This window comes from Flavobacterium enshiense (assembly GCF_022836875.1).
Lineage (GTDB): Bacteria > Bacteroidota > Bacteroidia > Flavobacteriales > Flavobacteriaceae > Flavobacterium > Flavobacterium enshiense_A.
Genome location: NZ_CP090376.1, coordinates 3,056,590 through 3,114,260, shown reverse-complemented (window position 1 = coordinate 3,114,260; position 57,671 = coordinate 3,056,590). Strand labels below are relative to the sequence as shown.

Genomic DNA, 57,671 nt, shown 5'->3' with positions numbered 1-57,671 from the left:
GCTGCGTTGTTGAAGGCAGTTTTACCGCTTTGGCAACAAGACCGTATTGCATTAGTTCATGAAATGATTAAAGCAGGTGTTGAAACGATGATAGTTTCCTGTAACAACCAAATGGGTGAACAATATTTAGGGAAAATACTAACCAAAGAGCTGGCTGCCGAATTAGAAGAAAAAGGAATTGACCCTTGCGGTGAAAATGGTGAATTTCATACTTTAGTCGTAAATTGTCCTTTATTTTCGGAGGCGATTGTACTGCCTAAATACACTACGACGACTCATAACAACTACTGTTTTGTGGTTTGGGAAGCATAATTTAAAAAGATTACTTTTAGATGACAGATTTATACGAAATTCTACAATCGCGCCGGGACACACGCCATTTTACAAATGATGCTGTTCCCGATGAAGTCATTGAAAAAGCATTGCAGGCAGGGCATTGGGCACCTTCCGTTGGTCTGACCGATGCTACGAAATATTATTTGATTACATCAGACGAAATTAAAAAAGCCGTTAAGGACTTATTTCTGGAATACGATGAAAAAGCGGCCAATCAGACCGATAACCTCAATCAGAAAGAACAATACAAAAACTTAAAACTCGAAGCCATTCAAGAAGCTCCGCTGGGCTTGGTTATCTGTTATGACCGTTCGGTTCTGAATAATTTTACCATTGGAACTGTCGGAAGCAATGAGGCGATAAAATTCAGCGCCGTTTGTGCAGCCCAGAATATATGGTTGTCGCTTACGGAACAAGGCTACTCGATGGGATGGGTTTCTATTCTGAATTACTATCAGTTTAAGAAATTATTGGGTTTCCCCGAATATATTGAACCGCTGGGCTATTTCTGTATCGGAAAGCCTGCAACCAATTACAACAACCAGCCAATGCTCCAGCAGTTGCAGTGGAAACAGAAATCGGAAAAACCTTTTGTGGAGGAAATTTCCATCCTTCATAAAACTGAATCGGGTGATAATTCGACTGTAGAAAATGCACTTGAAAATGTTTCAACCGAATTCGAATCAGCGCTGCAGCATAAAATCGACCATAAGACCAAACCAACAGGCGCTTTGGGAATTCTGGAAGTTTTGGCAAAGCAAATCGGAACTGTCTTCAAAACACTTGAGCCCAAAATTCTTCAGCCGAATATCGTGGTTTTTGCTGCCGATCACGGGATTGCCAATCACGGAGTAAGTGCGTATCCTCAGGATGTCACAAGACAAATGGTTGCTAATTTCCTTGAAGGAGGCGCTGCCATTAATGTGTTTTGCAGACAGCATAATATTCAGTTGTCCGTGGTGGATTCGGGAGTGAATTATGATTTTGCACCGATTTCCAATTTAATAGCCGCAAAAATTGACCGCGGAACCAAATCGTTTTTACAAGGTCCGGCCATGAGCAAAGAACAATTGGAGCTTTGTTTTGAGAAAGGAGGCGAAATTGTTTCGGCCATTGCACAAAAAGGTAGCAATTGCATCGGTTTTGGGGAAATGGGTATCGGGAATACTTCTACGGCTTCGGTATTGATGAGTGTCATCACCGGAATTCCAATTGAAGACTGCGTTGGAAAAGGTACGGGTGTAAATGATGAAAAGCTCCGATTCAAAAATGAAATTTTGAGAAAAGCGATTGTCAGCTATGAAGGGAATGACTCTCTAGATGAAAAACTCGCTTATTTTGGCGGATTTGAAATTCTTCAAATGGCAGGAGGAATGCTTGAAGCGTATAAAAATAACATGCTTATTCTGGTAGACGGATTCATTTGTAGCGTGGCTTTTTTGATTGCCTTCAAAAAGAATCCGTCGATTATCAAAAACGCTGTTTTCAGCCATCAATCGGCCGAACAAGCCCATATAAAACTGTTGAATTATTTAGAAGTAAAAGCAATTTTACAGCTCGATCTGAGGTTAGGTGAAGGAACAGGTTGTGCCGTTGCGTTTCCTATTGTACAGTCAGCAGTAGCTTTTTTGAATGAAATGGCGAGTTTCGAAAGTGCTGGGGTGAGTAATAAGTGATTGGCCAGTCTCAGTGAGCAGTTGGAGTTACAAGATTCAGTTGTATTATCCAGAATAATCTAAATTATAAATAAAAAAATAGGTGCTAATCCGCGTTGCATGCATCCGTTTTATCCGCGTTCCAATTCAAATGAAAAAAGAGTTACATATATTTTTTACGGCTTTGATGTTTTATACCCGGATTCCTTGTCCGAAGAACATCAATCATGATCCAGATTATCTCAACAAAGCATCACGTTATTTTCCTTTGATTGGTTGGATTGTTGGAAGCGTCGCATTTTGTGCCTATTCCGTTTTTGATTATCTGATTGCTCCTGAAATTGCCGTGCTGTTTTCGATGATAGCTTCCATTTTGGTTACCGGTGCTTTTCATGAAGACGGTTTTGCCGATGTTTGCGATGGTTTTGGAGGAGGCTGGACCAAGGAAAAAATCCTGATGATTATGAAAGACAGTGCCATTGGTGTGTATGGTGCCATCGGCATCGTGTTGCTCTTGCTGACAAAATTCATGTCAACAGATTTACTCTTAAAAAATGCTGAAATGATTAGCCTGAATCCTTATCTTGTTTTTTTATTACTATTTATCACAGCACACTCTATAAGCAGATTGGCGGCAGTTTCGATAGTTTTTACACATCAGTATTCGCGTGAGGATGCTTCAAGTAAAAGCAAGCCGATCGCCCAGAAATTCACCTGGAGGGAAGTGATGGGTGCTTTCTTTTTCGGGTTGTTGCCGCTTCTTGTTTTGTCTTATTTTAAGTGGCAATTCCTTTTTGTATTGATTCCTGTTTTTTTAACCCGATTTTTTTTGGTGCGTTATTTTCAGAAGTGGATTGACGGTTATACCGGAGACTGTTTGGGGGCAACTCAGCAGGTTTGTGAAGTTGTTTTTTATCTTTCAGCTATTGCTATATGGAAATTTATTTAGTCCGACATACAGAAACCGTCTGCAGAAAGGGGATTTGTTATGGCCAATCTGATGTTGGCCTGCTTGAACCTTTTATAAATCATTTTGAAAGCATTAAAGAGCAGATTCCTTCAAATGCAGTTTTTTTTTCGAGTCCGTTGCAGCGATGTACAGTTTTGGCAGACTATTTAACGGATGGTAATTATGAAACCGATGTAAGACTCATGGAAATGAGTTTTGGCGATTGGGAAATGAAAAAGTGGGATGACATAAATCCGGAGGAACTCAATCCGTGGATGAAAGATTATGTGCATATAAAAGTCCCAAACGGAGAATCGTTCACCGAATTATACAATAGAGTCATTGATTTTGCGGAAACTACTTTTTCGTCGGACGCAGCAAAACCTATTGTTCTCGTAACCCATGCCGGAGTAATCCGAAGCCTTTTATGTAAAATCAATAATCTGCCTTTAAAAGATGCTTTTCAGAATAAAGTTGAATTTGGTTCTGTAGTCAAAATTCAGTGGTAGGAATTGTTTGTAAAATAAGATGAGAGACTAGTGGTTTTTTGCTTATTGTTTAAAAAATCATTTAAAATCACAGATTCACTTGCATTTTTGATAATTATAACTTTATATTTGCGCCCGATTAAGGTTGCGATTTGATTATTTCAAACTGCATTAAAAGGGAATTAGGTTTTAAATCCTAAGCTGTTCCCGCAACTGTAAGCTGTAAAGCCTGTTGTTATCTACAAACCACTGTTGAGAAATGTGGAAGTAGAAGTCGGAAATTAGAAGAAACTCTAAATTCTGAATTCTAAATTCTAAATTCAAAATGGGAAGGTAAACAACAGGACGCAAGCCAGGAGACCTGCCTTTTTCGTAACAAATATCGGACTTTCGGGAAAAAAGGTTCAGAAATTATGACTGCGAAAAAACTACTTTTATTTATTTTACTGTTGTTGAGCCAATTTGTTTTGGCGCAAAAGGACACTATATATCAGCTTAAGGAAGTTGTTATTTCCGATACGCAACTAAAAAACTTTACAAGTTCCCAATCTGTTCAGAATCTGAATGATTCCATTTTAAAGAAAAGCCAGCCATCATTAACCCAATTGTTAAATTATAATACGGTAATTTATTTTAAGGAATACGGCTTGGGAATGACCTCTTCACCTTCTTTTCGAGGGACAACCGGTGCCCAGACTGCAGTTATTTGGAATGGGATCAATATCAATTCGCAGTTTTTAGGTCAAACCGATTTTAATACTGTAGGGATCAGGGATTTTAATTCGATTTCCGTTAAAGCCGGTGGTGGAAGCGTATTGTACGGAAGCAGTGCGATAGGGGGGAGTATTCACCTGAATAATGATTTGCGCTTTAACGATAAATTTTCCAATGATGTGTATTTCAGTTACGGTAGTTTTGACACCTACAGTGGTAATTACCGTGCCATGATTTCATCAAAAAAGTACAGTGCGCAGGTAAGTATTTCAAGGAACAGTTCGGACAATGATTATGAATATCCGGATACAAATCAGAAAAACCTTAATGGGGCTTATTATAACACTAGTATGAATACCTCCTTAGGGTATAGGATCAATTCGAAGAATACACTGAAATTCTATAGCCAGTTTTTTGATGGGGAACGCCATTTCTCACTGACATCGCCCACGGCAACACGAACAAAATACCAGGATTATAACACAAGAAACTTGCTTGAATGGGAAGTCTTGTTCGATCGTTTCGTTTCTAGATTGAAAGTGGCTCATCTGGGGGAATCGTACAAATATTTTCCAAATATCAATTCGGAATTGTTTACGTATGGTAATGTCGAGACGTTCATAGCGAAGTATGATTTAACATTTGATGTGAACAGTCAGATTAAAATCAATTCAATATTTGATTTTACCCAAAATAAAGGATTTGGATCGAGTATAGATAAAGTAAAGCGGAAAATAGGTTCGGCGAGTGTTCTGTTACGTCATTTGCTAACGGAAAAATGGGATTATACGGCCAGTATTCGTCAGGAAATAACAGATAATTATGGAAATCCTTTTCTTTTTTCCTTAGGGAGTCGGTATACATTTACTGATTTTTACCGGGTAAAGGTAAATGGTTCCAAGAATTTTAGAATGCCGACTTATAATGATCTGTATTGGGAAGGAAGCGGTAATCCTGATTTAAAACCGGAAACGTCGTACCAGATTGAAGTAGGAAATGAGTTTTTTGCCAATAACTCTTTGTTATCAGTGACCACTTATTATAATTCAATAAAAAACCTGCTTCGTTGGGTGCCTTCTTCATCAGGAAGCGACAGCTGGTCACCGGAAAATACAAAAGAAGTAAGGGCTTACGGGGCTGAAGTACTTCTGGAATGGAAGAAAAAAGTGCAGAACCATCATTTTTCAATCAACGGCACATACGCTTATACAATTTCTGAAAGTAAACAACCGGAACAGGGAGAATTGGTTTATAAGCAATTAATCTTTGTTCCTTTTCATAAAATGACAGCTTCGGTCTCATACAATTGGAAAAAAGTTTCGTCATATTTTCAGTACCTGTACAATGGGGAAGTTTTTACAACGCCGTTAAATAATCCTGTGCTCGTGGTAAAAGATTATGCTGTCGGGAATGTTGGTGTTGATTATGATTTCGGAAACAAAAACACATATAAGCTTGGTTTTCAGGTGTTGAATGTCTGGGGCGAAAAATATGAAAGCATGCCGGGTAGGACAATGCCCGGAAGAAACTATACCGCGTATCTAACCTTAAATTTTTAATATTAAATGAGAAAGTTTACTAAATTATTTTTTGCTCTTGTATCGAGTTCGATATTTCTTATATCATGTAATAATGATGATGCCCCAGCGAATGAAGCACCTCGTGGTGATTATCAAGGCGGACTGTTTGTTGTTAATGAAGGGAATTTTGGAAACTCAAACGGAATGGTATCCTATTTGTCTGATGAGAACACCATCGAGAATAACGTATTTTCTCTTGTAAATCCTGGGATGACATTAGGGGATACTCCGCAAAGTGTTAATTTTAATGGTGATTTGGCTTACATTGTTGTGAATGCGTCAAACAAAATTGAAATTGTAAACCGATACACTTTTAAAAGTATTGCAACTATCAGTTCCGGGCTTAGCAATCCAAGATACATTGCTTTTGCAAACGGAAAAGCTTATGTAACCAACTGGGGAGACGGTTCTAGTGCAACGGATGATTATGTGGCAGTGGTAAATCTTACTACGAATACTGTTACTTCTTCTATTCAGGTACTAGAAGGACCGGAAAAAATGATTGAAAATAACGGGAAAGTGTATGTAGCTCACAAAGGCGGATGGGGACAAGGCAACTCGATATCAGTGATTAACTCTGACACCAATACAGTTGAAACAAATTTTGAGGTAGGTGATGTGCCGTCTTCTTTAGTGAAACACAATGGAACCTTATATGTTTTGTGTAATGGAAGACCGGATTATGCAGCTCCTGAAACAGCAGGAAAATTAGTTAAAGTGAACTTGAGCAATAACACTATTGCCTCTTCAATTGATTTCCCCGGTTTAACGCATCCTTCGAATATGGATATTGATAATGATAAAATTTATTATAACGTAGGTGCCGGAGTGTATACTACTACATTAAATGCAACGACACTGCCAACTAATGTAGCATTTAGTACTTCTGCTCAAGGAGTTGCATCTGCTTATGGTTTTGCAGTAAAAAACAATACTGTATATGTGGCAGATGCTGGCAATTATGCAGATCCGGGAAAGGTGTATGTTTATTCCGCGACAGGGACAGTTTTGCATCAATATACAGTAGGGACTTCTCCTAATGGTTTTTATTTCAATAACTAGAAAAATATAGCATACAAATTTAGTAGTAATTATCCTTTAAGAGTAGGCTTCTTATCCCGGTGTGAAAGCATCGGGATTTTTCTGTTTTAAAAAAGATTGTATTTTTTTATTGTACCTTGTAACAAACTGAAGAGCAGTTCGTCTAGATTTTATAAACCAACACCAAACTAAAGTAATTATGAATCAACAGGAGTTTGTGAATTTGATTACTCCTTTTAAGGACAAGTTGTTTCGGATGGCGAAGCGGCTGCTTGTGAGCACCGAAGAAGCTGAAGACGCAACGCAGGAAGTTTTGGTGAAATTATGGAAAAACAACAATGTTCTTTCGAATTATTCCAGTGTGGAAGCTTTCGCGATGACGATGACCAAAAACTACTGCCTCGATCAGCTGAAGTCAAAAAGGGCATCCAATTTGCAGATTGTCCACAATAATTATTCCGATAGGGCAGCAAGCGTTCAGAAGCAGGTTGAGGACAAAGACAGTTGGAGTTTGGTGGAGAAAATAATCGAAAGCTTACCAGAACAACAACGACTGATTGTTCAGATGCGGGATATTGAAGAATATGAATTTGCAGAGATAGCAAAAATAATGGAGATGAATGAAACCGCCGTAAGGGTTGCCCTTTCAAGAGCGAGAAAAGAAATAAGAGAACAAGTGGTTAAAAAACATAATTATGGAATTGCATAAAATTGAAATATTAGTTGATAAATACTTTGCAGGAGAAACCAGTATTGCTGAAGAAAAGGCATTGAAAGAATACTTTTTATCTTCAGATGTGGCGCCCCATCTGGAACAATACAAGGCAATCTTTGGTTACTTTGGTAAGGCAAAACAAGAGCAATTTACCAGAACGGTTCCACTACAACCCAGAAAACGAAATTATGTAGCGTGGATTTCCGTGGCGGCCAGTATTGCAGTTTTGTCCGGTACGCTTTACTTTATGAATCTGAATCAAAAATTGGAACAGCCTGCGAATAAAGATCTGGGTACTTTCGATGATCCGGAATTGGCTTTCCAAGAAACTCAGAAAGCGTTGCAAATGGTTTCGGAAAACGTAAATGAAGGCGTAAAAAGTATCGACTATGTAAATGAGTACAATCAAACAACAAAAACAATCTTTAAATAATCAAAAAATGAACAAGTTATTTTTAACCTTAGTAATAGCCCTGTTTTCAACAACTATATTTGCTCAAACTGCTTTTGATAAGTTTGACGGACAGGAAAATGTTACATCAGTAATCGTAAACAAGAAAATGTTTGAATTAATGAGCAAAGTAAAAGTTGATGCTTCCGATAAAGAAGCTCAGACTTATATGAGTCTGCTTAAAAAATTAGACAATCTGAGAGTGTTTACTACAACAAGTGCAAAACCGGCTTCTGAAATGAAGGCGACAATGAACAGTTATTTGAAATCGAATCCTTTGGATGAGTTGATGCGTATCAATGACGGGGGTAAAGCTGTTAAGATTTATGTGAAATCCGGCGCAAACAGTAATCAGGTAAAAGAACTTCTTATGTTTGTTGAAGGCTCGGGTTCTAAAAACGAAACCGTATTGCTTTCCTTAACCGGGAACTTTGATCTTGACGAAATTTCATCGTTAACGGAAAAAATGAAATTACCGGGCGGAGATTCGCTGAAAAAAGCTTCTAAATAATAACTCGTAAAATCGCCATTTAACCATTAGCGAAGGATGGCGATTTTTATTGCTTAAAAAAATAATAGTATGAAACAGTATTTATACATCGGGCTTTTTATTTCATTGCTTTTTGCAGGCTGTGAACAAAAGCCTACATTACAGAAATATTTTGTGGCCAATTCAGATAATAAAGATTTTATTTCTTTGGATTTGGCGCCGACTTTCATCAACGTAGATAAAGTATCGCTCTCAACGGAAGAAAAAGAGGCTTTGGAGTCATTTAAGAAGATTAATGTCCTGGCTTTTAAATCCGATTCAGTAAACGTGAAAAAGTTTGATGAAGAGCGTGAAAAGGTAAATACAATACTGAAAGATAAAAGCTATCAGCAATTGATGAGGGTAGGTTCAGGAAAAGAAGGCGGTGCTATTTATTTTGTCGGCCAGGACGAACACATTGATGAATTCGTGTTGTATGCCAACAAAAAAGAAAATGGTTTTGCGGTAGTGCGGGTTATAGGTGATGATATGAATCCGACAGATGTTTTGAATCTTATGCGTTTGATGCAGAAAGCCAATATAGATATGGAACAGCTCAAGCCTTTGCAAGCGATGATACAGCCTTAAAAAACAAAGTCCCAATACTTCTTGGGGCTTTTTTATTGTTTGATTTTTGAAGAATGAAGCAGTCATCAACTTTGAAATAGATGAATTTGTAAGCTGGAATTACCAAACTGATATAGATTCTTTTGAAGATTTTAAAAAGATTTTTTTTGTTGAAATAATTTTGCTCTGCATAGGAGGGTAACACCGGGCGAAGATTGTGTTTTACTGCCGATTCTTAAAATCCTTAAATTATAGAGTGAAAATTGAAATTATGCTGTGCATCAGCAGCAATAGTTGTGATATGATGAATGTCTAAAATTGTATTTCCATAACATTCGTTTTATTGATTTTTTAAATAGGGTTTGGTGATAGTTGTCAAGTATAGTTTTATTAATTTCACGACATTAGGAGCACCCACAAAATTGCAAGTAATGGCCCGAGTAATCCATAGATTAATCCGGTTAACCTGAAATCTTTTTGTTCAAGATAACCAGTATTGAATACGATTGCATTGGAAGGGCTTGATGCCAGCAATCGCAAACCTGAAGATGATGAAAGAGCGATAATCAAAGCTACTTCTAATTTTTGATCAGGAAGTATGGCCATGCAGATTGGAACCATTAAAGTGGTTGCTGTTGAATTGGTCATTACATTTGCTAATACCATGGCTAAAATCCCAAAGATGCAAAGTAGCAAAATGTTGTCCAATTGCAAAGTGATGAGTATTTCAGCATAATGCTTTAATATACCGGTATGATCTAGTGCAAGACCTAACGACAAACCTCCGGCAACCAATAAGAGTGTATCCCAGCCTAAGTTTTGAACATCTTTTCCATTAAGCACACCGGTTAACGTAAGTACTACAAGTGGGATTGCACATACCGATGATGCTTTTATTCCATGCAAAGAGCTGGTAACCCATAGGCTGATGGTGACGAATATTACACCGATAACTATATTCCGCTGCAATACTGCTTCCTTTGAACTATCTGTTGTCGTGTTATCAAGAAAAGCGATGGAAATAGGAGTAGAATCTTTTATATGAGCCTTAATCAAAGCGAAACAACAAACTGCATTCACAACTATTGCGAGCGGTACCCCATAAATCATCCAATCAATGAACTCTATAGTAATTCCTGCATTGTGCAATGCACCAGTAGCAATTGCATTTGCAGGCGTACCGACAATGGTTGCCATTCCCCCTGTAGTTGCAGCGACTGGTATACCCAGTAACAATGCTTTGGCGACTCCGGAATTTTTATCGAGCGTTTTAAGTAATGGCATTATTGCCGCTAACACCATTGTGGTAGTAGCGGTATTAGACAAAAGCATAGAAGCTAACATTGTTGTGGTCATTATCCCAATCAATAAATTCCGAGGATTTGTTCCCGCAAGTTTAAGTGTGAACCTGAAAAGCGCTTCATCTAATTTTGTTTTGGCCATGGCTTTTGCAATAAAAAAACCGCCAAGTAAGAGCCAAATTATACTGTCGGAAAATGTCTGTACATAAGGCTCAATATTTTCGGGTGCTGAATTAAAATGTTTATTGCCAAGAGCAAATACCAGGTAAGAAATTATTAAAAGACTTACCGCAAATGCGGGTATGGCCTCGGTAATCCACAAGCCAATGGCAAAGAACAACAGGAATATTACATATACCTGTGAGTCGGTAAAATTTGGTTCTTTCAATAGCAGTGTTAACCCTAAAGCTACAGCAAAGGATAGCAGAAAATGGTAAAGTGATTTATGTTTATTTCCATCGGCACCTTTTTCTTCCATATTTTTGAGATTTATTCCAATAACGATTGCAGTTTGTTAACAATCAACATGTTAGAGTTGTTCAAATATACTGAATAATTCTTGTACGCTTTTATGGTATTTGTGTTTTATCAAATGTCTTTTGATTAATTTATTATTATTGATTTTAAACTTAATAAGTTACGAATCTAGTGATTCAAACAACTTTGAGAGAGTTTGATAATTCTGAGTGCTTTTATTGAAGGAGATGAGTTTTTTTCAATCGCTAAATTGTCGAAACAATAATTTTTGAGATGAGGAATGTGGGTTGTTCTAAAAGCAAATAATAAAAGCTTAAAAATAGAACTTTTTTAATTTCAAAAGATTTGCTTTTTAGGTATGACGTGTATTTACCGTGCATAAATCATACAGATCAGTAAATAAAAAAATCGCAAACCTATATTTATAAAGGAATTGCGATTCTTTGAATGTGACCACGATGGGATTGACTTTGTTCTTCCCAACAAAGCTCCGCTTTGAAAATACAAAATGGAATTCAAACACGTAAAGCAAGATTTGTCGTTTGAATTCCATTTTGTATTTATTCGTGACCACGATGGGATTCGAACCCATACGCCTTGCAGCACCACCCCCTCAAGATGGCGAGTCTACCAATTTCTCCACGTGGCCGTAAATAAAAAAAGTCAAACATTACTGTTCGACTTCTTTTTGTGACCCGGCTGGGATTCGAACCCAGGACCCCATCATTAAAAGTGATGTGCTCTACCAGCTGAGCTACCGAGTCTTGCTTTCAGGAAAATAATTTAGGTCATTTTTGTGACCCGGCTGGGATTCGAACCCAGGACCCCATCATTAAAAGTGATGTGCTCTACCAGCTGAGCTACCGAGTCTAGAATTACTTCCTGATTGCGGGTGCAAATATAAGACGTATTATTTATTTTGCAAGGGAAATTTATTATAAATTTGACTTTTTTTTAAAGTCTATTCTTAAAGTATTAGTTTATAGGAGGTTGTTGGTATGAAAAAAATTGTGTTAGTTGGGTATATGGGAAGCGGAAAATCGACTGTAGGTAAATTATTGTCGGAAAAAACCGAAATTCCTTTTTTTGACCTTGATGCCATAATCGAAGAAAAGGAACAAAAAACGATTTCTGAGCTATTTTCGGAAATTGGAGAAATCCGTTTTCGGAAAATAGAACATGAAATGCTAAACAATTTTATGGCAGCTTACGATCACTACATATTAAGTTTAGGAGGAGGAACGCCGTGTTACGCAAATAATCATTTGCAATTGCAAAAAGAGGGTGTCGACTCTATATATTTAAAAGGATCGATTCATGAGCTTACGAAACGTCTGATGCCTCAAAAGAAATACCGCCCGCTGATTGCTCATCAAAGCGACGAGGAACTGCACGAGTTTATTGCAAAGCATTTGTTTGACAGAAGTTATTTCTACCTCAAATCAAAGCATGTTGTTTCGGTGGACGGTAAGAATCCGGAAGATGTAGTAGAGGAAATAATTCGGCTTTTAGCTTAAATAAGCGTATTCGTCATTCTCTTCAAAAACAACCTGGATGTGCTCCAGCAAGGATGTAGACAGGGAAATGCCTTTAAAATCAGCTTTTACAGGGTATTTTTTATGATTTCGGTCTACCAACACTGCTGTCTTGAATTTCTTTAAAGGAACGTCGAGGAAATGCTTTACACCGTAAATTAATGTTGTGCCCGAATTCAGAACATCGTCAATCAAAACTAATCCCTTGTTTTGATACTCGGACACTTCTAAAGAAGTCGTAATTTCATCCTGTGGATTGTTCTTGTTGATTCTTACTTCACATAAAATAACTTTCAAATCGGAAATCTCGGCTAGTTCGCGAGCGATTTTCTGTGCAAAAATGTAACCGCTGTTCGCTATTCCGGCTAGTACCACTTCATTTTCATCCACAAAGGTTTCATAGATTTGGTAAGCAATACGTTTGGTTTTGTGCTGGATTTCGCTTTGTGTTAAAATGATGTTTTTCATGTGATGTAGTGTTTTTTGAGTCCGGCTGAATCGGTTGTAATAAAAACCAAAAATAAAGATTTTTTGTCAAACCACAGTTTTGCGTGTTTTTTAAAATTAACTGTAAGGTTGGTCGGATTTATTTTGGTGTGACAATAAAAAACAGTTCGCGTGCTTTTCTTGGTTGTATTGAATTGTGAGCGGTTTCCAAAGTTTTAATATTGAAAAGCTCTGAAAACAGATTTGTGTACTCTTCTTTGCTTCCGCCAAAAGGAGGGCCGTCTTCTGTCAGGGGAAAATCAAACAGTAAACCAAATAGTTTTCCTTTATCGGAAAGTAAGGAATGCATTTTGGTAACATAATTTTTTCTAAGTTCCGGCGACAGGGCACAAAAGAATGTCTGCTCCATGATTAAGTCGAATTTTCCTTCCAAAACAAAAAAGTCGGTCTGAAGGAGTTGGCTGTCCGGAAATTCAGGAATTCTTTTTTTGATGTTCTGAAGGGGGCTTTCGGCAAAGTCGGCCACAAATACATTTTTAAAACCTTTGGAAAGGAAATAATCCAGTTCGTAACCGTTTCCGGCTCCGGGAATAAGAATCTTAAGGTTTTTGTCTTTAATCTGATCGATATACTCCTTAAGAGGTGTGGTTACGCTGCCTGCATCCCATCCGGTTTGGTTTGTTTGGTATCGGTTTTCCCAATACTCGCTATTCAGTTGGTTCTTCATGATGTTCGTCTGGATCGATAGTGTAATCTTCAATGTCTCTGCGGTCTTTTTTGGTTGGTCGTCCCTGACCTTTGGTGCGGTAATGTTCTTTTGAAAGTTTAAGTAATTCTAAATGTTCAAAAGCTTCTGCCGGTGTTTCGTCTTTACGGTAAATATCAACCAGTTTGGGGCCAACTCTGTTTTGAGGAACATCCAAAACAGATAAAATATAGGTAATCTGGTCTTTCCGAAGCGTAATTTTGTCGGAAGGAAATACTTCTTTGGAAGGTTTGGCTTCTTGTCCGTTTACGGTAATGTGTCCTTTTTTGCAGGCTTCGGTGGCTATGCTTCTGGTTTTGTAGTAGCGTACACACCAGAGGTATTTGTCAATTCTCATGGGAATTCGTTAAAATCAGTGTTAATTACATTACAAAAATAAATGAAAATTGTATCTTGCGGCCTCTAAAAATAAACTAATAATGAATAGAATTTTTAAGATATTCGGTATTTTGACTCTGGGAATATTGTTTGCTAAGTGTGAAGAAGACGATTCGGTTGGGCCAACGCCTGCCAAACCTCATAGCGAAGTTTACCCTAAGGATTTGATTAAAATCGAAGAATATCTGAAAACGCATTATGTCGAAGCAAACGATTTAAATGGCGATGGCGATATAAAAATAGGAGAGGAAGTCGAAGTAGGTGGTGAGCTGAAGAAAGAAGTTGAGATTAAACCTCTTGATGCAACTCATACGGTTTCTATTTGGGATCAGACCGAATATCCTTTGCAGAACAAAATCGTTAAGCTTCACGGAGTGGATTTTAAAGTGTATTATTTGAAATTTGACGGTAAAGCGGATACTGATGCGGAAGGGGATAAGCCTTGCGGAGTTGACCGAGTGTATGTTTCGTATGAAGGAACCCTTTTGGATGGAAGCCAGTTTGATTATCATCCAAATCCGTCTGAGTTTAATTTGGCTGAGGTTATAAAAGGTTGGGAATACATGTTCCCGGAATTCAGAGCCGGTTTTTTTGATTCTCCGGACTCCGATGGTACTTTGAACCCACGAAATTTTGGTTCTGGAGTGATGTTTTTGCCATCCGGTTTAGGATATTACCATCAGAATTTTGGTAACATTCCTAGTTATTCGCCGCTTGTTTTTACATTTAATTTATTTGCGGTTACCCGTCTGGATCAGGATTTTGATAAAATTGAATCCAGATATGAATATGCTTTTAATTCCGATGGTAGTTTGATTGATACTGATTCGGATGACATTCCGGATATTTTTGATGCTGATGATGATAATGATGGTTATTTAACTAAAGTAGAGATTGAAAAGCCAAGCCCATATTTGGGACCAAGTGCTTATTATCCTTTTAATCCTTTTACGGTAGAGGATGATCCTGCGACCACAGAAGATGAAAGTGTGACGAAAAGTGAGCCAAAAGGAATTCCAGATGCGTCTGGTGACGGTACAACAGAAACAAGGTTAAGAAGACATTTGGATAAAACGGCAAAACCGCCATATACAGTTTATTAAAAAAAAATCCCGCTCAATGAGCGGGATTTTTTTTATGGTGTAAGAAAGGATTATTTTCTTTTCATTACTCTTTCTACAGCTTCGACAATCGCTTGATTGTTTAACTTATATTTTTCCATTAACTGCTCTGGTGTTCCGGATTCTCCAAAACTGTCCTGAACGGCTACGAATTCCTGTGGTTTCGGATTGTTTAATGCTAATGTTCTGGCAACGCTTTCTCCTAAACCTCCTAAGATATTGTGTTCTTCGGCAGTAACCACACAACCTGTTTTGGCAACCGATTTTAAAATCGCTTCTTCATCTAAAGGTTTGATGGTGTGGATATTGATTACCTCGGCAGAAATTCCTTTTGCTTCCAAGGCTTCAGCAGCAATTAATGCTTCCCAAACTAAGTGACCTGTTGCGATAATCGTAACATCTGTTCCTTCGTTTAACATAATTGCTTTACCGATAATGAAAGGTTCGTCAGCAGGCATGAAGTTGGGCACTACCGGACGTCCGAAACGTAAATATGCAGGGCCATGGTGATCAGCCAAGGCTAAAGTTGCAGCCTTTGTCTGGTTGTAATCACAAGTGTTGATTACAGTCATTCCAGGTAACATTTTCATTAACCCGATGTCTTCCAGGATTTGGTGGGTTGCACCGTCTTCTCCTAATGTTAAACCTGCGTGAGAAGCACAGATTTTTACGTTTTTATCAGAATACGCAACGGATTGACGAATCTGATCGTAAACTCTTCCTGTAGAGAAGTTGGCAAAAGTTCCTGTGAAAGGAATTTTTCCTCCGATGGTTAAACCGGCTGCAATTCCAATCATGTTTGCTTCAGCAATTCCAATCTGGAAAAAACGCTCCGGGTGGTTCTTTTTGAATTCGTCAAATTTTAACGACCCGATAAGGTCAGCACAAAGTGCTACCACGTTTTCGTTTTTCTGACCTAATTCGGTCATTCCCGCTCCAAATCCTGAACGGGTATCTTTACTTCCTGTATTTGTATATTTTTTCATTTGATTTTGAATTGAAAGATTTAAAAATTGAAAGATTTAAAAATTCTGATGACAGAAATCTAAAACATCAATTCTTATTCTAATAGTCTATTTCGTCTTCAGAATAGTTTTGAGCTAAAGCTACAGCCAATTGCTCGTCGTTCGGAGCTTTTCCGTGCCAAGCGTGTGTGTGCATCATATAGTCTACACCATGTCCCATTTCGGTGTGTAATAAAATACAAACCGGCTTGCCTTTTCCTGCAAGTGCTTTGGCGTGGTTTAATCCTGCAATGATATCTTCAATGTTGTTTCCTTCTTTGATTTCAACAACATCCCAGTCAAAAGCTTCAAATTTAGCTTTCACACTTCCCATGTTCAATACTTCATCGGTAGGACCGTCAATTTGCTTTCCGTTCAAATCAATGGTAGCAATCAAGTTGTCTACTTTTTTTGCAGAAGCATACATGATAGCTTCCCAGTTTTGACCTTCCTGAAGTTCACCATCTCCCAATAACGCATAAACGAAATGGTTGTCATTGTTAAGCTTTTTAGCTTGAGCAGCTCCAACAGCCACAGATAAACCTTGACCTAATGAGCCAGACGCCATTCTTATTCCCGGTAAGCCTTCATGAGTGGTTGGGTGACCTTGTAATCTTGAATTTAATTTTCTGAAAGTAGCCAATTCTGAAACAGGGAAATATCCGCTTCTTGCAAGAACACTGTAGAAAACCGGTGAAATATGTCCGTTTGATAAGAAGAAAATATCTTCCCCGATGCCGTCCATGTCAAAACCTGGTTTGCGCTCCATTATATTTTGGTATAAAACCACCAAGAACTCAGTACATCCCAAAGAACCTCCCGGATGACCTGAATTTACAGCGTGTACCATACGAAGAATGTCTCTTCTTACCTGAATCGTTAAATTGCTTAATTGTTGTGTGTTACGCTTCATTTTGTGTGTAAAAGTTAAACTGTTGCAAAGATAATGAGTTAAATGGATTTTTTGGAAGATTCGACAGCACGATTTTAAGAAATGTTTGTAGGATGTTAATTAAATTCATAATTGATAATTGATAAGTTACAATTCTGTTATCTTTGCCGATTGTAAAATATACATATGAAGTTTGATTTAGTACAGAAAGACCCACAAACAAAGGCAAGAGCCGGATTCATCACTACAGATCACGGCGTGATTGAAACACCTATTTTTATGCCTGTGGGAACCGTTGCAACCGTAAAGGGAGTGCATCAGCGAGAGTTGAAAGACGATATCAATCCGGATATTATCTTAGGGAATACCTATCATTTATACCTTCGTCCGCAAACCGAAATCCTTGAAAAAGCAGGAGGTTTGCATAAGTTCATGAACTGGGACCGAAACATATTGACGGATTCGGGTGGTTATCAGGTATATTCGCTTTCGTCTAACCGAAAAATCAAAGAAGAAGGGGTGAAATTTAAATCCCATATAGACGGTTCTTATCATTTTTTTACACCTGAAAATGTGATGGAAATTCAGCGTACTATAGGTGCGGATATCATTATGGCTTTCGATGAATGTACGCCGTATCCGTGTGACTATCGTTATGCTCAGAAATCCATGAAAATGACGCATCGCTGGTTGGACCGTTGTATCAAGCATTTGGAAAATTTACCATTTAAATACGGTTACGAACAGACTTTTTTCCCAATTGTTCAGGGAAGTACTTATAAAGATTTGCGTGCGCAGTCTGCTGAGTATATTGCAAATGCAGGTGCGCAGGGTAATGCCATTGGCGGACTTTCGGTTGGTGAGCCGGCCGAAGAAATGTATGCAATGACAGAGGTCGTTACGGCAATTCTTCCGGAAGACAAACCTCGTTATTTAATGGGAGTGGGTACACCAATAAACATTCTTGAAAATATCGCACTTGGAATAGATATGTTCGACTGTGTTATGCCTACGCGTAATGCAAGAAACGGAATGCTGTTCACGGCTAACGGAACAATCAATATCAAAAATAAAAAGTGGGAAGCTGATTTTTCACCTATCGATGAAATGGGGCACACTTTTGTGGATACGGAATATTCCAAGGCGTATTTGCGCCACTTGTTTTCGGTTAACGAATATCTGGGGAAACAAATCGCTACGATTCACAACTTAGGTTTTTACATGTGGTTGGTTCGTGAAGCAAGAGTACATATTTTAGCCGGGGATTTCCGTGAGTGGAAAGAAATGATGGTAAAAAACATGAGTCAGCGACTATAATAAAAGTCTTACGAGCAAATGAAAATAATCGATAATTATATCTTAAAGCGTTATTTAGGGACCTTCACTGTAATGTTATTGTTGTTCATTCCAATCGGAATCGTAATAGACGTTTCGGAGAAAGTGAACAAGATGATTGAGAACAAAGTTCCGTTTGTGGAAGTTGCCAATTATTACCTTGATTTTACGGTTTATTTCGCCAACATGCTTTTTCCGATTTTCTTATTCTTATCGGTTATCTGGTTTACATCCAAATTGGCTAATAATACGGAAATTATCGCAATTTTAAGTTCCGGAATTTCATTTACCCGTTTTCTCAGGCCTTATATTATAGGTGCAACGATAGTTTCTTTATTTGCTTTGCTGATGGCTTTCATTTTGGTGCCAAATGCGAGTAAGGGTTATAATGATTTTAGATATACCTATTTAAAAAACAATCCCAAAGTTAGGGAGAATCTGGATGTTTACAGGCAAATCAGTAAAGACGAGTTCATCTACGTTAGTAATTTTAATTACATGTCGAAGATGGGCTTTAACTTTTCACTTGAAAAATTTAAAGGCGATAAATTAGAGTATAAAATTTCGGCAAACCGAATCAAATGGAACGAAGCAGACAGTACTTATACTTTGTTTGGTTTTAAAAAGCGAATAGTCGGAGAATTAGATGATAAACTGGAATCTGCTTCGCAAAAAGATATGGTGTTGAATTTTGATATTGATGATTTAACTCCTGTGGTCTACATTGCGGAAACAATGACTTTCGGAGAATTGAATAAATTCATTGAAAAAGAAAGAGCAAGAGGATCTTCGAATATCAATACCTATGAAGTTGTAAAATACAAAAAGTTCAGTTTACCTGTTTCGGCTTTTATCCTGACGATTATCGCTGTAGCGGTTTCGGCAATGAAACGAAGAGGAGGAATGGGGGTTAACCTTGCGCTGGGAATTGCATTAGCTTTTACGTTCATCTTCTTTGATAAAGTATTCGGGACATTGGCAGAAGCTTCGAGTATGCCACCGTTTGTAGCTGTTTGGCTTCCTAATTTTATTTTCGGAATATTAGCGATTTATCTGTTGAGGAATGCAAAACGATAAAGTAAGAAGCTACATTCATCTCCATTTTATTGTATTCATTTGGGGATTTACAGCCGTTTTGGGAAAACTGATTTCTCTTGATGCGCTGCCTTTGGTTTGGTATCGAATGATGATTGCCGTTTCGATTATCTTCCTTTATGTAAAAATCAGAAAAACTCCTTTAGCGCTGTCCAAGCGCTTGCTGTTCGGTTTTTTGTTTTCCGGACTGGTTATCGCGCTGCACTGGCTTACGTTCTTTCAGGCAATTAAAGTTTCAAATATATCGGTAACCCTGGCATGTCTGTCTACGGGAGCCTTGTTTGCCTCTGTTTTGGAGCCGATTTTCTATGGTAAAAAGATTGTTGTGTATGAAGTCCTGTTCGGTTTATTGGTAGTTTTCGGATTGGGGATTATCTTTAAAGTGGAAGGCAATTATGTGGAAGGGATTTTATTGGCATTAACCTCTGCTTTTCTTTCAGCGTTGTTCTCAGTTATTAACGGAAAGTTTGCTAAGCATAACGATGCTTCTGTTATAACTTTATATGAACTCGCTGGAGGTATTGGATTTTTGTCGGTATACCTGTTGTTTTCCGGACAGTTTACGAAAGAATTTTTCCAGATTTCAACATCTGATTTGCTGTGGCTGTTTGTTTTAGGATCGTTTTGTACGGCCTATGCGTTCCTGGCTTCAGTGAAAGTAATGAAATTTCTAACACCATATACGGTAATGCTGACCATTAATCTGGAACCGATTTATGGTATTATATTAGGGATTTTAGTGTTCAGCGAAAGTGAAAAAATGAGTCCCGAATTTTATATCGGTGCTTCCATTATATTAATAACCGTCATATTGAACGGTATCATAAAAAACTATAAGAAAGTTAAAAACTAATTTAAATAGTTTCTGCATTGTAAAATGAAAATTTTATCTTTGCGGTTCAAATTAAAGTCAAAAGAATCAAACAAAATGGAATACTTAGATTTTGAACTTCCGATCAAAGAGCTTGAAGATCAATTGGATAAATGCCAGATTATTGGTCAGGAATCAGATGTGGATGTATCCTCAACCTGCAAGCAGATCGAACAGAAATTAGAAGAAACTAAGAAAGAAATATATAAAAATCTTACAGCGTGGCAGCGAGTTCAGTTGTCCAGACATCCAAACCGTCCTTATACGATGGATCACGTAAGAGCTTTGTGCGGTGAAACTTTTCTGGAACTTTTTGGTGACAGAGGTGTGAAAGACGACAAAGCAATGATTGGTGGTCTTGGAAAAATCAACGGACAATCATTCATGATCGTTGGTCAGCAAAAAGGCTACAATACTAAAACACGTCAGTTCCGTAATTTCGGTATGGCAAATCCTGAAGGATACCGTAAAGCGCTTCGTTTAATGAAGATGGCTGAAAAATTCGGAATTCCGGTGCTTACTTTAATCGATACTCCGGGAGCATATCCAGGGTTGGAAGCAGAAGAAAGAGGTCAGGGAGAAGCAATTGCCCGTAATATTCTTGAAATGATCCGTCTGAAAGTGCCTATCGTATCAGTTATTGTAGGAGAAGGAGCTTCAGGTGGTGCATTGGGAATCGGTGTTGGAGACAGAGTTTTGATGATGGAAAATACTTGGTATTCTGTAATTTCTCCTGAGTCTTGTTCATCAATCCTTTGGAAGAGCTGGGAATACAAAGAGCAGGCAGCTGAAGCGTTGAAATTGACTTCAGCTGATATGAAAAGACAAAAGTTAGTAGACGATATCATTCCTGAACCACTAGGTGGAGCGCACTATGACAGAGAAACTACTTTTAAAACAGTTGAAGAATATGTAATGAAAGCTTTTAATGAGTTGAAAGACTTATCAACAGAAGAATTAGTAGCACAACGTATGGATAAATACAGTAAAATGGGTGAGTACAAGGAGTAAAACTACCTGTTTTCAATAAAATCATCCGAAGCCTTGCTGCTTCGGATTTTTTTTGACTTATTAACAACGAATACCGAGTTGTCAACAATGGTTTATTAACAACTCGAACTTAAATTTCATAAAAACTTGGTTACCTTAGCGGCATGGAAAACCTTAAGAATATAAACCCTTATAAAGTGGATAAAACTACGATCATCAACCTCGAAAAAGGGAAGTTGCCTCCACAGGCGCTAGACCTAGAAGAGGCGGTGCTTGGCGCTATGATGATTGACAAAAAAGGTGTCGACGAGGTTATCGATATTTTAAGCCCCGATGCTTTTTATAAAGACGCCCATAAGTACATTTTTGAAGCAATTGTTCAGCTGTTTAATGATACTCAGCCAATTGACTTATTAACAGTTTCCTCGCAATTAAAAAAGAACGCTAAACTGGAATTGTCAGGAGGCGATTTTTATCTGATTCAGCTTACGCAAAAGATATCTTCTTCGGCGCATATCGAATTTCACTCCCGTATTATTCTTCAAAAATTCATTCAGCGAAGTCTGATTCGAATTTCCTCTGAAATTATCGAGGATGCTTATGATGAAACAACAGATGTTTTTGATTTGTTGGACAAAGCCGAATCCAAATTGTATGAAGTAACGCAGGGTAATATCAAACGTAGTTCGGAAACGGCGCAAAGTTTGGTTATTCAGGCGAAAAAGAGAATCGAAGAAATTGCCAATAAAGAAGGTCTGAGTGGTATTCCAACTGGTTTCCACGATCTGGATAAATTAACTTCTGGTTGGCAGCCGTCCGATTTGATCATTATTGCAGCTCGTCCGGGTATGGGTAAAACCGCATTCGTATTATCGATGGCCCGTAATATGGCGGTTGACGCCGGAGCACCTGTCGCTTTGTTCTCTTTGGAGATGTCCTCGGTTCAGCTGATTACGCGTTTGATTTCTTCGGAGACCGGCTTGTCTTCAGAAAAACTGCGTACAGGTAAATTAGAAAAACACGAATGGGAACAGCTTTCCATCAAAGTAAAAGACTTAGAAAAAGCCCCTTTATATATTGACGATACTCCATCGCTTTCCATTTTCGATTTGAGAGCTAAGGCACGTCGTCTGGCATCACAATACGGAATCAAGATGATCGTAATCGATTACCTTCAGTTGATGACTGCCGGAGGTAACGGTAAGGGAGGCGGAAACCGTGAGCAGGAGATTTCAACCATTTCCCGAAACTTAAAAGCACTGGCAAAAGAGTTGAACGTTCCGGTAATTGCACTTTCCCAGTTATCGCGTGCCGTGGAAACACGTGGAGCGAGTAAGCGACCGTTGTTGTCCGACTTACGTGAATCGGGAGCGATTGAGCAGGATGCGGATATCGTATCGTTTATCTACCGACCGGAATATTATAAAATCGAAGAATGGGACGATGAAGAACGTTCGTCAACACAAGGTCAGGGTGAGTTTATCGTAGCGAAACACCGTAACGGTGGTTTGGACAACATCCGATTGAAATTTATCGGAAGTCTGGGTAAATTTGACAACCTTGACGATCATAGTTCGCCTTTTGAAGATTTGCCGTCGAGTATGAATATGGATAACAATCCGTTTATAACCAAAAACCTTCCATCGGCCAACGAAGCTTTCGGAAGCAATATGAATAGTTTTGACGACGACAGCGATGTTCCGTTCTAAATAAAAATACAAGCCTGCTTTTTGCAGGCTTTTTTTATACTGTCATTCCGAAAAGCGGCTGTCACAAAGCCTGTCATTCCGACGAAAGGAGGAATCTCATAAATTTAATGCCTGGGTTGTGACAGCCTCTTTTCATTTTACACAATCATCACTTTAGTTATTAATTTAGTTATCAACCTCATATGTCAAAAACTAATTTTGAAATATCTTCTCATAATTTTTACTTTAGACAACTCGAAAATAGCGTATGTAACTTTTACCATGTAATGGTTATGTAGTATGTATTTTTGAGTTAGCGCCCATTTTAATGACGAACAACAAAACAATAAGATATGAACGAAATCATTTGCCCTAATTGTAAAAAAGCATTTAAAGTTGATGAAGCAGGATTTGCCGACATTTTAAAACAAGTTCGTGATCATCAATTTGAAGAAGAGTTACAGACTAGATTAAACCTAGCCGAGCAGGAAAAGGACAGTGCAGTTAAACTTGCAGAGGCCCGTCTTAAAAATTCTTTACAAGAAGAACTAGCCAATAGAGATAAAGAAATACTTCAACTGAAAGCAGACAACGAACGTAATTTATCCGAGAAGTTATCAGAAAAGGACACATTACTTACAGAGTTAAAAGGAAAAATAGAAAATGCAGAAAATGAAAAGAAACTTTCTATATCAGAAGCACTTAAAAAAGTGGAAAAAGAAAGAGACGATAAGGAAAGAGAAATACTTCAACTGAATGCCGACAACGAACGCAAATTATCCGCCAAGCTATCAGAAAAGGACAACCTGTTAATCGAGTTAAAGGGTAAAATAGAAAATGCGGAAAATGAAAAAAAACTTTCCATATCAGAAGCACTCAAAAAAATAGAAAAAGAGAGGGACGATTTAGCCAATAATGTTCAACTCAAAGAAACGGAGAAGCAATTATTGGAAAAATCTTTAAATGAAAAATATTCCGCAGAATTAAGGGTAAAAGATGACCTTATCAGGATGAAAGATGAAGAAATTGCACTTCGAAAAGATATGAAGCTCAGACTTTCAACTAAAATGTTAGGTGAAACACTTGAACAACATTGTGAAATTGAATTTAATAAACTTCGTGCAACAGCTTTTCAAAAAGCATATTTTGAAAAAGACAACGACTCAAAATCTGGCAGTAAGGGTGATTTCATTTATAGAGAAACAGACGATGCAGGTAACGAAATAATTTCAATAATGTTTGAAATGAAAAATGAGGGTGACGAAACTGCAACTAAAAAAAAGAATGAAGATTTTTTAAAAGAACTTGACAAAGACCGCAACGAAAAGAAATGTGAATACGCTGTTCTTGTTTCATTATTGGAAGCGGAAAGTGAGTTTTATAATACCGGAATTGTTGATGTATCACACAAATACAGTAAAATGTATGTTGTTCGGCCACAATTTTTTATTCCAATTATTACTTTACTTCGGAATGCTGCTATGAACTCAATTCAGTACAAAGCTGAACTTGCTTTGGTAAAAAGTCAAAATATTGACATTACCAATTTTGAAGAAAAAATGAACAAGTTTAAAGAAGGATTTGCGAGAAATTATGATTTGGCAAGTCGCAAATTTAAAGACGCAATTGACGGAATAGACAAAACCATAAAAGAATTAGAAAAAACTAAAGCTGCTTTGTTGTCGTCTGAAAACAATCTCCGACTTGCAAATGAAAAAACGGAAGACTTAACTATTAAAAAACTAACTCACGGCAATCCGACAATGAAAGCAAAATTTGATGAATTAGAATAAACTAAGCTGACAGACAAAAAAGAATACTAACCCAATACCAGGATTTGCACTCGAGCGTAGGTGCGGCCAAAGAAATCCGTGCCCACAAAGAGAATAAAAACTATAGCTGCAATGTTTGTTGTGTTTGTAGACAACAGCACCAAAAAGAGGCCGTCTGAAAATACTGTCATTCCGACGCTAGGAGGAATCTCTCATTTTTCGAAAACTAATTTTGAAAAGTTTTCTTATAATTTTTACTTTTGGGCAACTCGAAGATAGAGTAAATAACTTTCATCAAGTAATTATGTATATTTTTGAGTTTAGCAACAATTTTTTTAAAAAAATATCGATAAATAATTATGACCAATATACTAATTGAAATTAAAAAACTTGAAAATTCGTGTTTTGTAGTAATGCCATTTAGCTCATTATACCAAATTGAATATGAAAGTATAATAAAACCTACATTACAAGAATTGAATATTAAATGTATAAGAGGTGATGAAATATATTCTAAGCAACGAATAATGGATGATATTTGGCAAAGTATTAAATCTTGTAGATTTGTAATAGCTGAACTAACTGGGAAAAATCCGAATGTTTTATATGAAGTTGGTCTTGCTCATGCGATTGGAAAACCAGTAATAATCTTAACAAGAAATTCAGATGACGTTCCATTTGATTTAAAGGACTTAAGATATTTATATTATGATATAAATGATCCTTTTTGGGGTGAAAATTTAAAATTAGGCTTAAAGTCATTAATTCAAAAAGTTATTGACAATCCTGATATCGATATATATTTAGAAGGTATTAAGAGCTTAAATAAATCAGATTTTCCAAAAATAAATAGCTCAGAAGATATTAAACCTAAAAAAATTGCTCCAAAGAAAATCGTCAATTTATCAGGCAATTGGAAAGGCTCATGGAAGAATCCCGACCTTGAGGAACATAATATTATTTTAAACATTAATCAAAAAGATGATTCATTAAGTTGCGTTGCTACAATTAATTATTATGATGATGAAGGAGTAATAACTGTTGTTCAACAGATTTTTGAAGGAAAAATAACTGATAACAAAATTTCTATTCAAGGTGTCAATTATACATATATTGAAAGAGGAAACTCTGAAGATTATAATTTAGATAACTTTCAATTAGAATATAGCAACAATAAACTTAAGGGTGTAACCTTTGATAATAAAAATGAAAAAACAGATATTATGTTAGTTAAACAATAAAATTGTTGCTAACAGGTAATATCAATGGACGAAAAACTAATATAATATGGGACACAAGTGTTTTATTTCTTTCAAAACAGAAGACACTGCTTACAAAAAGTACATTCAGGAGAATTTAGACTGTAATATGATTGATAAATCCCTCGATGAAGCTATTGAGTCGGATAATGAAGAATATATTATGAGAAAAATAAGAGAAGATTATCTTTCAGATACTACTGTGACAATTTTTTTAATTGGACAACATTCTGCAGAAAATTCTGGATTTCAGGACCAAACATTTATCAAAAAAGAACTTCAAGCCTCATTATATAATGGTCAAAATAATACTAAAAATGGAATTTTAGGAATCGTTTTACCAAATATGTATGACAAAATTTACACTGGAAATGGTATTTGTAAAACTTGTAATAGTAGCCACACCTATGTTAACATTAATGACAATACAGTTGTAAAAGAATTTTCATATAACTACTACATTCCAAACAACAAATGCTCTTGGGCACCAGCAGACAGGTATTGTATTTTAGTAAAGTGGTCTGATTTTGTTGATAAACCAGAAAAATATATTGACTTAGCATTTAATAAAAGAACAAGCGAAATATCTTCAAAAACCAAAGTTAGACCCTAATGCAAAATTCAGAATTTCCAAATTATTTTCAAGCATCAGATAATGCTTCAACAAAAGCACAGAAAAATTATTTAACAATAATGCGCATTGACTTAATATCAATGGTTCTTGCTTCTGCTTTGGCTATTTACAATTATCAAGCAACTGAATCAAAGTTATATATTTACGTTATTTCTGGACTTTTACTACTTGCAAGTTTAATTTTGACAATAATTTTAAAAACAAAAAAATACGAAGATATTTGGTATCAAGGACGGGCTTTAGCTGAATCTTGCAAAACTTTAACATGGCGATTTGTAACTTGTTCTGAATATTTTGAAAATTCGATAGATGTTTTTGAAGCTAAAAGAAGATTCACAGAGAGGATTAAAGAACTATCAAACGAATTTAGAGGACTATCAAACGTAATGGATTCAAGAACTTTAAACTTCGCAATTATCACAGATAAAATGCTTGAAGTTAGAGCGTATGATTTAGCAAATAGAAAGAGCTATTACATTAAAAATAGGATTGAAGACCAAAAAAATTGGTATGAAAACAAAGCCGAATTTAATTCAGATAGACACAATTTATGGTTTTGGACTATTGTTGCCTCTCAAGCAGCTTCTCTAGTAAGCATCGTAATTCTAATTAAAACTCCTGATTGTGATTGGAATTTTGTTGGGCTTTTTACAACAATTTCTGCTTCTGCTCTTAGTTGGCTCCAACTCAAACAGCATCAAGAGTTAAAGCAAGCATATACAACCGCAACTCAAGAATTAAATTTTATATTAGCATTAGCAGAGCAAGTATCAAACGAAGACAATTTTTCAAAATTTGTGTTAGATTCTGAAAATGCAATTTCAAGAGAACATACTTTGTGGTTAGCTCAAAAAAGAAAATAATAATAATGTATAGTGAAGGAATAAATGAGGCAAGTTCTTTTGAACCCCAGCTGGCGTTTTACTCCCTCCCCACTAAAAATAATAAACTACATCCCCAACGATGTAGTTTTTTTATATCTCTCAGAATTCAAAAGGCGGTAAAGTAATTTGTTTTTAACAATACTCTAGTGAAAGTAAAAATAGTATCACAAAATATGTAATACAATTCCTCTATTTTAAAGAAATTATTATTTTTGGCAAATTATTAATTTAATCAGAAAAATAGTATTTATGAGTTCAACGAGCGAAACAGGACACGCGAAAAATATCGCTAACTTTCAAAACCTTATCCAATTCGTTGTTGGGTACGGTGCGGCTTACAATCCGTCAAAAAACACACTGAAGATCCCACAGCTAAACACCATCGCCACTAATTCAAACACCAAATTGGCAGATGTTATTGCCAAAAACACCGCCTTCAACAACGCCGTTAACGACAGGATCAATTCCTTCAAAGGGCTAAAAACGTTATCAACAAGATTGGTCAACGCTTTGGAAACTACCAACGCTTCCAAAGAGAAAATAAAAGATGCCAAAGGATTCAACCGCAAAATACAGGGTAGGAGAGCATCAGCAATGCAAACAGTATCAGACCCCAGCTCCCTTGCTCCATCAAAAATCAGTACCAGCCAACAGTCATATGACAATTTAATCCAGCACTTTGCAGGCTTAGTCGCGACACTGCAATCCGAAGTAAGCTTCACACCCAATGAGGTCGAGCTAAAATTAACGGCCTTAACCGCCAAACAGGCAGATTTGGTAGCTAAGAATATCGCAGTGGCAAGCGCCTACACAGCAATCAGCAATTCAAGAATCTCCAGGGATAAATCCCTATACGACAACGGAACCGGTTTAGTGGATACCGCCGTAGAAGTAAAGAAATACGTTAAATCACTTTTTGGCACCTCAAGCCCGGAATTCGCCCAGATAAAAGGCATCGTATTCAGAAAGGTTAGAAAATAACCAAACTAAAAACTGTAAACTCCCTACTCAGTAAGGATATCTCTAAACTACAGCTGGAAATATCCTTACTGCGGAGTTAAAACTCGTTACTGCAGAGATAAAACTCGTTACTGCAGAGATAAAACTCGTTACTGCAGAGATAGAATTCGTTACTGCAGAATTAAAACTCCTTACTGCAAGGTTGAAACTCCTTACTGCGGATTTAAAACTCGTTACTGCAGAATTAAAACTCCTTACTGCGGAGTTAAAACTCCTTACTGCACCGCGAAAAATATATACTTACTAATAATAATTGAGGTTCAAAACCAGTTAACAGGCAGCCATTGACTTTGTTATGGGACAAGCGGGGGCATAGTGTTTGAAAGCGTAGGCATTTCTATTGGCAAACTTTCGTTATATTTGTACAACATCAGTAATAAAAATCCCCACCGGATACAAAGCCGGCGGGACGGTAAATTTTTTCAGGATGCACTTTAAAAAAACAATATATATCATTCTGTTTCTGATTTCATTATCAGCAAAGGCTTCTTTTGTGCTCTTGCCGATGGATCCCGAAATACAGCAAAATCATTTAAAAGCTTACGGGATTACCTATTGGGCTTTGGAAAAACAATACAAAGTGAGTTGGTTGCTCAACTACCGCGGCGGTTCGTTTTTGTTGCCTGATGCTACCGAAATCCGAAAGGAATGTCAGATTCGAGGTGTGACTTTTGAAGTGCTTTCCGACGGAGTTGCCAACGGGATTCTCGAAGAAATCAGTTCGCCTTCTCAAAATATGGAAACGGTAGTTTTGGAAAAAGCACCTAAAATTGCCGTGTACACACCAAAAGGGAAACAACCTTGGGATGATGCCGTGACATTAGTGCTGACTTACGCAGAAATTCCGTTTACCCCAATTTATGATGAAGAGGTACTGAATGATGCTTTACTGTTGTACGATTGGCTGCATTTGCATCATGAGGATTTTACAGGTCAATACGGAAAATTCTTTGGTGCTTACAGAAATGCCCCGTGGTATATCGAACAGAAAAAAGAAGCCGAAGCTTTAGCAGCCAAATTGGGATACAGTAAGGTGTCACAGGAAAAATTAGATGTGGCCCTTAAAATCAGAAATTTTGTGATTGGAGGCGGATTCATGTTTGCCATGTGCTCGGCTACGGACAGTTTCGATATTGCACTTTCCGCCGAAGGGGTTGATATTTGTGAAACGATGTTTGACGGAGATGCAAGTGATGCGAATTACCAAACCAAAATTGATTACAATAAAACATTCGCTTTTAAGGATTTCACATTGGAGCGCAATCCTGTAGCCTACGAATTTTCAAATATAGACGTGACCAATACCCGAAAAGTCTTACCGGATGTAGATTATTTTACGTTGATGGAATATTCAGCGAAATGGGACCCGATTCCGTCCATGTTATGTCAAAATCATACCCAATTGGTAAAAGGATTCATGGGGCAATCCACTGCTTTCGATACAGATATGATAAAATCGAATATCTTAATAATGGGGGAAAACAAACAAAACGGAGAAGCAAGATATATCCATGGTACTAAAGGTAAAGGTATGTTTACCTTCTACGGAGGACACGATCCGGAAGATTATAAGCATCAAGTGGGCGATCCGCCAACGGTTTTGGATCTCCATCCTAATTCACCAGGGTATCGACTGATTTTAAATAACGTTTTATTCCCGGCGGCCAGAAAGAAAAAGCTGAAAACTTAATAAAACAAAAGCCATCTGTTTTTCAGATGGCTTTTGTTATTTGCACAAACCATATTTTGGGTTTGCAGAAGATTGTTGATTACTGAGTTAGTATGGTTTACCTAAAAATGCCAAACCAAAAAACGACTGACTTTATTTCCCTGTTCCATATCAATGGTTTTTACATTCTTTGCATTTACTTTTTTCAGAATGGTATACAAAGGTTTCAGGTTTTCTTTTTTGGAAACAAGTGACGAAAAAGCCTTGCATTGTGTTTTGAAATGAACGCTTTCATAAATCATGTTGGTGATAAAAGCAAGTTCCCCGCCTTCGCACCATAGCTCGTTATTTTGACCGCCGAAATTCAGAATGGGTTTTCCTTCCACCATTTTGCCAATATTTTTCAGTTTTCGCGTTGTTCCTTTTATAGCTTCACCTTTGGAGTTATGAAACGGAGGATTGCAGATGGTAAAATCGAAAGTTTCTCCCGGTTGAATAATTCCTTTAAAAATATTTCGTTTGCTTTCCTGAAGTCGGATAGAAACCGCATCTTTTAATTCTGGATTGTTACTGATGATGGTTTCGGCAGTTTTCTTAGCCGGTTTATCCACTTCGGTACCCACAAATTCCCAGCCATATTCCTGATGTCCGATGATGGGATAAATACAATTGGCACCGGTTCCGATATCCAAAATTCGCACGCTCTTTCCGGTTGGTATTATTCCTCCGTTGGTTTCAGCTAAAATATCGGCAATATAATGGATGTAATCGGCTCGTCCCGGAATGGGAGGGCAGAGGTTGGTTTTTGGCAATTCCCAATAACTGATGTTGTAAAAATGTTTCAGCAACGCTTTGTTTAAAGCGCGAACCGCGTCAGGATTGGCAAAATCGATACTTTCATTTCCAAATTTGTTCGGCACGACAAACGGTTTCAGTTCAGGCAAAGTTTCGATCAGTGATTTAAAATCGTAATTGCCGTGGTGTTTGTTTCTCGGATGCAGACTTTTTTGTGCAGTATCGTTTTTAGTGTTTTTCATGGGAATCGTATTGATGTCAAAGGTAGTTTAAAATAAACATTTCAAAAAGTAAAATGGTTTGCCGTTTAGCCCCATTTCGATAGCTATCGGGAGTGGGAGTGTCCTGTTTTTTTTAGCGATTGAACAGATGGTTGGAAATCGAAGATTTAATGCAGCTAAAACGGTTTGCAGACAATTGTGTTTTATAAAGAATTAATGGTTCTTTTTCTGGAAATGTCTATGGTGGAACAATTTAAAAAACTGTTTTGCAGGAAATTTTTGCTTTTAGGAGTTTAAAAACGAATAGAGATATGTAAATTTGTTAGGATGTGTTTGATTATTCCAATAAATTTCACTGTTAAAATGAAGAAAAGTATAATTAAAACCTTGTTTTTTTTGTTGCCGATGGCTTCTTTTTGTCAGGAACAGCAGAAAAAGGTAATCAGTCAACATTCACAGATATGGTTTTCCATAAATACGGTAACTAAATTTCATGAGCATTGGGGAATTGTTGCCGATGCTCACATTAGGAGCGACGAATTCTTGAAGGATAACAATTTTTATTTTCTGAGAGGAGGTTTTACCTATATTCCACATTTGAAAATGTCATTTACGGGAGGTTATGCTCACATGTGGCTGGCTCCATCCAATCCCGAATGGAGTACATATGCAGACGAAAACAGAATTTACGAGCAGTTTCAATTAAACACATTGTTCGAGAACGTTGGAATTCTTCAAAGAATTAGGATAGAGCATCGTTGGCAGGAAAAAATTGTGGATGATAAGGAGACCGGTGAACTCAGGTTTACTAATAGAATACGCTATTTGGCTCTTTTTGGAATTCCAGTTTTTAAAAAAAAGAACCTTCCGGTTTTAGTAGTATCAGACGAAATTCTGGTGCATTTTGGAGAAGAAGTGGTTTACAATACGTTTGAACAAAATCGGTTTTTTATCGGTATCAAGCAAAATATAAATCCCAAGCTGAGTTTTGATATTGGGTATATGAATGTTTTTCAGCAAAAATATTCCGGGTATCAATATGATATGAACCACACCCTTCGATTGTTTTTTTACTTTAATTCAGTCTTAAAAACAGGCATTTCACATATGCCTTATAGATCTGGGGACGAATAATGTATCACTTCAGAATTTATGTGCCTCAGTTTTTATTCTGGGAGCGTTTCTTTTTATTCTTAAGATGTACTGTAGGGGTAATTTTTATTAAAAAGCGAACTTAGCTTCTTTTATTTTGAAAATATGAAGTATAATATTGTTAAATATATGTAAATGTGTTAAAAAAAATATTATATTTACTCAAGTTAATTTGAAAAGCCCCCCTCTATTGCATTTCCTACATGTGTTTTAACTGACTTAAAGTTAGTGGTTATCATTTTTTTGTCGTTTTATCAATTTTAAAATACAACAAATGTCAACTGTTACAACTATTTTACGTGAGCATCCGGAATTAGCGGTTTTTTTGATGTTGGCATTAGGGTTTTCCCTGGGGCACATCAAGATTGGTTCATTTAAAATAGGGGTTGTATTAGGGACTTTGTTTGCCGGTGTTCTCATTGGTCAGTTGGTTATCGAAGTGCCGGAAATTGTAAAAACAATTTTTTTCGATCTTTTTCTTTTTGCCACAGGGTATAAAGTAGGGCCTCAATTTTTTCAAGGTCTGAAAAAAAATGCTTTACCTCAATTAATGCTGACAGTGGTTATTTGTGTTTCCTGTCTGCTTGTGGCATTTGCAATGTCTAGATTTTTAGGTTACGATGTAGGAACGGCTGCCGGTCTTTTGGCAGGCGCATTTTCGGAATCGACTGTTATCGGAACCGCAGCGGCATCTATTAGGGAACTTCCTGTTTCCGCAGCTGAAAAAGCTCATTTAGTAAATAATATTCCGGTTGCTTATGCGGCCACTTATCTTATAGGGGCAACTTCTTTAGTGTTTTTTTTAACCACCATCGCTCCTAAATTATTGAGGGTGAAATTGGTGGAGGAAAGTAAGAAGCTAAGCCAGTCTTTAACCGGAGAGGCAGAGCATGAACCCGGTATTGACTCAGCCTACAAAAGATGGATTATCCGTGCGTACAAATTCACTAACGAAAAATGGATAGGACTGACTATAGCCGAGTTTGAAAAAGAGAATTCGGACCTCGGGATTATTATTCAACGGATACGCCATAACGGAACGCTGATAGATCCAACTCCGGATACCGTGATCAGTAAAGATGATGTAATGGTAATTATGGCACAACACGGAATTATCCTTAAGCGTATTTGGGAAATTGGTCCTGAAGTTTTGGACGAGGAATTGCTGAATTTTCCAATTGCCCACATGGAAATTACCGTGACAAACAAAGATATTGTTGGGAAAACAATTCGTGAGATCCGTGATAGTAAAAGGGGGCAAGGAATAATGTTGGATAAAATCACAAGGGAATATCATGAAATCCCTTTTGATTTGAACACTGTTTTGCAAAGAGGAGATATTTTAACGGTATCGGGTAAACTAGTGCATTTGGAAGCGGCAGCTAAAAGAGCAGGTTTCTTAGATCGTTTAAGTGTCGAAACTGATGTCATCTTCGTAAGCCTGGGTATTGTTTTAGGTGGTTTGATTGGGTTGCTTTCTGTGACTCTCTTTGATGTTTCCATTACCTTAACTACCAGTGGAGGAGCTTTGGTCATGGGGTTAGTGTTCGGATGGTTGCATTCGCGGACTCCTGTTTTGGGTAGGATTCCAGATGCAGCATTGTGGGTTTTTGACAATCTGGGATTAGCGACTTTTATTGGGCTTGTAGGCATGACGGCCGGGCCGACTTTTATAGCCGGACTCAAAGCAATAGGGTTCAGTATCGTATTTGCCGGATTTGCGGTGGCCATAATTCCTCATGTAATTGGATTGTTTTTCGGAAGGTATGTTTTAAAGATGAATCCGATAATATTGCTGGGAGCTCAAACAGGAGCTGGAACTTCAACTATTGGACTTAAAGCGGTTCAGGATGCTTCGGAAAGCAAGTTTCCGGTTTTGGGATATACGATTCCTTATGCTTTAGGGAATATTATTTTGACGACTTGGGGACCTGTTATTGTTGGTTTGATGACGTGATTTTGGAATTTCCACTGAATAGTAACTAATAAACTTTGTGATATGTTTTGGTTAGAAATTGCAGTTCTTTTAGGGATGATTCTCATCGGATCACAAATGAAAGGCATCGGCTTGGGTGTCATGGGGATGGTAGGCCTTCTGATTTTTATTTTTATATTTAAGATGAAACCCACTGATCCACCTATTGACGTAATGTTGATCATCATGTCCATTGTAACAACTGCGGCAGCGCTGCAGGCTTCGGGTGGATTGGATTATCTGGTAAATCTTGCCGAACAAATCATTAGGAAAAACCCTTCCAATATAACATTTATAGCGCCTTTTACGGTTTACTTTTTATGCTTGTTCGCGGGAACGGCCCACATTGTTTATTCTCTATTGCCAATTATTTCCGAAGTGGCTGCAAAAAAAAGAATACGTCCGGAGCGGCCTTTGAGTATTTCGGTAATTGCTTCCCACTTGGCTCTGACTGGTAGTCCTATGAGTGCGGCCACGGCGGCATTTGTTGTAGTGCTGGCTTATCCAGGAGCATTAGTGGATATTATGATGATATGTATTCCATCCAGTATTATAGGGCTGTTGATCGGTTGTTTCTCTGTGTTCAAAAGCGGTAAGGAACTGAATGATGATCCCATTTTTATTGAGAAGATGAAAGATCCTGAGTTTGCAAAAAGTTTGGACACAGAATCCGAATCTTCTGGAACCCCGTTGAAACCGGGTGCTAAAAAATCGGTTGTTATTTTTGGAATCGCGATTTTGATGATCGTGATTGCTGGAGCTTTCCCTGATTTACTGCCTCGTTTCAGTCCTGGAGCAGCAACTCTTGCTGTTGCCAAAGATGGGTCTTTAACAATGGTGACTATTATCGGAGTAGTTACTTTAACGGCCTCGGCGATGATGATGCTCCTTACAAAAACAAGTGCGGCCGAAGTAACTAAAGCCAGTTTGTTTAACGCCATGGCATCAGCAGTTGTTTCCGTTTTTGGAGTGGTTTGGATGAGTTTTACTTTTATGAACCATAATGAGAAACTTATTGCCGGTGCATTAGGTGAAGCGGTGGCCGAGTACCCATGGACATTTGCTATTGCTGTTTTTATCATGGGGGTTTTAATGTTCAGTCAGGCGGCAACAACCAAAACCATGATGCCTTTGGGGATGACTTTGGGAGTGGCGCATCCTGCCCTGATTGCTATTTTTCCGGCTGTTAACAGTGATTTTGTGTTACCGGGCTACCCAACGCTATTGGCCGCAATTAACTTTGACCGTACCGGTAGTACCAAAATAGGGAAGTATGTTATCAACCACAGTTTCCTGATCCCGGGAGTTGTGGCCATTGGAGTAGCTATTGCTATTGGGTTTTTGATGGGGTCACTTATATTATAGATGTGAATTCTTTTTTAAACTATATATAGATGTGTAATTCTTTGTTAAACTAATTTTGTAAACTATGAAACAGAAATTATTTATTTTAATGATGTTTAGCTTTTCCTTTTTTGCGAAGGGACAAGTTATAGAAAAACAAACAACGGAAGGGAATCAGTATGTCGATTCCATACCTAGTTTGATTCCTGTTGAAAGGCAATCTTTATTGTCAAATGTTGATGTGATTTTTAACTCACGTTTTGCTTATGATAGTCATTTTAATTCTGTTGACGAAGATCCTACTGCACCGGGAGATAATAATTCAGGCAACCATGATTATTCTAGTTTTAATCTACAACAGCTCCGTTTCGAAATCAAAGGTAAAATTCATGAGAAAGTTTATTTCAGATTTAGACACAGATACACTAAAAATTATAACATAGGTGGTATCGATCATGTAAGTCAGGCCACCGATATGGCATTTGCTCGTATAGATTTGGGACCTCGAACTAACTTTTCAATTGGGAAATTGTGTGCTGATTGGGGGGGGTATGAGTTCGATTTTAATCCAATCGATATTTTATCTTATAATGATATCGTTGAATATGCTGATAATTATTTAGTTGGAGTAGGTGTTTCACATACACTTGAAAGTAAAAAACATAGTTTTACATTTCAGGTGTTGAATTCCCGCACCCAAACTTTTGAACAACAATATGGTGAATCTGCTCCTGATGATATAACGGCATCGGAATATCCTTTAGCTTTCGTAGCAAACTGGAGAGGAAGTTTCTTTAAAGGTTTTTGGGAAACCACTTATAGTTATAGTTTCTTTAATGAGGCAGATAACGCACATATGAATTATATCGTATTGGGAAATAAATTTAAATTTAATAATAAATTTGTTCTGTATTATGACTTTCATTACAGTGATGAAGGATTGGACAACAAGGGGATTACATCCGGTATAGTAAGTACGCCTCTTGTTGATCCTGTAGCTGTTAAGGATGCATTGTATGTTGAAAACTGGATGCGTGCGGAATATATGGTTGCTCCTAAGGTAAATCTGCTTTTATCAGTTATGCACAGTAATCATTATTGGAAAGATAATCCTGATGCGGGTGCCGATGATTTGTTGTCGGTAAGTTATGGAGTGATTCCGGAAGTTCAATATTTCCCATTTAAAGAATATAATATGAAGTTCTATGTAGGTTATGTATATAGAAAATATGATTATACAGGTTATGCTGAATCAAATTATACTGTAAAAGATTATACTACCGGACTTTTGAGTTTCGGAATTATTGCACCGTTCTTGGTATTATAATTTTAGAACAAGTGATAAAAAACAAAACCCCGCTTTAGGCGGGGTTTTTGTAATAAGTAAGATAAATATGTTTAACAAACGTTTATTTAATTTTATTTACGATAGCTGTGAAAGCTGCAGGGTGGTTCATCGCTAAATCTGCAAGAACTTTACGGTTCAATTCGATATTGTTAGCTTTGATTTTTCCCATGAATTGAGAATAACTCATTCCGTGTAAACGAGCACCAGCGTTGATACGCATGATCCATAATGCACGGAAGTTTCTCTTTTTCTGCTTTCTACCACGGTAAGCATATTGCATTGCTTTTTCTACCGCGTTTTTCGCTACTGTCCAAACGTTTTTACGTCTTCCAAAGAAACCTTTGGCTTGTTTTAATACTCTTTTTCTTCTTGCTCTTTTAGCAACTGAATTTACCGATCTTGGCATAATTTTAAATTGTTTTTTGCAGTAAGGCGATCTTTCGACGCTTCTAATTCTGAAGTTAATTTTCAGAACTGCCCACTCCAGGGTTATTAAATTGTTTTAACCGACAACGATTAGATAATTCTTAATTGTTGTTTGATACTCTTCTCATCTGTTGGGTGAACCAAAGTTGAGTGAGTTAAAGCTAATTTACGCTTTTTAGATTTTTTAGTCAAAATGTGACTTTTAAAAGCGTGCTTTCTTTTGATTTTTCCAGAGCCAGTAACTTTGAAACGTTTCTTAGCACTAGATTTAGTTTTCATTTTAGGCATTTTCTTCCTAGGTATTAGATTTATCTTACTTACTATTTTTTTTAAGTTAAAAGGTTAAAGTGATAAAGGATAAGTTCATCCTAGTCCCTTTTTGCTTTTACCTTTTCCCTCAATCTTTATTTTTTCTTCTTCGGAGCGATAAACATAATCATACGTTTACCTTCAAGAACCGGCATCGCTTCCACTTTACCGTAATCTTCCAAATCCTGTGCTAAACGAAGCAACAAGATTTGTCCCTGCTCCTTATAAATAATCGAACGACCTTTAAAGAAAACGAATGCCTTTAATTTGGAACCTTCTTTTAGGAATTTCTCCGCATTTTTCTTTTTGAATTCGTAATCGTGCTCGTCCGTTTGAGGTCCGAAACGAATTTCCTTAATGGTAATCTGAGTCGATTTTGCTTTTAGCTCTTTTTCACGTCTTTTTTGTTCGTAAAGGAACTTTTTATAGTCCATGATTTTACAAACCGGCGGTTCTGCATTTGGAGAAATTTCAACCAAATCCAATTCCAGTTGATCAGCTAAACGTAAAGCATCCGCAGTTTTAAAAACTCCCGGTTCTACATTTTCGCCCACAAGGCGCACTTCCGGTACACGAATAAGATTGTTTATTCTGTGTGGATCCTTTTTTTCTACTCGAGGTTGAAAACCTCTGTTGTTTCTTATTGCTATGGCTTTAAAATTTTAAGTTAAACTTAGAATTGTTTTAGTGTTTTGTTTATTTCTTCTTTCACTAAAGAAGCAAATTGTTCAACAGTCATCGTTTCGTTCGACTTCCCGGCATCACCGTGACGACGTACAGAGATCGTACCGTTCTTCTCTTCTTCCTCACCAACAATCAGCATAAACGGAAGTTTTTGCACTTCTGCCTCTCTGATTTTTTTACCGATTGTCTCGTTTCGGTTGTCAATTAGGGCGCGAATTTCGTGAATTTCCAGCAAATCTGAAACTTTTTTGGCATAATTTTCATATTTCTCGCTCAAAGACAGGATAATAGCTTGTTCTGGCATCAGCCAAAGCGGGAAATTTCCGCCCGTATGTTCCAGTAAGATAGCGATAAAACGCTCCATCGAACCAAAAGGTGCACGGTGGATCATTACTGGTCGGTGTAATTCGTTATCCGAACCTTTGTATGACAATTCAAAACGTTCCGGTAAGTTGTAATCTACCTGGATTGTCCCTAATTGCCAGCTTCTTCCTAAAGCATCTTTTACCATGAAATCCAGTTTCGGACCATAGAAAGCTGCTTCGCCTGCTTCAATCACATAATTTAAACCTTTATCTTTTGCAGCACTGATAATTGCGTTTTCCGCTTTTTCCCAGTTTTCTACTGAACCGATGTATTTGTCAGGATTACTTAAATCACGAACAGAAACCTGAGCCGTGAAGTTTTCAAATCCTAATGATCCGAATACATATAATACTAGGTCGATTACATTTTTAAACTCCGCATCCAATTGATCCGGAGTACAGAAAATGTGCGCATCATCCTGTGTAAAACCTCTAACTCGTGTCAATCCGTGTAATTCTCCGGATTGCTCATAACGGTAAACGGTTCCGAATTCCGCATAACGTTTCGGTAAGTCTTTGTAACTCCAAGGTCTTGCGTTGTAAATTTCACAGTGGTGCGGACAGTTCATTGGTTTTAATAAAAACTCTTCTCCTTCCGCAGGTGTGTGAATCGGCTGGAAGCTGTCTGCTCCATATTTTGCGTAGTGACCGGAAGTCACATATAATTCTTTTTGTCCGATATGAGGCGAAACTACCTGCTCGTATCCGGCTTTTTTCTGAGCCTTTTTCAAAAACTGCTCCAAACGATCACGTAAAGCAGCTCCTTTTGGTAACCATAATGGTAAACCTTGCCCAACTTTTGGAGAGAAGTGGAATAAATCCAGTTCTTTTCCAAGTTTTCTGTGGTCACGACGTTTTGCTTCTTCAAGCAATTCAAGGTAATCTGTTAAATCTTTTTGTTTAGGGAATGAGATTCCGTAAACACGAGTTAATTGCTTGTTTTTCTCATCACCTCTCCAGTAGGCACCTGCTACCGATAAGATTTTCATCGCTTTGATGATTCCGGTATTCGGAATGTGTCCACCGCGACATAAGTCGGTAAAAGTAGAGTGATCGCAGAAAGTAATCGTCCCGTCTTCCAGATTTTGGATTAATTCTGTTTTGTATTCATTGTTTTTATATAATTCTAACGCTTCTGCTTTGGTAGCTGAACGCATTTTGAATTCGTGTTTTTCTTTCGCGATTTCCAATACACGGTTTTCTACCGCTTTAAAATCTGCATCTGTAATTTTTTTATCACCGAAATCCACGTCATAATAAAATCCATTGTCAATCGCCGGACCAATAGTCAGTTTGATTCCCGGATACATTTCTTCCAAGGCTTGTGCCATTACGTGAGAAGACGAATGCCAGAACGCTTTTTTACCGTCCACATCGTTCCAGGTATATAATATAAGAGCGCCGTCCGTGGTTAGTGCGGTGGTGGTTTCAATGGTTGTACCGTTAAAAGATGCCGAAATAACATTTCTGGCCAAACCCTCACTGATGCTTTTTGCAACATCCATAGGAGTTGCACCTGGTGCAAACTCCCTAACCGAACCGTCCGGTAAAGTAATCTTTATCATATTTTGTAATTAATAAGATGCAAATATAATTGTTTATAAAAGACATACAATATATATATAAGGTATAATTTTCTTTTTGGAGCGAAACGTTCGGGCTTTTTTGGTTTCCTTGTTCCCGCTTTCCGTTTCAATCTGTCATTGTGAGCTTGCGTGGCAATCTCCCAATGCCGGGATTTCCACTGCTCCCGATAGCTATCGGGACGGGGCTAGGGGATGGGCTTTTTGGATTTATCGGTAAATATTTTGGGACTGTTACCTATATATAGTATAGCAGAAATAAACTTGACTGCTCTGCTGTTTTACTTCTTTGCGATTTTCGAAAAAAAACTTTTAAGGGTTATGAAATGGTTATCAGTGAGTTAAGGGAAACGGGTGAAAAAACTTCAAAAAAAGACCTAAAATAATTAGGAGTTACGCAAAAGAGTGCTACTTTTGCACTCGCAATAACGGCACAGTTCTACTGACATTTTGAAACAAACCGGATCGAAAAGATTTTGAAAAAAGTTAAAAAAAGATTTGGTTTGTAAAGAAAAAAGAAAGTATCTTTGCCACCCGCAAAACACGGTAAAGTTCATTTGAAATATTGAGTAAGTGATTGGAATTATGGTTTAGAAATTAAATCGAAAAATAATTCAAAAAAGCTTGCGAGATTAAAAAAAGGAGTTACCTTTGCAGCCCGCTAAAACGGGAAGTTCTTAAAAATACTGACGACAAAATGGAGAGAAAATTTTTTCAAAAAAAAGTTTCAAAAAGTTTTGCCAGTTAAAAATTAAGTTCTAGTTTTGCACCCGCTAACCGAAAGGTTGGCGAGAAAAAATAAGAAGACACGTTCATAGACATATTGAATTGACAGCATTGAAACGAAGCAATTCGTTTCAAGATTAAGAGAGAGTAAGACTCGAGTAGATTAGAAAAAACCTAGCATCTTTATCGACAATATTAAAATATACGATGAAGAGTTTGATCCTGGCTCAGGATGAACGCTAGCGGCAGGCCTAACACATGCAAGTCGAGGGGTAGAGTTAGCTTGCTAACTTGAGACCGGCGCACGGGTGCGTAACGCGTATGCAATCTACCTTGTACAGAGGGATAGCCCAGAGAAATTTGGATTAATACCTCATAGTGTTATGATGTGGCATCACATTATAACTAAAGTTCCAACGGTACAAGATGAGCATGCGTCCCATTAGCTAGTTGGTGTGGTAACGGCATACCAAGGCAATGATGGGTAGGGGTCCTGAGAGGGAGATCCCCCACACTGGTACTGAGACACGGACCAGACTCCTACGGGAGGCAGCAGTGAGGAATATTGGTCAATGGGCGCAAGCCTGAACCAGCCATGCCGCGTGCAGGATGACGGTCCTATGGATTGTAAACTGCTTTTATACGGGAAGAAACACTCCTACGTGTAGGAACTTGACGGTACCGTAAGAATAAGGATCGGCTAACTCCGTGCCAGCAGCCGCGGTAATACGGAGGATCCAAGCGTTATCCGGAATCATTGGGTTTAAAGGGTCCGTAGGCGGTCTTATAAGTCAGTGGTGAAAGCCCATCGCTTAACGATGGAACGGCCATTGATACTGTAAGACTTGAATTAGTGGGAAGTAACTAGAATATGTAGTGTAGCGGTGAAATGCTTAGATATTACATGGAATACCAATTGCGAAGGCAGGTTACTATCACTATATTGACGCTGATGGACGAAAGCGTGGGGAGCGAACAGGATTAGATACCCTGGTAGTCCACGCCGTAAACGATGGATACTAGCTGTTCGGAGCAATCTGAGTGGCTAAGCGAAAGTGATAAGTATCCCACCTGGGGAGTACGTTCGCAAGAATGAAACTCAAAGGAATTGACGGGGGCCCGCACAAGCGGAGGAGCATGTGGTTTAATTCGATGATACGCGAGGAACCTTACCAGGGCTTAAATGGGAGACGACAGGACTGGAAACAGTTTTTTCTTCGGACGTCTTTCAAGGTGCTGCATGGTTGTCGTCAGCTCGTGCCGTGAGGTGTCAGGTTAAGTCCTATAACGAGCGCAACCCCTATTGTTAGTTGCCAGCGGGTCATGCCGGGAACTCTAACAAGACTGCCGGTGCAAACCGTGAGGAAGGTGGGGATGACGTCAAATCATCACGGCCCTTACGTCCTGGGCTACACACGTGCTACAATGGGCGGTACAGAGAGCAGCCACCACGCAAGTGGGCGCGAATCTTCAAAACCGTTCTCAGTTCGGATCGGAGTCTGCAACTCGACTCCGTGAAGCTGGATTCGCTAGTAATCGCATATCAGCCATGATGCGGTGAATACGTTCCCGGGCCTTGTACACACCGCCCGTCAAGCCATGGAAGCTGGGGGTACCTGAAGTCGGTGACCGCAAGGAGCTGCCTAGGGTAAAACTAGTAACTGGGGCTAAGTCGTAACAAGGTAGCCGTACCGGAAGGTGCGGCTGGAACACCTCCTTTCTAGAGAAAAGATTAAGATCTGGGATTTTAATTGAAAGAAGATTACTCTCGCTGTTAGTTCAAATATTACAATAATTAAAAAACAGAGTCTCGTAGCTCAGCTGGTTAGAGTACTACACTGATAATGTAGGGGTCCCCAGTTCGAGTCTGGGCGGGACTACTAAGTTTTTTGATTGTAAAAGGAAATTTTAGAGGTTGAGTGGCCGTTTGAAGTACTGTTAACTGAAAACTGTTAACTGAACACTAGAAACGGGGGATTAGCTCAGCTGGCTAGAGCGCCTGCCTTGCACGCAGGAGGTCATCGGTTCGACTCCGATATTCTCCACGAGTTTCGAAAGAGACGAAAGTTCATTGACATATTGAGATAAAAAAACATTTAAAAAGTAGAAAGAACACAGTTTTTGCCTATTTATAGGTAAGAATGAAAGTACAATAAGCAAAATAAGGGCGTATGGGGGATGCCTAGGCTCTCAGAGGCGATGAAGGACGTGATAAGCTGCGAAAAGCTGCGGGGATTGGCACATACGAATTGATCCGCAGATATCCGAATGGGGCAACCCACTATATTGAAGATATAGTACCCGATAGGGGGCAAACCCGCTGAACTGAAACATCTAAGTAGGCGGAGGAGAAGAAAACAAAAGTGATTCCGTAAGTAGTGGCGAGCGAACGCGGATTAGCCCAAACCAATGTTGTTACGGCAATGTTGGGGTTGTAGGACCACGACATTTCTTGCGGATTGAATTAGAATAACCTGGAAAGGTTAACCATAGAGGGTGATAGTCCCGTATAAGTAAGAAAAGATAAGGATAGTGGTATCCTGAGTAGGGCGGGGCACGTGAAACCCTGTCTGAATCTGGCGGGACCATCCGCTAAGGCTAAATACTCCTGAGAGACCGATAGTGAACCAGTACTGTGAAGGAAAGGTGAAAAGAACCGTGAATAACGGAGTGAAATAGATCCTGAAACCATACGCTTACAAGCGGTCGGAGCCCTTTAGTGGGGTGACGGCGTGCCTTTTGCATAATGAGCCTACGAGTTACCGTTGCTGGCAAGGATAAGCACTTCAGGTGTGGATCCGTAGCGAAAGCGAGTCTGAATAGGGCGCTTTAGTCAGTAGTGGTAGACGCGAAACCGTGTGATCTACCCATGGGCAGGATGAAGCTGTGGTAACACACAGTGGAGGTCCGAACCGGTTGACGTTGAAAAGTCTTCGGATGACCTGTGGGTAGGGGTGAAAGGCCAATCAAACTCGGAAATAGCTCGTACTCCCCGAAATGCATTTAGGTGCAGCGCTGTGTATAGTTATATAGAGGTAGAGCTACTGATTGGATGCGGGGGCTTCACCGCCTACCAATTCCTGACAAACTCCGAATGCTATATAATGTTTCACAGCAGTGAGGGCATGGGTGCTAAGGTCCATGTCCGAGAGGGAAAGAACCCAGACCATCAGCTAAGGTCCCCAAATGTATGCTAAGTTGAAAAAACGAGGTTTGTCTGCCCAGACAGCTAGGATGTTGGCTTGGAAGCAGCCATTCATTTAAAGAGTGCGTAACAGCTCACTAGTCGAGCGGACGAGCATGGATAATAATCGGGCATAAGTATACTACCGAAGCTATGGATTTACGTTTTACGTAAGTGGTAGGGGAGCATTCTAACAGGGCTGAAGGTGTGAGGCGACTCATGCTGGACCGGTTAGAAAAGAAAATGTAGGCATAAGTAACGATAATGCGGGCGAGAAACCCGCACACCGAAAGACTAAGGTTTCCTCAGCTATGCTAATCAGCTGAGGGTTAGTCGGGTCCTAAGGCGAACCCGAAAGGGACAGTCGATGGCCAACGGGTTAATATTCCCGTACTACTTATAATTGTGATGGGGTGACGGAGTGATGAAAGCACCGCGAACTGACGGAATAGTTCGTTAAAGTACTTAGCTATAGGTCCCGTAGTAAAATGCGCGGGAACTGGTGAAATACGATAGTACACGGAGTCTTCGGACAAAGTGATAGTGTGCCTAAGGGCTTCCAAGAAAAACCTCTAAACTTAGATTATAAGTACCCGTACCGTAAACCGACACAGGTAGTCGAGGAGAGAATCCTAAGGTGCTCGAGAGATTCATGGCTAAGGAATTAGGCAAAATAGACCTGTAACTTCGGGAGAAAGGTCGCCAGCGCAAGCTGGCCGCAGTGAAGAGGTCCAGGCGACTGTTTATCAAAAACACAGGGCTCTGCAAAATCGTAAGATGAAGTATAGGGCCTGACACCTGCCCGGTGCTGGAAGGTTAAGAGGAGATGTTATCTTCGGAGAAGCATTGAATTGAAGCCCCAGTAAACGGCGGCCGTAACTATAACGGTCCTAAGGTAGCGAAATTCCTTGTCGGGTAAGTTCCGACCTGCACGAATGGTGTAACGATCTGGACACTGTCTCAGCCATGAGCTCGGTGAAATTGTAGTATCGGTGAAGATGCCGATTACCCGCAGTGGGACGAAAAGACCCTGTGCACCTTTACTATAGCTTAGTATTGGTCTTGGATAAGTGATGTGTAGGATAGGTGGGAGACTGTGAAATGGCGTCGCCAGGCGTTGTGGAGTCATTGTTGAAATACCACCCTTTGCTTATCTGAGATCTAACCCCGCAAAGCGGGGGACATTGCTTGGTGGGTAGTTTGACTGGGGTGGTCGCCTCCAAAAGAGTAACGGAGGCTTCTAAAGGTTCCCTCAGCACGCTTGGTAACCGTGCGTAGAGTGCAATGGCATAAGGGAGCTTGACTGAGAGACATACAGGTCGATCAGGTACGAAAGTAGAGCATAGTGATCCGGTGGTTCCGCATGGAAGGGCCATCGCTCAAAGGATAAAAGGTACGCCGGGGATAACAGGCTGATCTCCCCCAAGAGCTCATATCGACGGGGGGGTTTGGCACCTCGATGTCGGCTCGTCACATCCTGGGGCTGGAGAAGGTCCCAAGGGTTGGGCTGTTCGCCCATTAAAGTGGCACGCGAGCTGGGTTCAGAACGTCGTGAGACAGTTCGGTCTCTATCTACTGTGGGCGTTAGAAATTTGAGTGGATCTGATTCTAGTACGAGAGGACCGAATTGGACGAACCTCTGGTGTATCTGTTGTTCCGCCAGGAGCACCGCAGAGTAGCTACGTTCGGAAGGGATAAGCGCTGAAAGCATATAAGCGCGAAACCCACCACAAGATGAGATTTCTTTTAAGGGTCGTGGAAGATGACCACGTTGATAGGCTATAGATGTAAAGGCAGTAATGTCATAGTCGAGTAGTACTAATAACCCGTAAGCTTATGTACGCTTTTCCTCCCGCTTCGGCGGGAGGGAGAAACTTTCTAAATAATGATTATTTATCTCAGTATGTTAAGATATTATTGTAATGTTAGTTCCGATAACATCGGAATTACCCTTGCATAACGACTTAAGGTGGTTATTGCGGCGGGGCTCACCTCTTCCCATTCCGAACAGAGTAGTTAAGCCCGCCTGCGCAGATGGTACTGCAATCTTGTGGGAGAGTATGTCGCCGCCTTTCTTTTGAAAAGCCCTTCACGAAAGTGAAGGGCTTTTTTGTTTTAAATCGGTTTTATTTTTGTAAATAATAAAGGTAAAACTCGGGCAAACCTGTGACAGATTACGAGATGGCTTTGCTTTTGGAGTTCCTTATCACTATGTGATGGGGATTTTTTGTTTTTAAACTGTTTTATTTTTAGAAAAAGTAAAGGTAAAATCAAAGCAAATCTGTGAGAGATTATGAGATGGTTTACTTTTGGGAACCCTGTCCATTGGATAGGTTTTTGTTTTGAATCGATTTTGTTCTCGAAAAAAATTAGATGTAAAACTTTGGTAGATAATGAGTTAACTTTTTTTAAATCTTTATAGGGAAGAAGCCTGAAAAAAACAGATCATTTTCTTTTAAAATCTATATATTCTGAAATACTGTCGAATAGGAATTACCGTCTAGCCCCGGGTGAAGTGGAAATCCCGGCATTGGGAGGTTGCTGCGCAAACTCGCATTGACGGATTGCAATGGAACACGGGAATGACGTATAGCAATCAAAAAAGACGGTTCGCTTCGAATAAAATTAACCTTGGAATCAAAAAAAGTTGGTTGTATCGTAAAGGAAAGATATTGAGTGATGGGAATTTCTGTTAGGACTATAAATCATGATAAAAAAAAGACCGATTAGTAATATTAATCGGTCATATAAGAGAATTATCCGTGAACAGTTTCCTGTGTTCCGTAGTTGGTTATAATGCCAGCTTCGTATTCCAGCCATTCTTTCCAACGTTGATCTACGTCTACTCGTTCCGAAAATTTCTTTGCTAATTTCAAAAAAGTAGTGTAATGTCCGGCTTCACTAACCATTAATTCGTGGTAGAATTTTGCTAATTTTTCGTCTTTGATGTTTTGGGAAAGGACTCTGAAGCGCTCACAGCTTCTTGCTTCTATCATGGCCGCGAAAAGTAAGCGTTCGATTAAAGAATCGTTTCGGCTGCCGTCTCTTTTGGAAAATTTGAAAAGTTCGTTTACATAATTGTCTTTACGTTCCCTTCCTAATGTTAATCCGCGTTCCTTAATAATATCATGAACCATTTGAAAATGCTCTAACTCCTCGCGTGCGATACGCGTCATTTCAGTTACTAATTCTTCGTTTTCAGAACTATTCACAATGATGTATATCGCGTTGGAGGCCGCTTTTTGTTCGCACCAGGCATGATCTGTCAATATTTCCTCAATATTGGATTCTGCTATGTTTGCCCAACGGGGATCGGTAGCTAACTTTAAACCTAACATTCTATATTATTTTCCGCAAAATTAAGCTCTTTTTTGGATTTGTGCCCCAATGAGAAGTATTTTTGAACTATGGACAATAAAAAACTCTTGATTATCAGTTCCGTTTGGGTGGAACCAAAATCATCCGCAGCCGGAAGCAGGATGTTGCAGTTGATTCAATTTTTTCAGCGACAAGGATATGTAATCACATATACCAGTACATCGGTGGGCTCCGATTATGCATTCGACCTGACTGAAATCGGTGTGTCGTGCAGGCATGTGAAGATGAATTGTTCCAGTTTTGATGAGTTTGTGACTCTTCTGCAGCCTGGTGTCGTACTTTTTGATAGGTTTATGCTGGAGGAGCAGTTCGGTTGGCGTGTGGCCAAATGTTGTCCTGATGCTTTTCGTCTTTTGGATACCGAAGACCTGCATTGTTTGCGGGATGCCAGAAAAGAAGCTTATAAAAAGAAAAAAGATTTCTCTGAAGAAATGCTTTTCTCTGATGTGGCCAAAAGGGAGATAGCTAGTATTTTCAGATGCGATCTGACTTTAATGATATCCGAATTCGAAATGGAACTGTTGCAAACTTTCTTTAAAGTAGATGAAAAATTACTGTTTTATCTACCAATTTCGGTGAATGAATCAGCAGTTATAGAATTTTCAAAAAGGTTGCCATTTGAAGAAAGAACTGATTTTGTTTTTATCGGGAACTTTTTACACGAACCCAATTGGAATTGTGTGCAGGTTTTAAAAACGGAAATTTGGCCCATGCTTAGTAAAAAACTTCCAAATGCTAATCTGTTTGTTTATGGAGCATATCCTTCTCATAAAGTGTTTCAGTTGGATAATCCTAAAGAGCGATTCTTTATTAAAGGACGCACTGAAAATGCGATTGAGGTAATTGAAACGGCTAAAGTTTTACTGGCCCCCATTCGTTTTGGAGCCGGAATAAAGGGGAAGCTGTTGGAAGCAATGTTATGTGGAACGCCGTCTGTCAGTACTTCTGTAGGTGCTGAAGCGATGTGTGGAAATTTACCTTGGAATGGTTTTATTGAGGACACTAATGAAGGTTTTATTGAAAAAGCCTTTGCATTATATTCAGATCAGACGGTTTGGAATCAGGCACAGCAAAATGGTTTTGAAATCATAAAAAAGAGGTTTTCAGAAGCTGATTTTTCGAATGACTTGAAATCAAGAATAGATTTTCTCATTTCAAATCTTAAACAACATCGTCAACAAAATTTTATAGGAGCAATGTTGCAGCATCATACATTACAGAGTACACATTATATGTCGAAATGGATTGAAGCAAAAAATAAAATTACGGTTTAATAAAAAAGCTGCCCTGAGGCAGCTTTTTTATTTTTGAGCTATTATCAACACTATTTTGTTGAAATCGGCAGCAGCATTTATGACTGTCTTGTATTCTTCGAATTTCTCCAGGGGATAGTTTACAATGTTGTAAAATTCGGTGTTTTCGACATTTACTTCGTTGCCTGTTTTTGTGTAGGAACTTTTGAATTGCGCTTCTGTTTTATTGTCTAGAACCAGCGATTTATTCATGTTTATTTTATCAAGGTTTTTGGTTTCTACATTAGGAGGCAGGATCACTTTAATTTTTCTGTTATACGCGTGAGGATAATCGATCTCTACGGGTAGCAATCTTTTGTTTTGCTGGTAAAGTTCCATTTGTTTTCCGATTACCTGACCCAATGACAAAAGATAGTTGTTGCCCGCTTTTTGAACCAATTCATTTCCTGAATATTTGAATTCCAAAAGGAAAGGATTTTTACCGACATTAGCAGTTCCTTCATTTCCGGTTTTGAAATTTTCGTTCTCCTTTTTGTTAGTGTAATTTTCGATTACCGAGTTGAATATAGTCTTGTAATCGTCGTTGGAAACATAGTCTTTTATTGGCTGTAAATTCATCGCGGAATATCCACCGTATGTGAATTTAGAGCTTACTGACGGGTTTTCTATATCTTTCGATAAGTCAATAGTAATTTCCATGGTGTCGGTCGTTAATTCAGTCCCCGGAAGGGTAATGAATTTGATTTCGCTAATACCCATTATCACGCCGGCATATTCTTTTGATTTGATGAATAAGCCATTGTTATTCCCTAATTGTGCCGGGAATAATGGTGTTCTGTATTCAATTTCTGTTGGCGTCATGAATTTGTCAACCGCAGGGAAATAAAGTAATAACTCATCCAGATTTTCATAACTTTCAAAGTCTTTGTCAAATGGAATAGAAGATCGCTCCGAAGTCAATACAATATTGTTTTCTATTTTATAATAATCGAAAATTGCGATGTACAATTTTAAAATGTCTATCTGATTGGCTTGTTTGGTTTTGATTATTTCACCTAACGAAGTTTTGTTATCGATATATTTGTCATAAACAATGGTTTTTTTGACTTTATCTTCGATATTCCAGATTAATTCTTTAGGATCTTTAGAAGTTGGTATGGCTTTACAGAAATCGGCTATGGCTTTAGTGTCTTTCTTTTCTAAAGGCTGGTGCATACTTTCAAAAATATTGGAAGCAAAGGTTTTGTAATTGTATAAGTTTCTTGAACCGTTATACAGGTTTTCATCCAATTTGTAACGGATCATTTTTAAAGCGGCATTGCGGTTGGCATATTCCTCATTTTTTTCCAAGGCCGGAATATCATTTTCAGTTACTGTAATAGCTTTCCTCGATTCGTATTTTTTCTCATCGATGGCAACCTCTTTTAAGCCATTGTATGTTTTCGTCTTAAAAACAAGATGTTCTGGGTAGATAAGTTCAAAAGACATTTTACCAATGACATATTCGTCTTGGATATTTACGGAATTCCCATCCAAATCGGGCTCCTCTTGTAGAATGAAGAACTTTTCGATGATGGCACCTTTTTCCAATCCATTGATAGCAAAATAATTGTATTTGATGTTTCTTTCTTCATCAATCTCCTCTTTGATGTCGTCGTTATTAAAAGTGATAACCTTGCCGTTTTTTAAAAATACGCGCACTTTCTTAACCAAAAGATTTTCACTGCCTGTGTGAGGAATATAGACTCTGTTGTTTCTTTCAATGGCATCGTCAGTGTTTACGGCAGTTTTTTCATGAAGAAGGTAAAACTGTTTTGCTGCTCCTTTGTCGTTTAGTAATTCGATTTTAATATCGCGCTCTAAAACCACTTCATTCAGGTTTTTGTACTTCTCCGGTATTTGTACTGAAGTCAACTTTTCATCCCAATTGTAGTTTTTAAATGTATAATCCTGTGCGTTAACCGAAATGGTATACAGGAAAATTCCAGCTGCGGAAAGTGAATATTTCAGGAAGGATTTTTTCATTTTTTAGTTTTAAGGATTATCGATTCGTTATACCCTTTTTTCAGATTTTTTACAGACTGGTTCCAAAGGTCTTTCTCGCTTTTTTCAAAAAATATCTTTTTGACTTTGATTTTAGTGCTTAATATGATTTTATTTTCCTTTTGTTCATACTTAATTTCCACTTCCATCAGGTTATTATTGAAGTTCGTGTTTTTTGGTAAATAGGAGACAGCGTAACCTTTAGGAATTTCCAGTTCGTAGCTGGCATTGTTATAGGTTAGGTAATCCAGTTCAATTCCATATTTTCGGTCTTCTTCCAATATCAGACTTTCAAAAGCTTTGTCTAAGTTTAAATTTACAAAGATTTCATCATCCACTTTAAGAACATAGTTTTCCAGATCAAAATTGTAATTTACCTGATAAGGCTTGTCTTTATCACTAATGTTAGTTTCTGTGTATTCCTTTAGATTGAATTTGTTATTTCCTTTCAAAACCAGGCTCTTAACCATTTCGAATCGGGTTTTTCCGGTAGCATCCCCAATCTGCATAAGATAATGGCCTTTATTGTACCCGTAGAAAGACATGGTTCCGCTTCCGGAAAGCACATCGTCGTTTATTTTCAGAGCAAGTGTTTCCCGTACCTCGTTTTTAGCTGACGAAACAACTGGTACTTTCACGACTTTAAATGTTCCGTTTTCATCTACCAGCGCTTCTTTTCCCTGAATAAATGAAGAAGGTGAACCAAATTCCGTTTCTTTATCGGTTCCGTCAAGGAAAATGTATTCATTTCCTTTTTTATAAGTGGCAATCATGTGATCGTCTACAGCCGGTGTAGCCAATTGTGAGTAGGAATAAGGGATGTCACGTGTACCGATCCAAGTGATGTAAACGGAATTGATATTGGCCATATGTGCCATTGCCGTAATGATGCTGGCCATGTCTTTACAGTCGCCAAATTTTCTCTCGTAAACCAGTTTAGCTTCTCTCGGAATAAATCCTTCATATCCTTGCTCAAAAGCCACATATTTGATATTGTCTTTTACCCAATAATAGATACTCTTTACTTTCTCGCTTTCGGTTGTTTTGTCATCGGTTATTTTTTCTACCAACGCTTTTAGGGCCGGATCTTCCGTCTTGTTAAGGTTATTTACAAAACCGCGATAGTAGCTGTATAATTTTGTGACATCATCTAAAACGTCTGTTTTTTTGCCGTCTACGGAATAATCTTTAATATAAACGTCGATGTGCGGGACAAAGTGAAGAAACCCGGGAGCAAAGCTTTCCGATTTTAAAGGTTTTAGGTTTTTAAGCGTCCATTTGTAATGAATTTTGCCTTTTTTTTCCGTTTTGGAAAAATCGATTTTATTCTCGGGATCATTAAAAATTTTATAACCGATCGTGATGTTTTTATCCGTAGTGATTTCCAACGAAGAGTTTTCTATAGGTAAACCACTTCCAAAAACAAACTTGTGCAACAGGTGCGGATCTACAAATTCGGTTGTATAGTTCAGTACTTTTTTTGCACCTGTTTCAAGGTTCGGAAAGATTAACTGTTTTTCCTTTATGGCACTGTGGAAAACATTACTGTCATCGTAAAATTTTTCATTGGTCTGAGTCACTTTTATCTTCTTTTCCTTTCCCTTATCATTGATGACAGAGTAAGCTTCAAAGCCGACCAATTTAACCAAATCGGAATGCGTGAAAGACTCTTTGTTGTTATGGATTCCGATATCGGACAAAATCATCGTTTCCGATAAATTATCCTGAAGGATTTTTAATTTATCATCCTCAATGGAAATTTTATAGGTTTGAACATCATTTAAAATGAGTTCACTGTAATCCGGATACTTAACTTTGTATTCTTTAAAAGAAGTCTGACTGTAGCCGTCAATACAAATAATTATGGAGGCTACCGCTGCCACATTATTTAGTGATTTGTACCAATTCATTTGTGTCGTATTTTTTGGTTACTATCAGTTTGTTGTCTTTGTAGAGCAACACATCACCAATTCTCTTATCGATTCATGGTATTTCTCATCACTTGGTGCGTAAACGCCAGAAAAAGACCCAAGGAGTTAGGCAGTGGCTATTTTTCTTTATCTATGTCTTTATATATGTATTGTTGGTGTTGGTCTTAGGTATTGATTTCCAGATCACGGATATAGTCTTCATATTCGTAAAAAAATCGTTCAAAAGAGTCCATTTTTTCATAAAAGAAATCGAAAATTTCATCCCAGGTAGCTTTGTTATACAAACTGATTGCGGTTTTTTCGACCCATATTTTACTGATGCATTTTCCGTTTTCGAGGTAGAAATTCCTTTCAAAGATTGCATCTTCTAAATATTCCTCTAGCAGAATGGTTTTAAGGGATTCGATTTTTTCGTAGTAAATCTTTCTTTTTTCCTCGTCTTTAGGTTCAATGTCGATCAGAACCTGTGCTTTTTTATTATCTATATGGAATTTAAAAGTGAAATCCTTTATTTTGGTGTCATACAGCAGCCATTTTCGGGGGTATGCTTCTGCGAAAGCTGTCCAGAATTCCTTTTTAATTTGTTGTGCTTCTTCTTTACTAAACATCTTTCTTGCGATATAAGTTTGTTAAAACTAAATTTTGAGGTAACTTTATAGTTGGTTGACAAAAAAAACTAAATATAATGGATTTTTCTGATTTTTTGAAATACATTCCAAAAATTGAAAAAGAAAAGTTGCTGTCTGTAGAAGCACATATGAAAATGGCGCCGCTTGAGAGAGTTTCTTCGCTTTCTTCAAAGGAGTATTTGGACAAAGACCCCAGAAAGGCTGCTGTCATGATGCTTCTTTACCCCAGAGATAAGGAAGCGCATTTGGTTTTAATTGTCCGAAATTCCTATCCCGGTATTCATGCCTCCCAAATCGCTTTTCCAGGAGGAAAGGTTGAACCTACAGATATTGACCTACAATTTACGGCGTTGCGTGAAACCCATGAAGAAATAGGAGTTGAGCCGGATAGGATTCAAATAATCAAACCTTTCAGCGAGTTGTATATTCCTCCGAGTAATTTCCTGGTTTCCCCTTTTTTAGGGATTGTTCACGATGAGATTACATTCATGCCAAGTCCGTATGAAGTGAAAAGGATCCTGGAATTGCCGTTAAGGGATTTATTGGATGACAGTATCATCACAAAAGTGGTTATGTCAACCTCCTATGCCGAAAATATTAAGGTTCCGGTTTTTAATGTGGATAAATATGTGGTTTGGGGAGCGACGGCCATGATGATGAGCGAGCTTAAAGAAACGATTAGAAAGGTATTGCATTAGCACTGTTTTTCTTAAATTTGCACTCTTTTTTAGGAATTAATCTAAGATATTTTATGGGATTGTTCAAGAGAAATCCTTTCGGTCACATACTTTTTATCAAAAAATGGTTAATACGTGTTTTCGGCGCATTAACGCATAGGCGCTTTCGTGGCTTCAACCAATTACACATTGAAGGTTCTGAAATCATAAAAGAACTGCCTGATAGAAATGTTTTGTTTATTTCGAATCATCAGACTTATTTTGCGGATGTCGTGGCTATGTTTCATGTTTTTAATGCCAGTTTAAAGGGAAGACACGACAATATCAAGAATATAGGGTATTTATGGAATCCGAAACTTAACATTTATTATGTGGCGGCCAAAGAAACCATGGAGTCAGGATTATTACCAAGGATTTTATCTTATGTCGGTGCCATTACTGTCGAAAGAACGTGGCGGGCAGGAGGTAAGGATGTAGCTGAAAACGAGAAAAAAGAAGTGAATCCGAACGATACCGAAAATATAAAAATTGCGTTGGATGACGGTTGGGTAATTACTTTTCCCCAAGGAACGACAAAATCGTTCAAGCCGGTACGTAAAGGTACAGCGCATATCATTAAGCAACACAAACCTATTGTGGTTCCGATTGTGATTGATGGTTTCCGCCGTTCGTTTGACCGTAAAGGGCTGTTATTGAAGAAAAAAGGAATTCTGCAATCGTTTATCATTAAAGAACCTCTGCAGATCGATTATGATAATGAAAGTATTGACGAAATAGTTGAAAAAATAGAATATGCCATTGAACAGCATCCGTCTTTCCTGAAAGTGATTCCGACGGAAACAATTGAAGAAATGAAAGAATTGGACCGACAGAGGCAATGGAATTATTAAATAAAAAAACACCTGTAAAAGCAGGTGTTTTTTTATCTCCTTAAAGAATAGAATTATTGAACCAATTTTTTGTATAAGGTTGCATTGTCAGCAAAATTAATCATGTTCACTTTCGGCGTACCATACAATTGGATTTCCGATTTTCCTGTTGCGGAAATGCTGATGTTTTTAATGGCGGTTACGTTGGCAGTTGTGTACGATTCGGCAGTCAATTCCATATCAGACGCTGTTAGTTTTTTTGCTGTAAGAGTGGAGTTGTTATCCAAACGTATTTTTGCCGTAGCAGCTTCTCCTTCCACGTTGGCAGTGGTTTTCTGATAAAGATCTAATTTTAAATTCTGAGTGTTTACCAATGCTTTTATTTCCGCATTTTTGCTCAATTCTAAAGTAGCCGATTCGGATTTTAAGTTTAACTCAGCTTTCGATTTGTCGTTCATCAGCAAAGTAAAATGACTTGATTTTACATTTAAATACGATTTCGAATAATCATAATTTTTTACGGTAATCTCTTTTAACTGTAAATCGGCAAGTGAATTTAATTGTGCTTCTTGTTTAACGGTAATTAATTTCAGATTGTCTGTATACGTTACACGAACGCTGAATTTTTTGGCTCCGGTAACTTCTTTGCTTGAACTCAAACGAAGCGCATTTCCAACCATCTCATATTTTAAAGCATCATGAAGATTGTCATCGGCTTCAATTTCAATGCCTTGTTTTTCACCTTTAATAATGAAAATCTCAAGATTATCTTCAATCTCCAGGCTTTCAAAAGGTTCAACTTCTTTTTGGGTTACAGTTACTATTTTAGAGCCTTTAATTTTTTCCTTTTTCTGAGCGAAACAAACCGATGTAAATGTTATTGCAAGTAGTAGAAAGTATAATTTTTTCATATGGGTTAGAATCTTTAGTTTTCACAAATATAAAATAATATATTTTGGGTTGCCAGTTATTTTAAAGGCTTTTTTGAAAGTTTTAGCGGATAATTTATTGCTGTCAAATTAACTGAAAAATATATTTTTAGTAATATAAATAATTAAAAATTTGATTCTCTAATTCATACGTGAGTGGTTTATAAAAGAGAAAAATAATGTGTTTTATATCTGCATAGGATTGAAAAATCTGAAATCCATGTTGACCACATAAATTATTTATATAAACTTTAATCCCAGATTCCCTAAGATAGCGAAATTAAAGGAACTCTTAACGAATTATTGGTGGAAATAAAAGAGGAAATAAAAGAGTTTCCTTTCGAATGGAATTTCTTTTTTGAATGTTGCAATTTAAGTCTTATCGTTTTCGTTAATAATTGACTAAGTATTAACTAAATACGGATCTGTATGATAAAATTAATTTTTTCAGTCGCCTTGTTTTTTCCAATCGTCATTTTTGCGCAAAGAACTAATTCTGAATCAATTGAAGAAAATTGGAGTTATTATTATACATTTTTGGATGACAAAAAAGCTTTAATAACACTTAATCGTTCTGTTGAAATACTTTGGCCTATTTCGGAAATGAGGGAAGTTGCTATAATAAATACATCATTAATTGAGCCTGATAAAGAGGGACTGCCAAATAAAACGGAAAAAGATTCGTTCTTGAAGTTTGAAGCGACCGTACTTGAATTTTTGAATGCTAAACAATTAAAGTATGTATTTGTTTCCAGTTATTTTTATGAGGGAACTTATTATATGGTAATTTATTCTGATAAAAGTTCCATTGTTAAACAAGCATATGATAACATAAAAATAAATGATTTTAAATACTCTCTGAGTGTAGACGCATATACAGATCCTGATTGGAATTATTTCAATGAGTATTTAAAGCCAAATGTTCCTGAAACGTTGCTGCTGGATGTTCGGGATGAAATAAAAAATTTAGAAAATCCTGAAACTGAAAAAAGAGTTATTCATACAGTTTTTTTTAAATCTGAGCAAAATGCTTTGCAATTGAAAGAAATTGAAAAAAAAGGGCTTACTCTAAAGGGCTTTAAAAAAGTAGGAGATGAGTATCCTAAGTCGGAATATAAGTTCCAATACCAATTTCGTTCGAAACAAATAATTAATAAAGAAAAAATCGAATCAGAGGTTGTTGATTTATATAATTATTTTGATAGTGATGGATTATATGTCAACTTTAAAATTCTGGATTAATCTATAGACCTATCAGATTTATAGTTGTCTTATTCTAAATAAAAAAGCATCAGTAATTACTGATGCTTTTTGTTGTGAATCAAAATAAATTCCTGATTATTTATCACGGGTAAATTCAAAATTTTGCTCTCCGACTTTTAAACTGAAACCGGATTTTGCTTGGTTGAACTGAACTATAAGTCCTGCCTGTTCCAAAATGAATTTGTCTTTACCTTTGTTTTCCAATGCTACAGAGGGCTGTCCTTCTGAATTAATAATCAAATCACCGTTTTCTTGGGTAAATTTAATTTTAACTGGGATCTGCTTGCTGGAGAAATTACCCGTATAAGCAGTTAAATCAGTTGTTTTTTCAATACCGTTTTTGGCTAAAGTCCAGGTGTTGTTTTCTTCATTGATGTCCGGCATATTATTTTCAGGATCAATTGTGATACTTTCCAATTCTTCT

Annotated in this window: 48 protein-coding genes, 5 tRNA genes, 3 rRNA genes and 1 riboswitch (2 of these 57 only partly in view); of the genes, 36 read left to right on the top strand and 20 right to left on the bottom strand. The window is 37.9% G+C overall.

Translation table 11 applies throughout. From position 1 onward, the window contains the following. The 10 genes from LZF87_RS14110 to LZF87_RS14065 form a co-directional block, all read left to right on the top strand. Positions 1-312, top strand: partial view of a diphthine--ammonia ligase gene (locus LZF87_RS14110; RefSeq protein WP_244339929.1) — the 3' portion only. It extends 333 nt beyond the left edge of the window; the window shows 312 of its 645 coding nt (coding positions 334-645); its start codon lies off the left edge, out of view; its stop codon occupies positions 310-312. Between the two features lie 20 nt (positions 313-332). Continuing rightward, the gene (gene cobT, locus LZF87_RS14105; RefSeq protein ID WP_244339928.1) at positions 333-2,012 is read left to right on the top strand and encodes a nicotinate-nucleotide--dimethylbenzimidazole phosphoribosyltransferase; all 1,680 of its coding nucleotides are present in this window, start codon (positions 333-335) and stop codon (positions 2,010-2,012) included. A gap of 130 nt (positions 2,013-2,142) precedes the next feature. Further along, a complete protein-coding gene (locus LZF87_RS14100; RefSeq protein WP_244339927.1) occupies positions 2,143-2,940 on the top strand; it encodes an adenosylcobinamide-GDP ribazoletransferase in 798 nt (265 codons plus the stop codon). Further along, positions 2,925-3,449 (top strand): alpha-ribazole phosphatase, encoded by a 525-nt coding sequence (gene cobC, locus LZF87_RS14095; protein WP_244339925.1) that lies wholly within the window; start codon positions 2,925-2,927, stop codon positions 3,447-3,449. Before LZF87_RS14100 ends, cobC begins: the two co-directional genes overlap by 16 nt. A 104-nt stretch (positions 3,450-3,553) precedes the next feature. Next, a riboswitch (cobalamin riboswitch) is annotated at positions 3,554-3,811 on the top strand. Between the two features lie 30 nt (positions 3,812-3,841). Next, entirely contained in the window at positions 3,842-5,701 is a 1,860-nt protein-coding gene (locus tag LZF87_RS14090) for a TonB-dependent receptor plug domain-containing protein (protein WP_244339923.1), read from the top strand. Between the two features lie 6 nt (positions 5,702-5,707). Continuing rightward, positions 5,708-6,784 carry a YncE family protein gene (locus LZF87_RS14085; protein ID WP_244339921.1) on the top strand — a complete coding sequence of 359 codons (1,077 nt, stop codon included), beginning with the start codon at positions 5,708-5,710 and terminating at the stop codon, positions 6,782-6,784. A 178-nt stretch (positions 6,785-6,962) separates the two neighbouring features. Beyond that, the gene (locus LZF87_RS14080) at positions 6,963-7,472 is read left to right on the top strand and encodes an RNA polymerase sigma factor (RefSeq protein WP_244339919.1); all 510 of its coding nucleotides are present in this window, start codon (positions 6,963-6,965) and stop codon (positions 7,470-7,472) included. Continuing rightward, positions 7,459-7,911: a hypothetical protein gene (locus LZF87_RS14075; RefSeq protein ID WP_244339917.1), complete on the top strand. Its 453-nt coding sequence runs from the start codon at positions 7,459-7,461 to the stop codon at positions 7,909-7,911. The genes LZF87_RS14080 and LZF87_RS14075 overlap by 14 nt, the downstream gene beginning before the upstream one ends. A gap of 7 nt (positions 7,912-7,918) precedes the next feature. Beyond that, a complete protein-coding gene (locus LZF87_RS14070) occupies positions 7,919-8,440 on the top strand; it encodes a DUF4252 domain-containing protein (RefSeq protein WP_244339916.1) in 522 nt (173 codons plus the stop codon). Positions 8,441-8,509: 69 nt separating this feature from the next. Further along, a complete protein-coding gene (locus LZF87_RS14065; RefSeq protein WP_244339915.1) occupies positions 8,510-9,046 on the top strand; it encodes a DUF4252 domain-containing protein in 537 nt (178 codons plus the stop codon). A 375-nt stretch (positions 9,047-9,421) separates the two neighbouring features. Here LZF87_RS14065 and LZF87_RS14060 read toward each other — a convergent pair whose 3' ends face one another. The 4 genes from LZF87_RS14060 to LZF87_RS14045 form a co-directional block, all read right to left on the bottom strand. Further along, positions 9,422-10,804 carry an SLC13 family permease gene (locus LZF87_RS14060; RefSeq protein WP_262917898.1) on the bottom strand — a complete coding sequence of 461 codons (1,383 nt, stop codon included), beginning with the start codon at positions 10,802-10,804 and terminating at the stop codon, positions 9,422-9,424. A gap of 566 nt (positions 10,805-11,370) precedes the next feature. After that, a tRNA-Leu gene (locus LZF87_RS14055) sits at positions 11,371-11,452 on the bottom strand. A gap of 42 nt (positions 11,453-11,494) precedes the next feature. Next, positions 11,495-11,567 (bottom strand) — tRNA-Lys (locus LZF87_RS14050). Between the two features lie 33 nt (positions 11,568-11,600). After that, positions 11,601-11,673: transfer RNA gene (locus LZF87_RS14045), tRNA-Lys, on the bottom strand. A 128-nt stretch (positions 11,674-11,801) separates the two neighbouring features. Between LZF87_RS14045 and LZF87_RS14040 the strand changes: the two genes are divergently transcribed. Beyond that, positions 11,802-12,320 carry a shikimate kinase gene (locus tag LZF87_RS14040; protein WP_244339912.1) on the top strand — a complete coding sequence of 173 codons (519 nt, stop codon included), beginning with the start codon at positions 11,802-11,804 and terminating at the stop codon, positions 12,318-12,320. Here the strand turns inward: LZF87_RS14040 and LZF87_RS14035 are convergent. From LZF87_RS14035 to LZF87_RS14025, 3 genes are all read right to left on the bottom strand, one after another. Continuing rightward, a complete protein-coding gene (locus LZF87_RS14035; protein ID WP_023573777.1) occupies positions 12,312-12,806 on the bottom strand; it encodes a phosphoribosyltransferase family protein in 495 nt (164 codons plus the stop codon). The two genes, LZF87_RS14040 and LZF87_RS14035, sit on opposite strands and share 9 nt — an antisense overlap. Positions 12,807-12,924: 118 nt before the next feature. Beyond that, positions 12,925-13,512, bottom strand: a complete 588-nt coding sequence (locus LZF87_RS14030) for a TPMT family class I SAM-dependent methyltransferase (protein WP_244339910.1) — start codon at positions 13,510-13,512, stop codon at positions 12,925-12,927. Further along, on the bottom strand, positions 13,493-13,888 hold the full coding sequence (locus LZF87_RS14025; RefSeq protein ID WP_023573779.1) for an RNA-binding S4 domain-containing protein: 396 nt from the start codon (positions 13,886-13,888) through the stop codon (positions 13,493-13,495). The genes LZF87_RS14030 and LZF87_RS14025 overlap by 20 nt, the downstream gene beginning before the upstream one ends. Positions 13,889-13,970: 82 nt before the next feature. On the opposite strand from LZF87_RS14025, the gene LZF87_RS14020 reads away from it, so the two are divergent. Further along, the gene (locus LZF87_RS14020) at positions 13,971-15,032 is read left to right on the top strand and encodes an FKBP-type peptidyl-prolyl cis-trans isomerase (protein WP_244339908.1); all 1,062 of its coding nucleotides are present in this window, start codon (positions 13,971-13,973) and stop codon (positions 15,030-15,032) included. A gap of 50 nt (positions 15,033-15,082) precedes the next feature. Here LZF87_RS14020 and LZF87_RS14015 read toward each other — a convergent pair whose 3' ends face one another. Next, entirely contained in the window at positions 15,083-16,036 is a 954-nt protein-coding gene (locus tag LZF87_RS14015) for a transketolase family protein (RefSeq protein ID WP_244339905.1), read from the bottom strand. Positions 16,037-16,115: 79 nt separating this feature from the next. Further along, positions 16,116-16,967 carry a transketolase gene (locus LZF87_RS14010; RefSeq protein WP_244339903.1) on the bottom strand — a complete coding sequence of 284 codons (852 nt, stop codon included), beginning with the start codon at positions 16,965-16,967 and terminating at the stop codon, positions 16,116-16,118. A gap of 165 nt (positions 16,968-17,132) precedes the next feature. Between LZF87_RS14010 and tgt the strand changes: the two genes are divergently transcribed. The 11 genes from tgt (at position 17,133) to LZF87_RS13955 (ending at position 30,184) form a co-directional block, all read left to right on the top strand. Further along, entirely contained in the window at positions 17,133-18,263 is a 1,131-nt protein-coding gene (tgt, locus tag LZF87_RS14005; protein ID WP_244339901.1) for a tRNA guanosine(34) transglycosylase Tgt, read from the top strand. A gap of 18 nt (positions 18,264-18,281) precedes the next feature. Then, complete coding sequence (locus tag LZF87_RS14000) at positions 18,282-19,358, top strand: LptF/LptG family permease (RefSeq protein ID WP_244339898.1); 1,077 nt, start codon at positions 18,282-18,284, stop codon at positions 19,356-19,358. Next, positions 19,345-20,229, top strand: a complete 885-nt coding sequence (locus LZF87_RS13995) for a DMT family transporter (protein WP_244339896.1) — start codon at positions 19,345-19,347, stop codon at positions 20,227-20,229. Before LZF87_RS14000 ends, LZF87_RS13995 begins: the two co-directional genes overlap by 14 nt. 75 nt (positions 20,230-20,304) lie before the next feature. After that, positions 20,305-21,258, top strand: a complete 954-nt coding sequence (locus LZF87_RS13990; protein WP_244339893.1) for an acetyl-CoA carboxylase carboxyltransferase subunit alpha — start codon at positions 20,305-20,307, stop codon at positions 21,256-21,258. A gap of 143 nt (positions 21,259-21,401) precedes the next feature. After that, positions 21,402-22,946 (top strand): replicative DNA helicase, encoded by a 1,545-nt coding sequence (gene dnaB, locus LZF87_RS13985; RefSeq protein WP_244339891.1) that lies wholly within the window; start codon positions 21,402-21,404, stop codon positions 22,944-22,946. Between the two features lie 332 nt (positions 22,947-23,278). Beyond that, complete coding sequence (locus LZF87_RS13980) at positions 23,279-24,718, top strand: DUF2130 domain-containing protein (protein ID WP_244339889.1); 1,440 nt, start codon at positions 23,279-23,281, stop codon at positions 24,716-24,718. 338 nt (positions 24,719-25,056) lie between these two features. Next, positions 25,057-25,938 (top strand): nucleoside 2-deoxyribosyltransferase, encoded by an 882-nt coding sequence (locus LZF87_RS13975; RefSeq protein WP_244339886.1) that lies wholly within the window; start codon positions 25,057-25,059, stop codon positions 25,936-25,938. Positions 25,939-25,984: 46 nt separating this feature from the next. Next, entirely contained in the window at positions 25,985-26,569 is a 585-nt protein-coding gene (locus LZF87_RS13970; protein ID WP_244339883.1) for a TIR domain-containing protein, read from the top strand. Then, a complete protein-coding gene (locus LZF87_RS13965; protein ID WP_244339881.1) occupies positions 26,569-27,453 on the top strand; it encodes a DUF4231 domain-containing protein in 885 nt (294 codons plus the stop codon). The genes LZF87_RS13970 and LZF87_RS13965 overlap by 1 nt, the downstream gene beginning before the upstream one ends. Before the next feature lie 270 nt (positions 27,454-27,723). Further along, complete coding sequence (locus LZF87_RS13960) at positions 27,724-28,455, top strand: hypothetical protein (protein WP_244339879.1); 732 nt, start codon at positions 27,724-27,726, stop codon at positions 28,453-28,455. A gap of 466 nt (positions 28,456-28,921) precedes the next feature. Further along, positions 28,922-30,184, top strand: coding sequence for an asparagine synthetase B (locus tag LZF87_RS13955; protein ID WP_244339877.1), 1,263 nt, complete (start codon positions 28,922-28,924; stop codon positions 30,182-30,184). 101 nt (positions 30,185-30,285) lie between these two features. Here the strand turns inward: LZF87_RS13955 and rlmF are convergent, their stop codons facing one another. Continuing rightward, complete coding sequence (gene rlmF / locus LZF87_RS13950) at positions 30,286-31,200, bottom strand: 23S rRNA (adenine(1618)-N(6))-methyltransferase RlmF (protein ID WP_244339875.1); 915 nt, start codon at positions 31,198-31,200, stop codon at positions 30,286-30,288. 342 nt (positions 31,201-31,542) lie between these two features. On the opposite strand from rlmF, the gene LZF87_RS13945 reads away from it, so the two are divergent. From LZF87_RS13945 to LZF87_RS13930, 4 genes are all read left to right on the top strand, one after another. Then, entirely contained in the window at positions 31,543-32,313 is a 771-nt protein-coding gene (locus LZF87_RS13945) for a DUF2490 domain-containing protein (RefSeq protein ID WP_244339873.1), read from the top strand. 292 nt (positions 32,314-32,605) lie between these two features. Then, positions 32,606-34,288, top strand: a complete 1,683-nt coding sequence (gene aspT, locus LZF87_RS13940) for an aspartate-alanine antiporter (protein WP_244339871.1) — start codon at positions 32,606-32,608, stop codon at positions 34,286-34,288. Positions 34,289-34,330: 42 nt separating this feature from the next. After that, the gene (locus LZF87_RS13935) at positions 34,331-35,671 is read left to right on the top strand and encodes an anaerobic C4-dicarboxylate transporter family protein (RefSeq protein ID WP_244339869.1); all 1,341 of its coding nucleotides are present in this window, start codon (positions 34,331-34,333) and stop codon (positions 35,669-35,671) included. A 64-nt stretch (positions 35,672-35,735) separates the two neighbouring features. Beyond that, complete coding sequence (locus LZF87_RS13930) at positions 35,736-36,977, top strand: porin (protein ID WP_244339867.1); 1,242 nt, start codon at positions 35,736-35,738, stop codon at positions 36,975-36,977. 82 nt (positions 36,978-37,059) lie between these two features. Here LZF87_RS13930 and rplT read toward each other — a convergent pair whose 3' ends face one another. From rplT to thrS, 4 genes are all read right to left on the bottom strand, one after another. Further along, positions 37,060-37,404 (bottom strand): 50S ribosomal protein L20, encoded by a 345-nt coding sequence (rplT, locus tag LZF87_RS13925; protein WP_023573802.1) that lies wholly within the window; start codon positions 37,402-37,404, stop codon positions 37,060-37,062. Positions 37,405-37,514: 110 nt separating this feature from the next. Next, on the bottom strand, positions 37,515-37,712 hold the full coding sequence (gene rpmI / locus LZF87_RS13920; protein WP_035678477.1) for a 50S ribosomal protein L35: 198 nt from the start codon (positions 37,710-37,712) through the stop codon (positions 37,515-37,517). A 116-nt stretch (positions 37,713-37,828) separates the two neighbouring features. Continuing rightward, positions 37,829-38,377: a translation initiation factor IF-3 gene (infC, locus tag LZF87_RS13915; protein ID WP_262917914.1), complete on the bottom strand. Its 549-nt coding sequence runs from the start codon at positions 38,375-38,377 to the stop codon at positions 37,829-37,831. 29 nt (positions 38,378-38,406) lie between these two features. Next, positions 38,407-40,347: a threonine--tRNA ligase gene (gene thrS / locus LZF87_RS13910; RefSeq protein WP_244339865.1), complete on the bottom strand. Its 1,941-nt coding sequence runs from the start codon at positions 40,345-40,347 to the stop codon at positions 38,407-38,409. Between the two features lie 948 nt (positions 40,348-41,295). Here thrS and LZF87_RS13905 point away from each other — a divergent pair. The 5 genes from LZF87_RS13905 (at position 41,296) to rrf (ending at position 46,350) form a co-directional block, all read left to right on the top strand. Further along, positions 41,296-42,811 (top strand): 16S ribosomal RNA (locus tag LZF87_RS13905). Positions 42,812-42,897: 86 nt separating this feature from the next. Then, positions 42,898-42,971, top strand: a tRNA-Ile gene (locus LZF87_RS13900). A gap of 91 nt (positions 42,972-43,062) precedes the next feature. Beyond that, positions 43,063-43,136 (top strand) — tRNA-Ala (locus tag LZF87_RS13895). Positions 43,137-43,241: 105 nt separating this feature from the next. Then, positions 43,242-46,117: ribosomal RNA gene (locus tag LZF87_RS13890) — 23S ribosomal RNA — on the top strand. Between the two features lie 123 nt (positions 46,118-46,240). After that, a 5S ribosomal RNA gene (gene rrf / locus LZF87_RS13885) occupies positions 46,241-46,350 on the top strand. The 16S, 23S and 5S rRNA genes sit together here with 2 tRNA genes alongside, the layout of an rRNA operon. A 681-nt stretch (positions 46,351-47,031) precedes the next feature. On the opposite strand, the gene LZF87_RS13880 is transcribed toward rrf, so the two are convergent. Further along, positions 47,032-47,613: a tRNA-(ms[2]io[6]A)-hydroxylase gene (locus tag LZF87_RS13880; RefSeq protein WP_244339864.1), complete on the bottom strand. Its 582-nt coding sequence runs from the start codon at positions 47,611-47,613 to the stop codon at positions 47,032-47,034. Positions 47,614-47,682: 69 nt separating this feature from the next. On the opposite strand from LZF87_RS13880, the gene LZF87_RS13875 reads away from it, so the two are divergent. Further along, a complete protein-coding gene (locus tag LZF87_RS13875; RefSeq protein WP_244339863.1) occupies positions 47,683-48,927 on the top strand; it encodes a glycosyltransferase family 4 protein in 1,245 nt (414 codons plus the stop codon). Between the two features lie 27 nt (positions 48,928-48,954). On the opposite strand, the gene LZF87_RS13870 is transcribed toward LZF87_RS13875, so the two are convergent. The 3 genes from LZF87_RS13870 to LZF87_RS13860 all read right to left on the bottom strand — a co-directional run bounded on the left by LZF87_RS13870 (position 48,955) and on the right by LZF87_RS13860 (position 53,488). Next, a complete protein-coding gene (locus LZF87_RS13870) occupies positions 48,955-50,931 on the bottom strand; it encodes a DUF3857 domain-containing protein (protein WP_244339862.1) in 1,977 nt (658 codons plus the stop codon). Next, positions 50,928-52,859 carry a transglutaminase domain-containing protein gene (locus LZF87_RS13865; protein WP_244339860.1) on the bottom strand — a complete coding sequence of 644 codons (1,932 nt, stop codon included), beginning with the start codon at positions 52,857-52,859 and terminating at the stop codon, positions 50,928-50,930. Before LZF87_RS13865 ends, LZF87_RS13870 begins: the two co-directional genes overlap by 4 nt. A 185-nt stretch (positions 52,860-53,044) precedes the next feature. Further along, positions 53,045-53,488, bottom strand: a complete 444-nt coding sequence (locus tag LZF87_RS13860; protein ID WP_244339858.1) for a DUF4268 domain-containing protein — start codon at positions 53,486-53,488, stop codon at positions 53,045-53,047. 77 nt (positions 53,489-53,565) lie between these two features. Between LZF87_RS13860 and LZF87_RS13855 the strand changes: the two genes are divergently transcribed. Then, positions 53,566-54,207, top strand: coding sequence for an NUDIX hydrolase (locus LZF87_RS13855; RefSeq protein ID WP_023574013.1), 642 nt, complete (start codon positions 53,566-53,568; stop codon positions 54,205-54,207). A 53-nt stretch (positions 54,208-54,260) separates the two neighbouring features. Then, positions 54,261-55,076 (top strand): lysophospholipid acyltransferase family protein, encoded by an 816-nt coding sequence (locus LZF87_RS13850; RefSeq protein ID WP_244339856.1) that lies wholly within the window; start codon positions 54,261-54,263, stop codon positions 55,074-55,076. Between the two features lie 53 nt (positions 55,077-55,129). Here the strand turns inward: LZF87_RS13850 and LZF87_RS13845 are convergent, their stop codons facing one another. Next, complete coding sequence (locus LZF87_RS13845; protein WP_244339854.1) at positions 55,130-55,966, bottom strand: GIN domain-containing protein; 837 nt, start codon at positions 55,964-55,966, stop codon at positions 55,130-55,132. 447 nt (positions 55,967-56,413) lie between these two features. Here LZF87_RS13845 and LZF87_RS13840 point away from each other — a divergent pair, with 447 nt between their 5' ends. After that, positions 56,414-57,226 carry a DUF695 domain-containing protein gene (locus LZF87_RS13840; RefSeq protein WP_244339853.1) on the top strand — a complete coding sequence of 271 codons (813 nt, stop codon included), beginning with the start codon at positions 56,414-56,416 and terminating at the stop codon, positions 57,224-57,226. 96 nt (positions 57,227-57,322) lie between these two features. Here LZF87_RS13840 and LZF87_RS13835 read toward each other — a convergent pair whose 3' ends face one another. Beyond that, positions 57,323-57,671, bottom strand: the end of a protein-coding gene (locus tag LZF87_RS13835; RefSeq protein WP_244339852.1) for a M1 family metallopeptidase. 1,895 nt of this gene lie beyond the right edge of the window; the window shows 349 of its 2,244 coding nt (coding positions 1,896-2,244); its start codon lies off the right edge, out of view; the stop codon is at positions 57,323-57,325.

Bases quoted from the DNA above. Each gene is read 5' to 3' on its own strand.
- LZF87_RS14090 (WP_244339923.1), top strand. From the start codon at position 3,842: ATGACTGCGAAAAAACTACTTTTATTTATTTTACTGTTGTTGAGCCAA.
- rpmI (WP_035678477.1), bottom strand. From the start codon at position 37,712: ATGCCTAAAATGAAAACTAAATCTAGTGCTAAGAAACGTTTCAAAGTT.
- LZF87_RS14065 (WP_244339915.1), top strand. From the start codon at position 8,510: ATGAAACAGTATTTATACATCGGGCTTTTTATTTCATTGCTTTTTGCA.
- LZF87_RS13870 (WP_244339862.1), bottom strand. From the start codon at position 50,931: ATGAAAAAATCCTTCCTGAAATATTCACTTTCCGCAGCTGGAATTTTC.
- LZF87_RS13955 (WP_244339877.1), top strand. From the start codon at position 28,922: ATGCACTTTAAAAAAACAATATATATCATTCTGTTTCTGATTTCATTA.
- thrS (WP_244339865.1), bottom strand. From the start codon at position 40,347: ATGATAAAGATTACTTTACCGGACGGTTCGGTTAGGGAGTTTGCACCA.
- LZF87_RS14075 (WP_244339917.1), top strand. From the start codon at position 7,459: ATGGAATTGCATAAAATTGAAATATTAGTTGATAAATACTTTGCAGGA.
- LZF87_RS14010 (WP_244339903.1), bottom strand. From the start codon at position 16,967: ATGAAGCGTAACACACAACAATTAAGCAATTTAACGATTCAGGTAAGA.
- LZF87_RS14085 (WP_244339921.1), top strand. From the start codon at position 5,708: ATGAGAAAGTTTACTAAATTATTTTTTGCTCTTGTATCGAGTTCGATA.
- LZF87_RS14030 (WP_244339910.1), bottom strand. From the start codon at position 13,512: ATGAAGAACCAACTGAATAGCGAGTATTGGGAAAACCGATACCAAACA.
- LZF87_RS13930 (WP_244339867.1), top strand. From the start codon at position 35,736: ATGAAACAGAAATTATTTATTTTAATGATGTTTAGCTTTTCCTTTTTT.
- LZF87_RS13855 (WP_023574013.1), top strand. From the start codon at position 53,566: ATGGATTTTTCTGATTTTTTGAAATACATTCCAAAAATTGAAAAAGAA.
- cobT (WP_244339928.1), top strand. From the start codon at position 333: ATGACAGATTTATACGAAATTCTACAATCGCGCCGGGACACACGCCAT.
- LZF87_RS13840 (WP_244339853.1), top strand. From the start codon at position 56,414: ATGATAAAATTAATTTTTTCAGTCGCCTTGTTTTTTCCAATCGTCATT.
- LZF87_RS14040 (WP_244339912.1), top strand. From the start codon at position 11,802: ATGAAAAAAATTGTGTTAGTTGGGTATATGGGAAGCGGAAAATCGACT.
- tgt (WP_244339901.1), top strand. From the start codon at position 17,133: ATGAAGTTTGATTTAGTACAGAAAGACCCACAAACAAAGGCAAGAGCC.
- LZF87_RS13945 (WP_244339873.1), top strand. From the start codon at position 31,543: ATGAAGAAAAGTATAATTAAAACCTTGTTTTTTTTGTTGCCGATGGCT.
- LZF87_RS13845 (WP_244339854.1), bottom strand. From the start codon at position 55,966: ATGAAAAAATTATACTTTCTACTACTTGCAATAACATTTACATCGGTT.
- LZF87_RS14000 (WP_244339898.1), top strand. From the start codon at position 18,282: ATGAAAATAATCGATAATTATATCTTAAAGCGTTATTTAGGGACCTTC.
- rlmF (WP_244339875.1), bottom strand. From the start codon at position 31,200: ATGAAAAACACTAAAAACGATACTGCACAAAAAAGTCTGCATCCGAGA.
- LZF87_RS14015 (WP_244339905.1), bottom strand. From the start codon at position 16,036: ATGAAAAAATATACAAATACAGGAAGTAAAGATACCCGTTCAGGATTT.
- cobC (WP_244339925.1), top strand. From the start codon at position 2,925: ATGGAAATTTATTTAGTCCGACATACAGAAACCGTCTGCAGAAAGGGG.
- LZF87_RS14060 (WP_262917898.1), bottom strand. From the start codon at position 10,804: ATGGAAGAAAAAGGTGCCGATGGAAATAAACATAAATCACTTTACCAT.
- LZF87_RS13970 (WP_244339883.1), top strand. From the start codon at position 25,985: ATGGGACACAAGTGTTTTATTTCTTTCAAAACAGAAGACACTGCTTAC.
- LZF87_RS13980 (WP_244339889.1), top strand. From the start codon at position 23,279: ATGAACGAAATCATTTGCCCTAATTGTAAAAAAGCATTTAAAGTTGAT.
- LZF87_RS14070 (WP_244339916.1), top strand. From the start codon at position 7,919: ATGAACAAGTTATTTTTAACCTTAGTAATAGCCCTGTTTTCAACAACT.
- aspT (WP_244339871.1), top strand. From the start codon at position 32,606: ATGTCAACTGTTACAACTATTTTACGTGAGCATCCGGAATTAGCGGTT.
- LZF87_RS14100 (WP_244339927.1), top strand. From the start codon at position 2,143: ATGAAAAAAGAGTTACATATATTTTTTACGGCTTTGATGTTTTATACC.
- LZF87_RS13865 (WP_244339860.1), bottom strand. From the start codon at position 52,859: ATGAATTGGTACAAATCACTAAATAATGTGGCAGCGGTAGCCTCCATA.
- LZF87_RS14080 (WP_244339919.1), top strand. From the start codon at position 6,963: ATGAATCAACAGGAGTTTGTGAATTTGATTACTCCTTTTAAGGACAAG.
- LZF87_RS13860 (WP_244339858.1), bottom strand. From the start codon at position 53,488: ATGTTTAGTAAAGAAGAAGCACAACAAATTAAAAAGGAATTCTGGACA.
- LZF87_RS13975 (WP_244339886.1), top strand. From the start codon at position 25,057: ATGACCAATATACTAATTGAAATTAAAAAACTTGAAAATTCGTGTTTT.
- LZF87_RS13935 (WP_244339869.1), top strand. From the start codon at position 34,331: ATGTTTTGGTTAGAAATTGCAGTTCTTTTAGGGATGATTCTCATCGGA.
- LZF87_RS14020 (WP_244339908.1), top strand. From the start codon at position 13,971: ATGAATAGAATTTTTAAGATATTCGGTATTTTGACTCTGGGAATATTG.
- rplT (WP_023573802.1), bottom strand. From the start codon at position 37,404: ATGCCAAGATCGGTAAATTCAGTTGCTAAAAGAGCAAGAAGAAAAAGA.
- LZF87_RS13960 (WP_244339879.1), top strand. From the start codon at position 27,724: ATGAGTTCAACGAGCGAAACAGGACACGCGAAAAATATCGCTAACTTT.
- LZF87_RS13875 (WP_244339863.1), top strand. From the start codon at position 47,683: ATGGACAATAAAAAACTCTTGATTATCAGTTCCGTTTGGGTGGAACCA.
- LZF87_RS13995 (WP_244339896.1), top strand. From the start codon at position 19,345: ATGCAAAACGATAAAGTAAGAAGCTACATTCATCTCCATTTTATTGTA.
- LZF87_RS13850 (WP_244339856.1), top strand. From the start codon at position 54,261: ATGGGATTGTTCAAGAGAAATCCTTTCGGTCACATACTTTTTATCAAA.
- LZF87_RS13990 (WP_244339893.1), top strand. From the start codon at position 20,305: ATGGAATACTTAGATTTTGAACTTCCGATCAAAGAGCTTGAAGATCAA.
- LZF87_RS14025 (WP_023573779.1), bottom strand. From the start codon at position 13,888: ATGAGAATTGACAAATACCTCTGGTGTGTACGCTACTACAAAACCAGA.
- LZF87_RS13965 (WP_244339881.1), top strand. From the start codon at position 26,569: ATGCAAAATTCAGAATTTCCAAATTATTTTCAAGCATCAGATAATGCT.
- LZF87_RS14035 (WP_023573777.1), bottom strand. From the start codon at position 12,806: ATGAAAAACATCATTTTAACACAAAGCGAAATCCAGCACAAAACCAAA.
- LZF87_RS13880 (WP_244339864.1), bottom strand. From the start codon at position 47,613: ATGTTAGGTTTAAAGTTAGCTACCGATCCCCGTTGGGCAAACATAGCA.
- dnaB (WP_244339891.1), top strand. From the start codon at position 21,402: ATGGAAAACCTTAAGAATATAAACCCTTATAAAGTGGATAAAACTACG.